Source organism: Bradyrhizobium sp. AZCC 1610, from assembly GCF_036924515.1.
In the GTDB taxonomy this organism is placed as follows: domain Bacteria; phylum Pseudomonadota; class Alphaproteobacteria; order Rhizobiales; family Xanthobacteraceae; genus Bradyrhizobium.
Genome location: NZ_JAZHRR010000001.1, coordinates 5,345,387 through 5,403,057, shown reverse-complemented (window position 1 = coordinate 5,403,057; position 57,671 = coordinate 5,345,387). Strand labels below are relative to the sequence as shown.

Here is a 57,671-nt window from a genome sequence, read left to right as displayed (position 1 = left end):
ATTGTCCTCGCGCAGTTTGCCGTTGCGGGAAAAGAAATCCTCGATCGGCTTTTCGCGCATCTTCGCCGCCACTTTCAGCGGCTCGTCGGTGCCGGCCTCCTTGATCGCGTTGAGATAGCTCATGACCGAGGAATAGACGCCGGCCTGCCACATCGTCGGCATCCGGTTCATCTTGGCGAAATAGCGCTTCGACCATTCCCGGGTCTTGTCGTCCATGTCCCAGTAGAACGACGTCGTCAGCAACAGGCCTTGGGCTGCCGGCAATCCCAGCGAATGGATGTCGGTGATCAGCGCGAGCAGTGCCGCCATCTGCTGGCCGCCCTTGAATACGCCGAACTCGGCGGCGGTCTTGATCTCGTTCATGTTGTTGGGCGGACCCGCCGCGATACCGATGATCTTGGCCTTGGAAGCCTGCGCCTGCAGCACGAAGGACGACAGATCAGGCGTTGCCAGCGGCGGACGCACCGAGCCCAGCACCTTGCCACCATTGGCGGTGACGACGGTAGAAGCGTCGCGTTCCAGCGCGTGGCCGAAGGCATAGTCGTCGGTGATGAAGAACCAGCTGTCGCCGCCGCGCTTGACCACGGCCTGCGCGGTGCCTGCCGCGAGCGAACGGGTGTCGATCACCCACTGCATCGCGTAGGGCGAGCAGAATTTGCCGTGGAAATCCGCGGCCAGCGTAGAATGCGTGATGAACAGCTTCTTCTTGTCATTGGCGATGTTCTGCACCGCAAGACCGACCGCCGACACCGGAACGTCGACGATCAGGTCGACCTGGTCGACGTCGTACCAGCGCCGCGCGATGCCGCCGCCGATGTCAGGCTTGAGCTGGTGGTCGCCGACGATGATGCTGATCGGCTTGCCCAGCACCTTGCCGCCGAAATCATCGATCGCCATTTGCGCCGATGTAACCGAGCCCTGGCCGGTCGGCGTCGCCGCCGGACCGTTCATGTCGGTGAGAACGCCGATCTTGACCAAATCGTCTGAAACTTGCGCGAGCGCGGCGGTCGATGCCAGCATCGCGGCGGCCGCGAGTACTCCCAGCCTGGATAGGTTCCTGGCGAACATCCTGTCTTCTCCTCCCTGGAATCGGCGCGTTGGCCGCCGGTTTTTGCAGACGGTTTCGCCAATTGGTCTCATTTGCAACTATTTTCGGGCGGCGTCAACGTCGTCCCGTGGAGGGCCCCGACGACAGGCAGTCCCCGGCTCTGTTTATTTCCAACCCGATTCAGGGCATAGCCGGGCCATGACCTCGCCCCAGCGCCTGCCGATCTCGCTGACACCGCTCGATGTGGCGCTCGACGCCCTGCTGAACGGTTTGGAACCGGTCGCGCCGGTGGGAGTAACGCTTCAGGAAGCGCTGCGTTGCATCGCCGCCGGGATGCCGCCGCTCCCGGCCTGTCCGCCGCGCGACACTGCGGTGGCTGATGGCTACGCCTTTTGCGCCCGCGATCTCGTCGGGGCATCCTCCTATTCGCCGTTGGCATTGTCGGCGCCGCCGGTCTGGGTCGAGGCCGGCGAGGCCATCCCGGAGGCTTGCGACTGCGTGCTCGATTCCGATTCCGTCGACCTATCCGGCCCGCTGCCGCAGGTGCTGGCGGAGGCGATCCCGGGGCAGGGCGTGCGCCGGGCCGGCGGCGATATCGCAGCCGGTTGTCTCCTCGTGGAGGCCGGGCGGCGCGTGCTGCCGCGCGATCTCCTGATGGCGCGCACTGCGGGAGTAGAGCGGTTGAACGTCCGGCGTCCGCGGTTGGGCATCGTCAATGTACCGGGTGGCAGCGTGACGGCGGATCTGATCGCGGAGAGCGCGCAAGCCACGGGCGCCGAAACCGTCTCCTTCACCGCCGCGGGCCGCGATGCCGGATCGATTGCGGCGGCACTCGATGACGGCGCGTGCGATCTGCTCTTGATTGTCGGCGGCTCCGGCGTCGGGCGCACCGACGCGGCGGTGACGGCATTGGCTGCGCGCGGCAAAGTTCTCGCCCACGGCATTGCCCTGCAACCCGGCCGCACCTCGGCCGTCGGGCGCCTCAGTAACACGCCCGTCGTGGTGTTGCCGGGCGCGCCGGATCACGCGCTTGCGGCATGGTGGACGCTGGCGCTTCCCGCGGTCGATCGCCTCTCCGGCCGCCGCCAGCGCAAGACGGTCAATTTGCCGCTGGCGCGCAAGATTGCATCTCACGTCGGTATCGCCGAAATCGTGCTGCTGGAGCGCAAGCAGGATACGTGGACCACGCTGGCGGTGGGTGAATTGTCGCTCGGCGCGATCGCCCGCGCCGAAGCCTGGCTCGCGGTATCAGGCGGCTCGGAAGGCTTTGCGGCCAGCGCGCCGGTCGATGCCTATATGTTGCGGGACTGATATGAGTTCGGGAATGACCAATACGCCCTCGCCCAGAGATCGCGACAATAACGAGCAGGACCAGTTCCTGACGATCCTGTCGCGCGAGGATGCGCTGACGCGTTTCGAAGCCGCCTTGTTCCCGCGCGCGATCGCGAGCGAAAGGCGTCCGCTCGCCGACGCACTTGGCTGCGCGCTCGCCGAGGACGTGGTGGCGCCGATCGACGTGCCGCCGTTCGATCGTTCCAATGTCGATGGCTTTGCGGTGCGTTCCGCCGATCTCGCTGCTACCGGCGAGGCTTCGCCGGTCCGCGTGATGTTGAACGACGAGGTGATCGCCTGCGGCACCGCGCCGACGCGGCCGGTATTGTCGGGAACAGCCACGCCGATCGCGACCGGCGGTCCGGTGCCGCGCGGGGCAGACGCCGTCGTGATGGTCGAACACACGCAGCCCTCAGGATCTCGTGCGATCGAAATCCGCCGTGCCGCTTCCCCCGGACAATTCGTGTCCTATGCCGGCTCCGATATCGCCCGTGGCGAGGCGCTGCTGCGCGCTGGCACTATCATCGGCTCGCGCGAGATCGGCATGCTGGCGGCCTGCGGCATCGCGCACGTCACCGTCGCGCGCCGGCCGCGCGTTGCGGTGATCTCCACCGGCGACGAACTGGTGCAGCCCGGTCAGCCGCTGCCTCCTGCCGCAATCTATGACGCCAATGGTGCGATCGTCGCAGCGGCGGTGAACGAAAATGGCGGCGAGGCGGTGTTTCTCGGCGCCGTTGCCGATGACGAGGAACAGCTCGAAGCCGTAATGCGCAAGGCGCTGGAGACCAGCGACATGCTGGTGCTGTCAGGCGGCACTTCGAAGGGCGCGGGCGACGTGTCCCACCGCATCATCGGCCGGGTCGGCCAACCCGGCATCATCGCCCATGGCGTGGCGCTGAAGCCCGGCAAGCCGCTGTGCCTCGCGGTGTGCGATGGCAAGCCGGTGATCATCCTGCCGGGATTTCCGACCTCGGCGATGTTTACTTTCCACGACATGATCGTGCCGGTGCTGCGGCGGATGGCGGGGCTGCCGCCGCGTTCGGACGCCAAGGTCAATGCACGCGTACCGGTACGGATCGCCTCCGAACTCGGCCGCACCGAATTCGTCATGGTGTCGCTGGTCGAAGGCGCGGATGGGTTGATCGCGTACCCCACAGGCAAGGGCTCTGGCGCTATCACCTCCTTTGCGCAGGCCGACGGCTTTCTGCGCATCGACGCGCTGGCTGACCAGATGCCGGCCGGCAGTGAGACCGAGGTGATGCTGTTCACCCCGCATGTGCGGGTGCCGGATATCGTCGTCATCGGGAGCCACTGCACCGGGCTCGATCTCGTCACGGCGCCATTAGCGCATGCCGGGCTCGTCGTACGCTCGATCGCCGTCGGCAGCCTCGGCGGCCTTGCGGCCGCCAAGCGCGGCGAGTGCGATTTTGCGCCGATCCATCTGTTCGACGAGAAGACCGAGACCTACAACACGCCCTATCTCAGCGACGGGCTCGAACTGGTGCCGGGCTGGCGTCGCATGCAGGGTATCGTGTTCCGTAAGGGCGACCGGCGTTTCGAGGGCTTGAATGCGGAACACGCGGTGCGCGCGGCTCTAGCCGATCCTGCCTGCATCATGGTCAATCGCAACCAGGGGGCGGGCACGCGCATCCTGATCGACCGGCTGCTCGGCGGCGCGCGTCCGGACGGCTACTGGAATCAGCCGCGCTCGCACAATGCGGTGGCGGCTGCGGTCGCGCAGCACCGCGCCGATTGGGGCATGACCATTGCGCCGGTCGCGCATGCGTCAAACCTGGGTTTCATTCCCTTTGCCGAAGAGCATTATGATTTTGCGCTGGTAAAGGCGCGCAAGCAACGGCCGGCCGTGCAGGCCTTCCTTGACGCGCTGGCGTCGGACGAGGGCCGCGCCGCGCTGGAGCAGGCGGGGTTTCGGCCGGCCTGACTCGGTTCGGGCCTGATAGCCGTCGACAACGCGATCGTGACGGGCATTGCCGGATTACTTCGCGCGCATCCAGCAGACCTCGCGCGCCAATACCTGGCTCAGCGGCACGACCGATACCGACTGGGTCTATGGCTATGACGCCTGGACGGTGCCGTTGGCGGGGTAGAGGCGGTATGCACGCGATGACGAAGTCCGATCTCCCGTGTCCCGGACGCGGTGCAGCGTTCTTCACGCTGCTCCGCAGAGCCGGGACCCATTCTCTTCTGGCGGCGATCTCTGGGGCGACCATGGGCCCCGGATCAGCAGCGCATCACCATAGCGCGTTGAAGACGCGCGTGAACGCGCTTTAGGTGCTGCGCAGCGTCCGGGGCACGAGCCTAGCCGCCATCCAGCGCCGCCAGCCGCTCCGCTTCCGCGATGTCGTCCATGGTGTTGGCGTTGAAGAACGGATCGAGCGGTTCGACCGGCCATGTCACGGTGGCGAGCTTGAAGCGCGCGGTCCAGCGATCGATCTTCCTGATATCCTCGACGACGAGTGCGTGGCGAAGCTGTTCTCGCAAACCGACGCTCCAAAGCCCGATTACTGGATGCGATTGCCCGTCGGAAGCGGCGACGGCAAGCTCGGCATTCTCGGCTTCGAGCGCGCCATACAGCCGCGACACCAGATCGCGTGGGAGGAACGGACAGTCCGCGGCGGCGCTGAGAAAAAATTTTACGTCAGGCCGATTGGCCGCGGCCCAATCGAGTGCGGCCAGAATGCCGGCGAGTGGACCCGGAAAATCGGAGACGCCATCTGCAATGACCGGAAGTCCGAACGCCGCAAAGCGTGCGGGATCGCCATTGGCATTGAGGATGAGGCCGTCGCATTGCGGCTTGAGCCGCGCGATCACGCGGTCGAGGATAGTGCGGCCGGCGATCGTGCGCATCGGCTTGTCGCCGCCGCCCATCCGCCGCGCCAGTCCGCCGGCGAGCAGCACGCCGGGAATTGTGACCGCGGCCGTCGCGTCACTCGTCACGATCTTCGCCCTTGCGCTTGTGTCGCGCCGATTCCTCCGCGACATAGTCGAGGTCCTGGTCGAACACGATGCGTTCCTGGCCGGACAGTGCGATGAAGCGTTTGCCGCGCGTGCGCCCGACCAGCGTCAGCCCGACCTGCCGCGCCAGCTCGACACCCCACGCCGTAAACCCGGAGCGTGAGACGAGAATGGGAATTCCCATTCGCACCGTCTTGATCACCATCTCCGAGGTGAGCCGGCCGGTGGTGTAGAGGATCTTGTCGGCGGGATCGACGCCGTGGCGATAGATCCAGCCGGCGATCTTGTCGACCGCGTTGTGGCGGCCGACGTCCTCAGTGTAGCAGACCGGCGTGCCTTCCTTGCACAGCACGCAGCCATGGATCGCGCCGGCTTCCAGGTAGAGCGAGGGCATGGTGTTGATCGCATGCGTCATCTGGTAGAGCCAGGAGGTGCGCAATTCTGCCTTGGGCAGCGCAACGCTTTCGACGGCCTCCAACAGATCGCCGAACGCCGTGCCCTGCGCGCAGCCCGACGTCTGCGTGCGCTTCTTCAGTTTTGCCTCAAAATTGGTGTGGTGCTCGGTGCGCACCACCACCACCTGAAGGTCGTCGTCATATTCGACCTCGGTGACGACATCGTCGTATTTCAGCATGTTCTGGTTGAGAAGATAGCCGAGCGCCAGATATTCCGGATAGTCGCCGATCGTCATCATGGTGACGATCTCCTGCGCGTTCAGATACAGCGTCAGCGGCCGTTCCACCGGCACCCGGATTTCGACGGCGGAGCCGGTCTGGTCGGTCCCGGTGACGCGCTCGGTCAGCCGCGGATCCTCGGGATTCGGCACGATCAGGGGGGCGGGGGCTTTCTCGATTTTCATCATGTCCGCAGGTTAGCATGACTTTGTCGTGGGGCTGATATAAGCACCAAGGCTGACAAGTCACGGTCTATCCGTCATGGCCGGGCTTGTCCCGGCCATCCACGTCCTTGTTTCGGCGTTAGCGTCAAGGCGTGGATGCCCGGGACAAGCCCGGGCATGACGGCGATACTAACGACGCCGCCGGAGAACGTAATGAAAGTAATTGGCCTCGCGGGATGGAGCGGCGCCGGCAAGACCACCTTGCTGACGCGCGTGATTCCGCATTTCCTGAAAGACGGCCTGCGCGTTTCCGTCATCAAGCACGCCCATCATGCTTTCGATGTCGACGTGCCCGGCAAGGATTCCTGGAAGCATCGCGAGGCCGGTGCGGCCGAAGTCCTGGTGTCCTCCAGCCAGCGCTGGGCCCTGATGCACGAGCTGCGCGGCGCCCGCGAGCCAAGGCTGCCGGAACTGCTGGTAAAGCTGTCGCCGGTCGATCTCGTCGTCGTCGAGGGTTTCAAGCGCGAGCCGCATCGCAAGATCGAGGTCTATCGCGCCGCGAATGAAAAACCGCTGCTGTTTCCCGACGATCCCGGCATCGTCGGAATCGCGACCGACACCCCGGTTGAAACCACGCTGCCGACCGCCCATCTCGATGATATCGAGGCGGTGGCGGCGATGATGCTGAAATCGGCGATATCGCTCGAAGACGTGCTGGCGAAATGCGAAGCTGAGGGCTGATCAGGCACATGGCGCAATTGTCCGACGATTGCTTTGCCTTCGGCGGGCCGATGATGTCGGTCGATGAGGCCGTCGGTCTCATTGCCACGCGCGTGACGCCGGTCGTGGATGTCGAGACGGTGACGCTCGCCCGCGCCGATGGCCGCATTCTCGCGCACGACATTCTGGCGCCGCTGCCGCTGCCGCCCTTCACCAATTCTGCCGTCGACGGCTATGCGGTCTCCAGCCGCGACCTGCCGCAGCAGCAAGAACAGGCATTTCCAGTGATCGGCCGCGTTCAGGCGGGTAGCTCCGTCTCTGCGCCGCTCAAGCCCGGGCAGGCGATGCGCATCTTTACCGGAGCGCCGATGCCCGAAGGCGCTGATACCGTGTTCATGCAGGAAGACGTCCGCGTCGAAGGCGACAAGGTCGTGCTTCCCGCGGGCCTCAAGCCCGGCGCCAATGTGCGTCCCGCGGGCGAAGATATTCCGGCAGGCTTTGCAGCGCTGACGGCCGGCCAGCGGCTGCGGCCACAGGATGTCGCGCTCGCAGCGGCCTTCGGCCTGACGCAACTCGATGTTGTCAGGCGTATTCGTGTCGCGGTGTTCTCCACCGGCAACGAGCTGGCCTCGCCGGGCGAAGCGCGCGCCGCGGCGCAATTGTTCGATTCCAACCGTTACATGCTGATGGCGATGCTGGCGCGGCTCGGCTGCGAGGTCAGCGATCTCGGCATCCTCAGGGACGACCGCGCCGCGCTCGCGCGCGCGCTGCAGGACGTGGCCGGCACCCATGATCTGATCCTCACCACCGGCGGCGTTTCGACCGGCGAGGAGGACCATGTCAAGGCGAGCGTCGAAAGCGTCGGCAGGCTGGTGCTGTGGCGGATGGCGATCAAGCCGGGACGCCCCGTCGCGATGGGCATCATCGGCGGCACCCCATTCATCGGATTGCCCGGCAATCCGGTGGCCAGTTTTGTCACCTTCGTCCACGTGGTGCGGCCGACGATTCTGGCGCTGTCGGGCGCGATGCCGGAGAAGCTGTTGCCCATGCCGGTGCGCGCTGCCTTCACCTACAAGAAGAAGATCGCCCGCCGCGAATATGTCCGCGTCAGCCTGCGCAAGGCCGCGGATGGCGCGCTCGAAGCGGTGAAATTTCCGCGTGAGGGTGCAGGGTTGCTGTCCTCGCTGATCGACACCGACGGCCTGGTCGAACTCGGCGAACAGATGGCACTGGTCGAACCCGGCCAGACGGTCGGGTTTCTGTCCTACGCAAGCCTGATGTGAAACTCTCTGCTGACGCGTTTTCTTCGCGCGAACCGGTCCCACCCCGGATCAAGTCCGAGGGCATGCTTCGCTCGAAAACGCTATGTTGACGCTGCGTCCCGGCTTCGCCATGTTCGCTCGCATGAATACGACAAAGCTCGATCTCACTGGTCTCAAATGCCCGTTGCCGGCGCTGAAAACGCGCAAAGCGTTGAAGTCGATCACGCCGGGCGATTTCCTGGAAGTTCACTGCACCGATCCGCTCTCGGTGATCGACATCCCTAACTTGATCCGTGAAACCGGCGACAAGGTCGAGATAGCTGAGCGCGCGGAAAGCCGTATCGTTTTCCTGATCGAGAAGGCAGCCGCTCCGGGAACTGAGCGGGCCCCGTGATAACGCAGCCTGCCTTTTCGATCATTTTGAATCCGTATTGATCAATCGCAAACCCAAATCGATGCGCGTTCGCAATTGCAGCATGAGACGGCTTTATTGATCTCGGGATCAATTCGCGCTCTCATTCGTCATCGGGCAAGGCAGGACTGGCGCAGATCGCTGCGGGGCGCGGAATACATCTTAACGCGCCGAGGCCTGCGACTTAAATGCTTACCACAGCGCTATAATTCTCTTGGCATCTGGCATGCCACGGATTAAGCTTTCGCGCAACGATAGGCAGGGAACGAGACGTTTCGATGGATCATGACGTACAACTAGTCCGCTCGTTCGAGCATCCGGGCGCGGGACGGAAGCGGGCCAAGGCGACGCCGAAGGGCCGCCAGGTTGACCCGACCGCTGCCCACGAGATCGAGCTCCTGCTCGGCGATCGGCCGCGGCGCCGCGATCTGCTGATCGAGCATCTGCACCTGATCCAGGACACCTATCACCAGATCTCGGCGGCGCATCTTGCGGCGCTTGCCGACGAGATGAAGCTGTCGTTTGCCGAAGTGTTCGAGACCGCGACCTTCTATGCGCATTTCGACGTGGTGAAGGAAGGCGAGCCTGACATCGCGCCGCTGACCATCCGCGTCTGTGACTCGCTGACCTGCGCCATGATGGGCGCAGAAAAGCTGCTGCACGAATTGCAGGACAGTGCCGGTCCCGGCATTCGCGTGGTGCGCGCCCCGTGCGTCGGGCGCTGCGATACCGCGCCTGCCGCCGAGGTCGGCCATCACTTCGTCGATCATGCCACGGTCACGAACGTGCTCGCCGCCGCCAAGGCCGGCGAGACCCACGCGCATCTGCCCAGGTATGTCGACTACGACGCCTATGTCGCCGGTGGCGGTTACAAGCTGCTCAACCGGCTGCGCTCCGGTGAATTGAGCAGGGAAGATCTGCTGAAGTCGCTCGACGATGCGTCGCTGCGCGGGCTCGGCGGCGCAGGCTTCCCGACGGGACGAAAGTGGCGCGCGGTGCTTGGTGAGCCCGGCCCCCGGCTGATGGCGATCAATGGCGACGAGGGCGAGCCCGGCACCTTCAAGGATCGCTTCTATCTCGAAACCGATCCGCATCGCTTCATCGAGGGCATGCTGATCGGCGCGCATGTGGTCGAGGCGACCGACGTCTACATTTACATCCGCGACGAATATCCGGCCTCGCGCGAAATCCTCGAACGCGAAATCGCCAAACTGCCGCCGGGCGGGCCCGTGCTGCACATGCGCCGCGGCGCTGGCGCCTATATCTGCGGCGAGGAATCCTCGCTGCTCGAAAGCATCGAGGGCAAGCGCGGCCTGCCCCGGCACAAGCCGCCTTATCCGTTCCAGGTCGGGCTGTTCGGCCTGCCGACGCTGATCAACAATATCGAGACGCTGTGGTGGGTGCGCGACATCGTCGAGAAGGGCGCCGACTGGTGGAAGAGCCATGGCCGCAACGACCGTCATGGCCTGCGCAGCTACTCGGTCTCGGGCCGCGTGAAAAATCCCGGCATGAAGCTGGCGCCGTCAGGCGTCACCGTGCGCGAACTGATCGACGAGTTCTGCGGCGGCATGGCTGACGGCCACACCTTCCGCGCTTATCTTCCGGGCGGCGCGTCCGGCGGCATTCTGCCGGCGTCGATGGACAACATCCCGCTCGATTTCGGCACGCTGGAAAAATACGGCTGCTTTATCGGCTCGGCCGCCGTCGTCATCCTGTCCGAGCAGGACAGCGTCAAGGGCGCGGCGCTGAACCTGATGAAATTCTTCGAGGATGAGAGCTGCGGCCAGTGCACGCCATGCCGGGTCGGCACCCAGAAGGCGGCGATCCTGATGGAAAAGCCGGTCTGGGACCGCGAGCTGCTCGACCAGTTGAGCCAGGCGATGCGCGATGCCTCGATCTGCGGGCTCGGCCAGGCGGCCTCGAATCCGCTCACGAGCGTCATTAAATATTTCCCCGACGAGTTCAAGGAAGCGGCGGAATGACCAAGATTAAATTCGAACTCGACGGCAAGCAGGTCGAGGCCAATGCGGGCGAGACCATCTGGCAAGTTGCAAGACGCCAGGGCCGGGATATTCCGCATCTGTGCTATTCGCCGGAGCCGGACTACCGGCCCGACGGCAATTGCCGCGCCTGCATGGTCGAGATCGAGGGCGAGCGCGTGCTGGCGGCGTCCTGCAAACGCACGCCGAGCGTCGGCATGAAGGTGAAGTCTGAGAGCGCGCGTGCGGTCGCAGCGCAGAAGATGGTGATGGAGTTGCTGGTCGCCGACCAGCCGGCGCGCGAGACCTCGCACGATCCCGATTCGAAATTCTGGCACTGGGCTGAAAAAGTCGAGGTGACCGAGAGCCGCTTCCCGGCCGCCGAACGCTGGGCAGGGGACACCAGTCACCCCGCCATGAGTGTCAATCTCGACGCCTGCATCCAGTGCGGCCTCTGCGTGCGCGCCTGCCGCGAGGTGCAGGTCAACGACGTCATCGGCATGGCCTATCGCAACCACGACGCCAAGATCGTGTTCGACTTCGACGATCCGATGGGTGAATCGACTTGCGTCGCCTGCGGCGAGTGCGTGCAGGCCTGTCCGACCGGCGCACTTATGCCCTCGGTGATGCTGGACGAGAACCAGACCCGCGTCACCTACGCCGACAAGAAGGTGGATTCGCTCTGCCCGTTCTGCGGCGTCGGCTGTCAGGTCACCTATCAGGTCAAGGACGAGAAGGTCATCTATGCCGAGGGCCGCGATGGCCCGGCCAATCATAACCGGCTCTGCGTCAAGGGTCGTTTTGGGTTCGACTACATCCATCACCCGCATCGCCTCACAAAGCCGCTGGTGCGGCTGCCAAATGCGAAGAAGGATGCCAACGACCAGGTCGACCCGGCCAATCCGTTCACGCATTTCCGCGAAGCCTCGTGGGAAGAGGCGCTGGACATTGCGGCCAAGGGGCTGGTGAAGATCCGCGACGAAAAGGGCGTCAAGGCACTAGCCGGATTCGGCTCCGCCAAGGGCTCGAACGAAGAGGCGTACCTGTTCCAGAAGCTGGTGCGTACCGGCTTCGGCTCCAACAATGTCGATCACTGCACGCGGCTGTGCCACGCTTCATCGGTGGCGGCGCTGATGGAAGGGCTGAACTCGGGCGCGGTGTCGGCGCCGTTTTCGGCTGCGATGGACGCCGAGGTCATCATCGTGATCGGCGCCAATCCGACTGTGAACCATCCGGTGGCGGCGACCTATCTCAAGAACGCGGCCAAACGCGGCGCCAAGCTGATCGTGATGGATCCGCGCACGCAGTCGCTGTCGCGCCACGCCTGGCGGCATCTGGCGTTCAAGCCCGGCAGCGACGTCGCGATGCTCAACGCGATGCTGCACACCATCATCACCGAAGGGTTGACCGACCAGCAATATATCGCGGGCTATACCGAAGGCTTCGACGAGCTCGCTGAGCGCATCAAGGAATTCCCGCCGGAGAAGATGGAAGCGATCTGCGGCATTCCGGCCGAGACGCTGAAGGAAGTCGCTCGGGTCTATGCCCGCTCGCAGGCTTCGATCATCTTCTGGGGCATGGGCATCAGCCAGCACATCCACGGCACCGATAACGCGCGCTGCCTGATCGCGCTGGCGCTGACGACCGGCCAGGTCGGCCGCCCCGGCACCGGCCTGCATCCGCTGCGCGGCCAGAACAACGTGCAGGGCGCTTCCGACGCCGGCCTGATTCCGATGTTCCTGCCGGACTACCAGCCGGTCGGGCGCACCGATCTGCGCGAGCCCTTTGAAAAGCTCTGGCATCAGGACCTCGATCCCGTGCGCGGATTGACCGTGGTCGAGATCATGAACGCGATCCACGCCGGTGAGATCACCGGCATGTATATCGAGGGCGAAAACCCCGCGATGTCGGATCCCGATCTGCAGCACGCGCGCGGGGCACTGGCGATGCTCGACCACCTGGTCGTGCAGGATCTTTTCGTCACCGAAACCGCGTTCCATGCCGACGTGATCCTGCCGGCCTCGGCATTTGCCGAGAAGAGCGGCACCTTCACCAACACCGACCGCCGCGTGCAGCTTGCGCGCGAGGTGATCCGGCCACCCGGCGATGCGCGGCAGGATCTCTGGATCATCCAGGAGATCGGCAAGCGCATGGGCTTGCCGTGGAACTATGACGGCCCGGCCGACGTGTTTACCGAGATGACGCAAGTGATGCCGTCGCTGAACAACATCACCTGGGACCGGCTGGTCCGCGAGGGCGCGGTGACCTACCCGGTCGATGCTCCCGACAAGCCCGGCAACGAGATCATCTTCACCACGGGTTTCCCGACCGCGAGCGGCCGCGGCAAGATCGTTCCGGCGAAGGTGATCGCACCCGACGAGGTGCCCGACACCGAATATCCGATGGTACTGTCGACGGGCCGCGTGCTCGAACACTGGCACACCGGCTCGATGACCCGCCGCGCCAGCGTGCTCGACCAGATCGAGCCGGAGGCGGTGGCCTTCATGTCGCCAAAGGACATGCGGCGCTTAAGCGTCTGGCCCGGCGATTTCATTAAGCTGCAGACCCGCCGCGGCGCCGTCGAGGTCAAGGTGCGCTCCGACCGCGACGTGCCGGAGAACATGGTGTTCATGCCGTTCTGCTACGCGGAGGCGGCAGCGAATCTCTTGACCAACCCGGCGCTCGATCCGTTCGGCAAGATCCCCGAGTTCAAGTTCTGCGCCGTGCGCGCGGAAAAGGTGGCGCTGCAGTCGGCGGCGGAATAGCCGGAGACTATCGTTCAACCGCGACGGCGGCGGTTGAATGCTTTTAGCCGCGCTTCACTGCGCGGGAAGGACAAAGATCTGGCCGGGATAGATCAGGTTGGGATTGCGGATCTGCCCCTTGTTCGCCTTGTAGATGACGGCGTAGCGCGTGCCCGCGCCGTAGGTGAGGCTGCTGAGACGCCAGAGGCTATCGCCACGGGAGACGGTGGTGGTCGCGATCTTCGGCACCACCACGGTGGAGGGCGGCGAGCCTCCGTCCGGCAAAACGGTAGTCCCTGCGGCCGCCAGTTGCGGACCGGCTGTGTCCGGGCGCTTGGCCACGCTGGCCTGCGCCGACACGGACGCGGTCGTGTCGGGAACGTTGAACGGCACCTCGGCGCGTGCGCGCACCGTACCGGAACTTGACGCCTCGTCCAGCCTGACCCGGTAGCTTCCCGGTCCGACCCCTTCGTTGATGGTGACGGCAAAGCGTCCATCCGCGCCGGCCGTTACCGACGTCACAAAGCTGTCGTTGAGATAGAGCCTCAGCGCTACGCCGGGGCGCGCCTGACCGCTCACATGGAACTTGCCGCCCGGCTCGATCTCGACCGCCTCCACGACCACGGCGCCGGCCGCCGGTTTTGGCCCAGCCGGTTGCGACAGCACGACCGTGGGTTTGTCCGGCGTGACCAGCGCCACGACCGGCCGGTCGGTCGATTTCGGCTCCAGCGCCGCCGTCACGTGCTGTTTGGACGTGGCCACCGTGCCGTCCGCCTGTTTTGAGCGGAGCGTCAGGTCGTAAGTGCCTGAAGGAAGCTTGGGCGGAACCATGACGAATTGTCCGGATTTATCCGCGACCGCGCGGTCATGCACTTCGCCATTGCGCAGCAGTTCCACCGTTGCGCCCGGCGCTGCCCGGCCTGCGATGACGGCTTCGCCCGTCGGCTCGATGCTGGCAACGTCGAACGTCGGCACGTTGCCGCTCTCCGGCGATGGCGGCGATCCGGTCAGCGCGTCCACGACGGCGTTTGCTTCCGATGTGGCCTTTGCGAGCGCGGCCACTCGCGTATCAGATGCAGGCTTCGAGGTCGCAGGCGCCGTCGTTGCAGCCATGGTTTCAGCCGGCGGCTCGCGGCGGACGTGTTGAATGGCGAAGACAACGCCACCGGCGGCAACAACCGCCACCAGGGGAAGGACTATTCGGCTAATCGATATGGCAGTCATGATGCTCACCCGCCTGCCGGATCGCTGGCTCGTCCGTACTTTATACCGTCTCAAGCAGGGTGGGTACCGGTTTGCGCCCGGAAAACGCAGCCTTTTCGGCGCCTTACAAGCCTACAGCCAGCCGACGCGCCGGAACCGCCAGAACAAGCCTGCACATACCAGCAGAATCGTGCCGACCACGCTAAAATAGCCATACTGCCACTCCAGCTCCGGCATGTGCTTGAAGTTCATGCCGTAGATGCCGGCGATCGCCGTCGGGACCGCGATGATGGCGAGCCATGACGCCAGTTTCTTGGACACCGCGGTCTCCTGTGCCTGGCCGACCAGGAGGCTCGCCTCAAAGGCAAACGCCAGCACCTCGCGAAGCGAATCGATCTGCTCCTGCACCGTCCGGACGTGGTCGGTGACGTCGCGAAACAACGGCTGCATGGTGGATCGCACCATCGGCAGATTGTCATGCTCGAGCCGGCGGCAAACTTCCACCAGCGGCCCAACCGCATTGCGCAGCCGCAACAGGTCGCGCCGGAGCAAATAGAGGCGCTCGATCTGCGCCTGCGTCATGGCGCTGGCGAGCACTTGCGCTTCCATCGCTTCGACTTCCTCCTGGATGGTTTCGAGCACGGGGGAGTAGTTATCGACGATGAAGTCGAGGATGGCGTAGAGAATGTAATCCTCGCCCCGGGCCAGCGCCCGAGGACAGCTTTCGCATCGTTCGCGCACCGGCTTGTAGGACGTCGAGGCGCCGTGCCGAACCGACACGATATATCCTTCGCCGACGAACAGATGCGTCTCGCCGAATGCGATGCTGTCGCCGTCGAGCTGCGCCGTGCGCGCCACGATGAACAGCGCGTCGCCATACTGCTCGATCTTCGGTCGCTGATGGGCGTGGTCGGCATCCTCGATCGCAAGGTCATGCAGCTCGAACTGCCGCTGCACGCGGCTGAGCACCGACATATCCGGCTCGTGCAGGCCGATCCAGACCACGTGGTGGGCTTTGCTGCGCCAGCTCGACGCTTCATCGATGGCGATGTTGGCGACACGCCGGCCATCGACGTAGACGCCGGCTGCGACCACGCCGCCGGAGGCGGCCGGCTCGTTTTTCATGATGCCTGACGATGCGACGTTCATGGCTTCCACCCTCGATCGATTGCTGCCGAACCTCGCTTCGCGGCGATGTTTTCGAATGAGGCTAGCACCACGAAATCCGCCGTCAATGCGATCTGGACGACGGGGTTCCGTTACCGATGCCGCCTCGGATGTCCGCTTCGCCCATCCAGGCTACGGATATTCAGGAAAAATTGTCGCTGCACGCGGGTTCATAGAGCGAATTGGCGTCCTGCGGCACGGCCGGGACACCGTGACGGCTCGGTGGCGTGCTGATGCGTTGCGCTTCCACGAATGCGCTCAGGATCGCCAGCGCCAGATTGGCGTGGCGGGTCTCGATCGATTGATCCAGCCAGTCCGGCAGTTCGCGCTGCCGCGACAAAGCGCAATGCCATTCACCGTCGTCATAGGCGAGGCGGCGGACCTGCCATTGCGGCAGCTCCAGATCGATCAGCGCCCGCGCAGCATCGGTCCAGGCTTGCGACTGCATTAGTCGCTCAATGCGTGCATTCTTGAAATTCCGATCCATCGATGGAAAACGCCGGCAGGTGGCGTTGATAATATCGGACAGGAATTCGGCCGTGACGCAACAGGCGTCGTGCAGCCGGTGGCCGAGTTCGGGGGGAGCTTGCTGGTCCAGGATGAGTGACATGGCTTTGCCTCGTTGATAGCGCGGCTATCACGGCAACCGCGCTCTCCAAACTGGCGAGATCGCCATTTGAAAACGAGAGGAGACGAGGGGCGGAGATATAGGGATTTCATAGGCGGCCGGTCGTCCCTGCGCACGCAGGGACCCATACCGCGTTGCTCTCTCGGTAAGGCAGAGCGGCTGAGGACCTTCGCAAAATTGGCTTCGGTGGCTATGGGTCCCTGCGTTCGCAGGGACGAGTGCGTCCGTGAGGACGCTTTGACTGAACGGTGTGAGTCCGTTCCGGAGTTGGTCGCAACTCTGTAATCGAAGGAGACTGCGTCGCCGTGAGGCGGGGTGGAGAGCATCCGGAGGTGAACTGGCAGTCCGTAGGATAACGAACCTGATTCGGCGGAAGGCTGTGGCGAGCCAGCTCGTTCGTGGCGAAGCCTGGAACTAACCCTCGGCGCTGAGGCGACGGACAAAGCGACCGGGGGACAGCCAGCGTGGTTGAGGTCGGAATGTCGGGAAGGCAAGGCGGAGTAAGCGGAGAGACCTGACGCTCGGGGTGAGAGCGTCAGGAGTCAGAGCCTTCATAATACTGCAGCCGTTTTGACGGCGAGAGGGGCGGGAAGCAAAACCGCTCTGAGGGAAGGGAGGCAGGAAGCTGGATGTGCGAGGTTCGGCATGGAGCAAGATAACCCCGACAGTGCCGCCAAGGCTACGCAAGGGGGAGACGCCGCCGGCGGACAACCGCGGACTTGGTGGTGGGCGGAAGCTTCGATCTGGACGGAGCGCATGGTGTCGGCGCTGGGTAACGGCGTCAAAGGAGGCAGGTGGTTCAGCTTGGTGGATAAGGCCATCCGGCCGACGACCCTGGAAGCCGCGTGGCGGAAAGTCGAGCGGAACAAGGGGGCGGCAGGCGTGGATGGTCAAGGCATCGAACGGTTCGCGGCGGTCGCGGATCGGTATCTGACGGAGCTTCATGAGCATTTGAAGAACGGCAGCTACCGGCCGGGCCCGGTCAAACGGGTCGATATTCCCAAAGGCGGCGGGCAAACCCGTCCGCTCGGGATACCGACCATCAAGGACCGCATCGTGCAGACGGCTCTGAAGATGACCATCGAGCCCGTCTTTGAAGTCCAGTTTCGGCCGGGCAGCTACGGCTTCCGGCCGGGACGAAGCTGCAAAGACGCGTTGCGGGAGGTTGATCGGCTGCTGAAGGAAGGCTTCACTCATGTCGTGGATGCCGACCTGAAGAGCTACTTCGATACGATCCCGCACGACAGGCTGATGGCACGGGTAGGCGAGACGATCAGCGACGGGCGCGTCCTGAAGCTGATCGACGGCTTTCTCAAGCAAGAGATCATGTCGGACATGGCGCGCTGGCAGCCGACGACGGGAACGCCCCAAGGGGCGGTTCTCTCGCCGCTGCTGGCCAACATCTACCTGCACCCGCTCGACCTGCTGATGGAGCAGAACGGGCGCCGGATGGTGCGCTATGCCGACGACTTCGTGATCCTCTGCCGAACGGAAGACGAGGCGAGGGCCGCGTTGCGCGAAGTCGATGCGTGGACGACGGCCAACGGCCTAACGCTGCATCCGGACAAGACGCGGATCGTTGACAGCCGACAACCGGGACAAGGATTCGACTTCCTCGGCTACCGGTTCGAGGCGGGTTGCCGGTTCGTGCGAAAGAAGAGCCTGAGAGCGCTCAAGGACAAGGTGAGGGCCAAGACGAGCCGCAGCCGAGGCGACAGCCTCGCGCGGATCATCGCGGATCTCAATCCGGCGCTGCGGGGATGGTTCGGCTATTTCAAGCACGCCGCACCATTCCAACTCCGCAACCTTGACGGTTTCGTTCGGCGGCGGCTGCGTGCCGTCTTGCGCAAGCAGGACAAGCGGCCCGGGTTCGGACGATGCAAAGCCGACCATCAGCGATGGCCTAACGCCTTCTTCGCGGATCAAGAACTGTTCACCCTTGCAACAGCGCTTGAACACGCGAGACATTCACGATGAGGAAACCAGCGACTGGAGAGCCGTATGCGGGAAAACCGCCCGTACGGTTCGGAGGGAGGGGAGGCCAAAAGCCTTCCCTACCCCTATCCGCACGACCTTTATGAGATTCCTATAACGTCGCCATCTCTCTCGTCTCGAAAACCTATGCGCCCGGTGGCACCTCAGCCCCAGCAAACGCGATGACCGGCGATCCGGCATCGCGATTCACGTCGCACAGGAACATTCCATGCTGGACATCGTCATGCTGGCGCTTTGCCTCGGCTTCTTCGTCGCAGGTATCGGCTACGCCTATGCCTGCGAGCGGCTTTAGAGGAGTGCGCGCCATGATCTTCGATTATTCGCTCGCCGGTTTCGTCTCGCTCGGCCTGCTGTTTTACCTGACCTATGCGCTGCTGCGTCCAGAGCGGTTCTGAGCTCGCCATGACCACGCTCGCCGCCATCGTGCTGGCGTTCCTTGCGACTGCGGCGCTGCTTGTCGTGCTTCTGCGCCTGCTGCTGCCAGCAAGGTAATACAAGGATATTTCCCATGACACTGATCGGCTGGTTCCAGATTCTGCTCTACTGTGCGATCGTGGTCGCGCTGGTAAAGCCGCTCGGCTGGTACATGACGCGCGTCTTCAACGGCGAGCGCACGTTCCTCTCTCCCGTGCTGCGGCCGGTCGAAACGGCGCTGTACCGGATCGGCGGCGTCGACGAGAAGCGCGAGCAGCACTGGCTGACCTATACGGTTGCCATGCTGCTGTTCCACGTCGGCGGCTTCCTCATCATCTATAGCCTGATGCGCCTGCAGGCGCTGTTGCCGCTCAATCCGGCGGAGCAATCCGCCGTCGCCCCGGATCTGTCGTTCAATACGGCGATCTCGTTCCTGACCAACACCAACTGGCAGAACTACGGCGGCGAAAGCACGCTGTCCTATCTGACGCAGATGGTCGGCCTGACGCACCAGAATTTCCTGTCGGCCGCGACCGGCATTGCGCTCGCGGTGGCGCTGATCCGCGGCTTCTCCCGATCCTCAATGCGCACCATCGGCAATTTCTGGGTCGACGTGACGCGCTGCACCCTCTATGTGCTGCTGCCGATCTGCATCGTCTACGCACTGTTTCTGGTCTGGCAGGGCATGCCGCAGACGCTTGGTCCCTATGTCGAGGCCACGACGCTGGAAGGCGCCAGGCAGACCATCGCGGTCGGGCCCATCGCCTCGCAGGTCGCCATCAAAATGCTCGGCACCAATGGCGGCGGTTTCTTCAACGCCAATGCCGCGCATCCCTTCGAAAATCCCACCGCGCTGTCGAACTTCGTGCAGATGATCTCGATCTTCGCGCTTGGCGCGGCGCTCACCAATGTGTTCGGCCGCATGGTCGGCAACCAGCGCCAGGGCTGGGCGATCCTCGCCGTGATGGGCGTGCTGTTCCTGTCAGGTGTCGCCGTCACCTATTGGGCCGAAGCCAGTGGCACCTCGACACTCTCCTCGCTCGGGCTGACTGGTGGCAACATGGAAGGCAAGGAAGTCCGCTTCGGCATCGTCGCTTCCTCACTCTTTGCGGTCATCACCACGGCGGCCTCCTGCGGCGCGGTCAACGCCATGCATGACAGCTTCACCGCGCTTGGCGGCATGATCCCGTTGCTCAATATCCAGCTCGGCGAAATCATCGTCGGCGGCGTCGGCGCCGGCATGTACGGCATGCTGCTGTTCGTCGTGCTGACCATCTTCGTCGCCGGCCTGATGGTCGGCCGCACCCCGGAATATGTCGGCAAGAAGATCGAGGCGCGCGAGGTGAAGATGGCGATGCTGGCCATCCTCATCCTGCCGCTGATGATCCTTGGCTGGACGGCGGTCGCCGTGGTCTACCCGGCCGCGGTGGCCTCGATGGCCAATGCAGGGCCTCACGGCTTTACCGAAGTGCTTTACGCCTTCACCTCCGCGACCGGCAACAACGGCTCGGCCTTCGGCGGGCTCACCGGCAATACCTTGTTCTACAATCTGACGCTCGCCAGTTCGATGTTCGTCGGCCGCTTCTTCATGATCGTGCCGGCGATGGCGCTGGCGGGTTCGCTCGCCGCCAAGAAGTCGATCCCGCCGTCGGCCGGCACGCTGCCGACCACCGGCGGCCTGTTCGTCGGCCTCGTCGTCGGCGTGATCCTGATCATCGGCGGTCTCACCTTCTTTCCGGCGCTGGCGCTCGGGCCTGTTGTCGAGCACCTCGCTGGCAACGCCAACACCCTGTTCTGATCGACGCCATCAGGAGTTTACGTCCATGGAAGCCATGAAACTGCAGAAAAAGGCGACGGCTTCGGCGATGCTCGATCCCAAAATCGTCATGCCCGCGATCCGTGCGGCATTCGCAAAACTCGATCCGCGGCTGATGATCAAGAATCCCGTGATGTTCGTGGTCGAGATCGTCGCCGCCCTCACCACCGTCATCTTCCTGCGCCATCTGGTGACGGGCGGCGAGGGCCTCGCCTTCACCTTCCAGATCATCCTGTGGCTGTGGTTCACGGTGCTGTTCGCCAACTTCGCCGAAGCGGTCGCCGAAGGCCGCGGCAAGGCGCAGGCCGAGTCGCTGAAGAAGACCCGCACCGAGAGCAAGGCGAAGCTGCTGGAAGGCCCCGGCAGGTCCTATCAGTTGGTGTCCGGCACCAGCCTCAAGGTCGGCGATATCGTCCTTGTCGAGGCGGGCGACAATATCCCCTCCGACGGCGAGGTGATCGAAGGCGTGGCGTCGGTGAACGAGGCGGCCATCACCGGCGAATCCGCTCCCGTGATCCGCGAATCCGGCGGCGACCGCTCGGCGGTGACCGGCGGCACCCAGGTGCTGTCCGACTGGGTCCGCGTCCGCATCACGGCGGCGCAAGGCTCGACCTTCATCGACCGCATGATCAAGCTGGTCGAGGGCGCCGAGCGGCAGAAGACGCCGAACGAGATCGCGCTCAATATCTTGCTCGCGGGCCTGACCATCATCTTCGTGTTCGCCACCGTGACGATTCCAAGCTATGCGGCCTATGCCGGCGGCTCGATTTCGGTCGTCGTACTGGTGGCGCTGTTCGTGACGCTGATCCCGACCACGATCGGCGCGCTGTTGTCGGCGATCGGTATTGCCGGCATGGACCGCCTGGTGCGCTTCAACGTGCTCGCCATGTCCGGCCGCGCGGTGGAAGCCGCCGGCGATGTCGATACGCTGCTGCTGGACAAGACCGGCACGATCACGCTCGGCAACCGCCAGGCGACGGCATTCCGTCCCGTGCGCGGCGTCACCGAGCAGGAACTGGCGGATGCAGCACAGCTCGCGTCACTTGCCGACGAGACGCCGGAAGGCCGTTCGATTGTCGTGCTGGCCAAGGAGAAATACGGCATCCGCGGCCGGGACATGAAGGAGCTTGCCGCGACCTTCATTCCCTTTACGGCGCAGACGCGCATGAGCGGCATCGATGCCGGCTCCTCCTCCATCCGCAAGGGCGCAGTGGACGCCATCCTGAATTACGTCGATGGCGGCGGCGTAGTCCGCACCGTCGCCTCGGCGAATGCGGCCCGCGCCGTGCAGTCGGGCGTCATGTCGGACGCGGCCCGCGAGATCCAGGCCATTTCGGATGAGGTCGCCAAGGCCGGCGGCACGCCGCTCGCCGTCGCGCGCGACGGCAAGTTGCTCGGTGTCGTGCACCTGAAGGATATCGTCAAGGGCGGCATCCGCGAGCGCTTTGCCGAACTGCGCCGCATGGGCATCCGCACCGTGATGATCACGGGCGACAACCCGATGACGGCCGCCGCCATCGCCGCCGAAGCTGGCGTCGACGACTTCCTCGCGCAGGCAACACCGGAAGACAAGCTGAAGCTGATCCGCGACGAGCAGGCCAAGGGCAAATTGGTTGCGATGTGCGGCGACGGCACCAACGACGCCCCGGCGCTGGCGCAGGCCGATGTCGGCGTCGCCATGAACACCGGTACGCAGGCCGCACGTGAGGCCGGCAACATGATCGACCTCGATTCCAACCCGACCAAGCTGATCGAGGTGGTCGAGATCGGAAAGCAGCTTTTGATGACGCGGGGCGCGCTGACGACGTTCTCGATCGCCAACGACGTCGCGAAATATTTCGCCATCATCCCGGCGATGTTCCTGGCGTTCTACCCGCAGCTCGAGGTGCTCAACGTCATGCATCTGGCGAGCCCGCAGAGCGCGATCCTGTCGGCGATTATCTTCAACGCGCTCATCATCATCGCGCTGATCCCGCTGGCGCTGAAAGGCGTCGCCTATCGGGCCGTCGGGGCAGGGGCGCTGCTGCGCCGTAACCTGCTGATTTACGGCCTCGGCGGCATCATCGTTCCCTTCATCGGCATCAAGGCCATCGACCTTGCGGTTGCGGCCTTGGGATTGGCTTGAACCCAACCGTCATTGCGAGCGAAGCGAAGCAATCCATCTCACCACACGAAGAAAAGCTGGATTGCTTCGTCGCTTCGCTCCCTTGCGCAAACGCCTCGCGTTTGTCGCAGGCAATGACGGAGAACCAAGGAGACACACCATGCTCAGAGAAATCCGCCCTGCCATCCTCATCCTGCTCCTGCTCACCGCGATCACCGGCCTTGCCTATCCGCTTGCCATGACCGCGATTGCCGGCGCGATCTTTCCAAAACAGGCGCAGGGCAGTTTGATCGAGAAGGACGGCAAGGTCATCGGCTCCGCGCTGATCGGGCAGGAGTTCAAGGCCGATAAATATTTCCACGGCCGCCCGTCCGCGACCGCGGCGCCGGACCCGGTCGATTCCACCAAGACCGTGTCTTCGCCTTATAACGCCGCCAATTCCGGCGGCTCCAACCTCGGTCCGACCAGTAAGGCGCTGGCTGACCGGATCAAGGAAGACGTCGAGAAACTGAAGGCCGAAAATCCTTCCCTCCCGGTGCCGGTCGACCTCGTCACCACCTCCGGCAGCGGGCTCGATCCCGACATCTCACTGGAGGGGGCGCTGTTCCAGGTCCCCCGGGTGGCAAAGGCCCGTAACCTGCCGGAAGCCCGCGTCCGCGAACTGGTCGTGGAGCATACGCAGGGCCGCATGGCTGGATTGCTCGGCGAGATCAGCGTTAACGTATTGGCGTTGAATCTGGCACTGGACGAGGCCTCGAAATGAGAGCCGCTAGGCCCGCCGGGAGGTGAGGACTATATTGCCTCATGGCCCAAACCCGCCGCGACCCTGAACAGCGTCCCTCGCCGGAAGCCCTGCTGGAGGCGGCCCGGCGCGAGGATAGTCGCGCGGGACGGCTCAAGATTTTCGTCGGCGCCGCTCCCGGCGTCGGCAAGACCTACGAGATGCTGCAGAGCGCCCATGCCAGGAAGAAGGCCGGCGCCGATGTCGTCGTTGGCGTGGTCGAGACCCATGGCCGGGTGGAAACCGAAGCGCTTCTGAACGGCCTCGAAGTGCTGCCGCGCAGGCGGCTCGCCTACAAGGAGCAGACGCTTGAGGAGATGGACCTCGACGCGCTGATTGCGCGACGGCCGCAGATCACGCTCGTCGACGAACTCGCCCATACCAACGCGCCGGGCAGCCGTCATCCCAAGCGCTATCTCGACGTCGAGGAATTGCTGTCGCATGGCATCGACGTCTACACCGCCGTCAATATCCAGCACATCGAAAGCCTCAACGATGTGGTCGCACAGATCACACATGTACGGGTGCGCGAGACCGTGCCGGACAAGGTGTTCGACCTCGCCGACGCCATCGAGTTGATCGACCTAACGCCCGACGATCTGATCCAGCGGCTGAAGGAGGGCAAGGTCTATGTCCCCAAGCAGGCCGAGCGCGCGCTGGAGCATTATTTCTCGCCGGGAAACCTGACCGCGCTGCGCGAACTGGCGCTGCGGCGTACCGCCGAACGGGTCGACGAGCAGTTGCTCACGCACATGCAGGCCAACGCGATCGACGGACCGTGGGCCGCCGGGGAGCGCATCCTGGTCTGCGTCAGCGAGGACCCGCGGGCGGCCGGACTGGTGCGCTATACCAAGCGGCTCGCCGACCGGCTGCACGCGCAATGGACGGCGATCAGCATCGAGACGCGGCGCAGCCTGCAACTGACCGACGAGCAGCGCGACCGGCTCGCCGATACCATGCGGCTGGCGGAGGCGCTCGGCGGCGAGGCGCTCACCATTCCCGGCGTCGGCCGCCGCATCGCCGATGACGTCATCCATTTCGCGCACGCCAACAACGTGACGCAGATCATCATCGGCAAATCGACGCGTTCCTGGTGGTTCGAGCTGACGCGCGGCTCCGTGGTGCGCGATCTGGTTCGGCGCGCCGGCAATATCAGCGTGCACGTGATTCCCGGGGACGAGCAGGGCGTCGCCAAAGTCGCAGTACAGACCGCGGCGCGGCAGGAGCCGTTCAATCCGCGGCCCTATCTGATGGCGCTGCTGTTCGTCGCGGTCGGCCTAGGCGCCGCGGCACTGATCCGACCCATGTTCGGCGGCATCGAGAATGTCGATCTGGTGTTCCTCACCGCCGTGGTCAGTGTGGCGGTTCGTTACGGGCTTTTGCCCTCGCTGCTGGCGAGCGTCGCCGCTTCGCTATGCTACAACTTCTTCTTCATGCCGCCGTACTATACTTTCACCATCGCCGACCCGACCAACATCGCAGCGTTCTTCTTCTTCATGCTGATTGCGCTCCTGGTCTCCAATGTCGCAGCGCGGGTGCGCTTACAGGCCGATACGGCGATCGGCCGGGTTCGCACCACCGAATCGCTCTACGCTTTCAGCCGCAAGCTGGCGGGTACGGCAACGCTCGACGATGTGCTGTGGGCAACCGCATACCAGACCGCGTTGATGCTCAAAGTGCGGGTGGTGCTGCTGTTGCCGGAAGAGGGCGTGTTGACCGTTAAGTCGGGCTATCCGCCGGAAGATCAACTCGACCAGGCCGATCTCGCCGCCGCCAACTGGGCCTGGAGCAACGATCGCCCGGCCGGGCGCGGATCGGATACGCTGCCGGGAGCAAAAAGGTTGTTCCTGCCGATGCGAACGGGGCGCGGCGCAATCGGCGTCATCGGCATCGACGACGACCGGACCGGGCCGCTGCTGACGCCGGACCATCGCCGGCTGCTGGATGCGCTGGTCGACCAGGGCGCGCTGGCGATCGAGCGGGTGCTGCTGGTTGAGGACATGGACCGCGTCAAGCGCACGGTGGAATCCGACCGGCTGCGCGGCGCGCTTTTGACCTCGATCTCGCACGATCTGAAGACGCCGCTGGCTTCGGTGCTCGGCGCCGCCAGCACGCTGCGCGATTTTGGCTCCGGCCTAAACGAGGCGCAGAAGAACGATCTGCTCGCCACCATGATTGACGAATCCGAACGGCTCAACCGCTTCATCGCCAACCTGCTGGACATGACCAAGCTGGAATCCGGCGCCATCGTGCCGAATACCGCGCGGCACGATGTCGGCGAGATCGTCGGCAGCGCGCTGCGACGCGCCGGCAAGATTCTCGTGCATCACAAGGTGTCGCTGGAACTCGTCGCCGATTTGCCGATGCTGGAGCTCGATGCGGTGTTGTTTGAACAGGCGCTATTCAATCTGCTGGACAACGCCGCAAAATACGCGCCTCCCGGCACCACGATTTCGATCAGGGGAGCGCGGGATCGGGCGCAAGTCTCCCTGCAGATACTGGACGAGGGCGGTGGCATTCCGCCGGAGGAACTGGAAAGCGTGTTCGACAAATTCTATCGCGCGCAGAAGGGCGATCACGTCCGCCCCGGCACCGGTCTTGGACTTGCGATTTCCCGCGGTTTCGTCGAGGCCATGCATGGCACGATCTCGGCCGCCAACCGCAGCGACCGCAGCGGTGCGGTGATAACCATTCGGCTGCCGGTACCGGCCACCGACAGCGCGCTGGATACCGCCGCATGAATGCCGCCCCGATCAAGGTTCTGGTGATCGACGACGAACCGCCGATCCGCAAGCTCCTGCGGATGGGGTTGAGCACGCAGGGCTATGACATCCTCGAAGCCTCCAACGGCAAGATCGCGCTGGAGAAGCTCGCCGAGAGCCCAGCGCTGATCATCCTCGATCTCGGCCTGCCCGACATCCAGGGCCATGATCTACTGCGCATGATCCGCGGCCGCAACGAAAGCGTGCCGATCGTGGTGCTGTCGAGCCGCGGCGACGAGGCCGGCAAGGTGCAGGCGCTTGATCTCGGCGCCGACGATTATCTGACCAAGCCGTTCGGCATGGATGAACTGCTGGCGCGGATGCGCGCGGCGCTGCGGCACCAGTTGCAGGTGCAAGGGGAGCGGCCGGTGTTTCGCGCAGGCGATCTCTCGGTCGATCTGGTGCGCCGCATCGTCAAGGTCGGCGAGCGCGAGGTGAAGCTCTCGCCGAAGGAATATGAATTGCTGCGCGTCCTGGTGCAGCACGCCGGCAAGGTGCTGACCCATCGCTTCCTGTTGAAGGAGCTGTGGGACGAACTGACGGATGCGCAATATCTGCGCGTCTATGTCCGCCAGCTCCGCCAGAAGATCGAAGCCGATCCGGAACGTCCGCAATTCGTGCTGACCGAGACGGGCATCGGCTACCGGCTGCGGGCGCCGGATTAGCGAGGCCAAGGAAGCAGCAACAGGGCTGTGGCGCTTGCTAGCTAGTGGCTATTCGATGAAGCCGGCCAGTCTCGGCAGCCACAGGCTGATGCTCGGGAAATAAATGCACAGCATCAAGCCGAGCGCCTGCAGCGCGACGAACGGATACATGGCCGTGAACACGTCGTTCATGGTGACGCCCGGCGGCGCCGTGCCTTTCATGTAGAACAGCGTCGCCCCGAACGGCGGCGTCATGAACGCGGTCTGCAGATTGACCGCAACCAGCGTGCCGAACCAGGTCATCAGGGCAGCGTTGTTGCCGATGTGGTCGGAGAAGTCGTACCTCAACAGGATCGGAGCGAACACCGGCAGGACGATCAGGCAGATCTCGATCCACTCGAACGGGAAGCCGAGCAGGAAGATCAGAATCATGACGAAGCCGAGCATTTCCCACTTGGTGTCGATGCCGAAATAGGTGAGCGTCGAGATCATCAGGTCGTCGCCGCCGAGCACGCGGAACACGTAGGAGAAGCCGGTTGCGCCGAGGAAGATCAGGAACACGAGGCCGTTGGCGCGGCAGGAGGCATAGATCGCCTCGTTCATCATCTTGAACGTCATGCGCCGGTTCAGCGCGGCGATGAACATGGAGCCGAGCACGCCGACAGCGCCGCTCTCCGTGGGCGTGGCCCAGCCGGCGAAGATCGAGCCGAGCACGATCACCAGCAGTGCCGTCATCGGAAACAGGCCCCGCCAGAGCGCGTACCAGAACGCAGTGCGGGTCTGCGGTCCGTAACCGGGCGGCAGCTTCGGCGCGGCGCCCGGCCTGAAGATGGCGACGAGCACGATATAGACGAGGTAGAGCCCGGAGAGCAGGAAGCCCGGCATGATGGCGGCGAGAAACAAATTGCCTGCCGAGGTCGCCAGCATCTCCGCCATCACCACCAGCATGATGGCCGGCGGAATCAGGATGCCGAGCGTTCCGGCCGAGGCGATGGTGCCGATGGCAAGCCGCTTGTCGTAGCCCGCGGCCAGCATCTGCGGTAGCGCGATCACCGACAGCGTGATGACAGCCGCGCCGACCACGCCGATCGGCGCCGCCAGGATCGTACCCATCACCATCACGGAGACCGCCAGCGCGCCCGGGCACCGCTTGAGCAGGACCTCGGTTGCGTCCAGCATGTCCTTGGCGGAGCCCGATCGCTCCAGGATCGCGCCCATGAAGATGAACATCGGGATCGACGCCAGCACCGGATCGTTGGCGACCCCGCCCCACATGCGCAGCACGATATCGGACAGGCCGATCAGGTTGAACGTGCCGAGCCAGGCGCCGAAGACGGCGAAGGCGAGCGCCAGTCCGCCCATGATGAATGCGACCGGGTAGCCGATGAAAATGAAGAAAAACATCGACACGAACATGATCAGAGCGAGATTGTCGGCCAGCCAGTCGAGCACGTTGCGGTCCCCCGGTTGGGTTAGACGTCGGTAATCACATGTCCGATTTGCAGATTGACTTCCCGCTCCGACTTTCGGCCGAACAGGAAGACGATCACGCGGAGCAGTACGCTGAGGATGCCGAGCACCACCATCCATAGGCCGGCAGCGTAGATGCCCTTGATGATCCAGCGGTGGGTCAGCCCGACGGTGCTGTCTGACTGCTCGCCGAGCCGATAGGACTGCGCAACGAAATCCAGGCTGTAATAGGCGACCAGCGCCATGTAGGGCAGCGCCAGCAGGAGGCAGCCGGCGAGTTCGATCCATGCCCTGCGGCGATACGACATCATCTCGGTGAATGTATCGACCCGCGGATGCGCGTTGATCGTGTAGCAGTAGCCCATCCAAAGCGAGAAGATCGCGGCGTGGAAGTGCCATTCCAGCTCTTGCAGCCTGGTGTACGGCAGCTGCAAGCCAAACTTGCGCGCCACCACATCGAACGTGGTCACGCACGCCATGATAACGAGCAGCCAGCCGGACGCCAGGGCAACAACCTCAAGCGCCCGCCGCATATTCTCGGCCAGCTTCAGCAATGCATTCATCGCGACAAAGTCCTGCTGTGGCGCAACCGGCTGATCTCTTCACCGGCCGGCGAGGGCGGAAGCCGGCGCAGCCGCGCGCTGCACCGGTTGCCTCCGCTCAATCCTTCTGGTAGGTGGCCTTCATCGTCTGCGACACGCCCCAGACCGCGAACTTCTTGCGGTAGTCGAGGTAGTGGTCGGCGACTTTTTTGAACAGCGGGTCCTTGGCCGATTCCTCCGCCAGCACTTCCAGCCAGGCCTTCTCCAGCGCGGCCAGGTCCTGGTCGCTCCAGCGCTTGACCTGAACCTTGTGCTTGTCGCGCATCTCGGCCATCGCCGCGAACTGGGCGTGGTCGCTCTCGACATAGGTGTGCATGACGGACTCGCCGAGGGCGATCTCGATGATCGCCTTGTTCTGATCCGACAGCTTGTCCCATGCCGCCTTGTTCATCAGGAGTTCGCTCACCGAGGTCTGCTGATGCCAGCCTGGGAAGTAGTTGTACTTGGCGATCTGATGGAAGCCCAACTTGGTGTCCATCGTCGGCATCGAGAACTCGGTCGCGTCGATCACGCCGCGCTCCAGTGCAGGATAGATGTCAGCCGCTGCCAGCAGCTGGGTGGAGACGCCGAGCTTCTGCATCACCTGTGCGCCAAGGCCGAAGAACCGCATCTTCAGGCCCTTCAGTTCCTCGACCGACTTGATCTCGTTGCGGAACCAGCCGGAAGTCTCGGGTGCGATGGCGAAGGAGTCGATCGCGATCAGGCCGTGCTGGGCGTAGATCTCGTTGCGCAACTGGTTGCCGCCGCCGAACCACTTCCAGCCGAGGAACTCGCCGACGGGCGGGCCGAACGGCACCGTGGTAAAGAAGGCGAGCGCGGGGTACTTGCCGGTGTGGTAGCCGGGCGTCGTCCAGCACGATTCGATCGAACCCTTGGCCACCGCGTCGAAGCACTCCAGCGGCGGGATCAGCGCACCGGGCTCGTAGAACTTGATCTCCAGTTTACCGCCCGACAACCGCTCGACATTCTTCGCGAAGCGCACGGCCGAGGTGCCGAGGTGTGGCAGCTGGCTGCCGAACGCACTCTGCATCTTCCAGCGGACTTTTTCCTGCGCGTTGGCATCTGTGGTCACCGCCGTGAGGGCCAAGGCGGCTAGCCCCGCGAATCCCAATACCAGTTCGGATTTAATCATCGCAGCTCCTCCCTTCGTTTCACGCTATACCGGCGCCCGCAGCTCACACGGCTGCAATGGTCGTTCGGCGGTACGTTCGATGAGGTGGCTACGTTTCTTTTTGGCCTTGGAAGGTGCCGGGACGGACGTTGTCTCACCCCATTGCCAGCAACGTGGCATGAAGGCGCACAGCTGTCAAAAAAAGCGCTTGGCAGACGACGCAATTTGCTGCTGCGTCTTATTCCTTCTACACCCGTATTTTCCCGGGGCCAGTCGCAATGCCGACATGGTGCGCCGCGAAGACGCGACCCATCTGGCGTCTTGTGCGGGTCAGCGCATGCGGCGTAAATATAAAGTGGTATGGTCCGTGCGCGATCCGATGCCGGGCTAAGCTCGCACGCCCGGATAAATCGGAGGAGGAAGCACGGCCATGGCTGAGAGCGTCATGTACCACGAAGGCAATCGTCAACTGCAGGATCAGTTCGACAGCCGCCGGATTTCCGACCGGCTGGAAGAGAAGTTGATGCGCAAGGAATTTTCGGCTGACGACAAGCAGTTCATCGAAAGCCTACCTTACTTTTTCCTGGCGACGGCCGACGCCAAAGGCCGGCCCGATTGCTCGTTCAAGGGCGGAGCACCGGGCTTTGTGCGCATCACCGGGCCTTCCGAGATCGCATTCCCCGACTATGACGGCAACGGCATGTTCAAGAGTCTCGGCAACATTGTCGCCAATGCTGATGTCGGCTTGCTCTTCATCGCGATGCACGACAAGCCGCGGCGTTTGCGCGTCAACGGCAGCGCCAGCGTGAGCGATCGCGACCCACTGCTTGCGGAGACTGTCGGCGCGCAGCTCATCGTTCGCGTGACCGCGCGGGCGATCTTTCCGAACTGTCCGCGCTATATTCCGACGATCGGGTCGATCGAACCGTCGATCTATGTGCCGGTCGCCGGACAGGACGCGCCGGAGCCGGCGTGGAAGGGCTTTGCGGACTTCAAGGACTGCATCCACCCGCGGCAGCCGACATTCAAGGGGTGAACGTGGCGACCGCGGGATCGCTCTAGATCGCCGTCATCTCGCCCTTGGTCCAGGCTTCGCGCAGCTTGAATTTCTGGATCTTGCCCGATCCCGTCAGCGGGAACGCTTCTACGACGAACCAATGTTTGGGTGTCTTGTGCGGGGCGAGCGAGGCGCGCATGTAGTCGATCAGTTCTTCCTTTTCGATTGTTGCGCCGGGCGCCGGGCGGATAAAGGCCGCGACCTCTTCACCCCACTTCTCGTGGGGAACGCCGATCACGGCGACCTCGCCGACCTTAGGATGCTTGAACAGAAGCTCCTCCAGTTCGCGCGGATAGATGTTCTCGCCACCGCGGATGATCATGTCCTTGAGGCGGCCTTCCACCGTACAATAGCCGCGGGCGTCCATCGCGCAGAGATCGCCGCTATGCAGCCAGCCATCGGCATCGATCGCGGCGGCGGTCGCATCAGGCATTTCGAAGTAACCGATCATCACATGATAACCGCGGGTGCAGAATTCGCCGACCGTGCCGACCGGAACGGTCTCGCCGGTATTGGGGTCGATGATCTTGGTTTCCATATTGGGCAGCGGCAGGCCGATCGTATTGGCCTTGTCCTCGACGCTGTCGGTGGTGCGGGTTTGCGCCGCTACCGGGGAGCACTCGGTCTGGCCGAAAACAATCGTGAACGGCGCGCCGAGCTTTTCCTCCAAAAGCCGCACGAGCGCGGCCGGCACTGTGGAGCCGCCGGAGCAGATCGCCTTGACCGATGAGAGGTCGGTTGTCGGGAATGTCGCGTGCTCCAGCATCGCAACCAGCATGGTGGGAACGCCGAGCATCGCGTTGCCGCGATAGGTCCCGAGCATTTCCAGCACCAGCCCAGGTTCGAAAGCCTCGATCAGCACTTGCGTTGCGGCTTTCGATACCGCGCCGATCACGCAGCAGACGCAGCCGCCGGTGTGAAACAGCGGCATCGTGGTGACGAAGACGTCGCCGGGATCGACGCCCATCCGGTCGGCGGTGTCGGCGCCGTTGTTGAGCAACCCACGGTGACGGAGCAGGGCGCCCTTCGGAAAGCCCGTGGTGCCCGAGGTGTACTGGATCATGACGGCATCGTCGGGACTGACAGCCGGCAGCTTGACGCTCTCGTCGTCGCCCGCTGCGATGAACGCCTCCCAGTCGTCGAAGCAGATGATCTCGCGTAACTCGGGGCAGTTCGGCGCCACCGCCTGCACCGTCTCGAGCATCGGGTTGCCGCGAAAGCCGCTGACCACGAAGACGCCGGCCGAGCGCGATTGCTTCAGCACATATTCGACTTCCCGGGCGCGAAACGCCGGGTTCACGGTGACGAGGATCATGCCCGCCATGCCGGCGCCGAATTCGAGCATCACCCATTCCGGGATGTTCTGCGCCCAGACGGCAATGCGCTCGCCCGGCTTGAAGTGCGACAGCAACGCGCGGGCGGTGCGCTGGGCTTCGCGATAAAGCTGCGCGTAGGTCCATTGCCGGCGCAGCTTCGGATCGGGGACGCCTGCAATCAGGGCCAGACGATCGGGCGCCGCCTCGGCCGCCTTGCGCAGGAGATCGCCGAACGTCATCTCCCGCACCGCAGGCGTCGTTGGTCCTGCGACATGCGACTTCGTCAATGCCATTGAATCCTCCCGGTGCGACGTCCTCACGGGGGATGGTGCCGTTTTTCTTGTCGGCGTTTCGGACGTCCCCCCGGATGCCGAAAATGCCTTCCGTCGCCAGTCAATGCAAGCAGACTATGACGTGCCAGGAACTTTGTATGCCACCGGTGATTACTTTTTTGCCAAACGGAGGAGAGCCGGAGAAAAGCGATGGCACGCAGATATTCGAAGAAGGCGTCGACCGACGTCAGGCGCGCGATGAAAAAGCGCAAGGCTGGTACGCTGAAGAGCGGCCGTTCGGGCAGGAAGGTCAAGAGCCGCAAACAGGCGATTGCGATCGGACTGTCGGAGGCGAGGGCCAAGGGCAAGAAAGTGCCGAAGAAGGCTTCGAAGAAACGCAAGACTTCGAAGAAAACAAAGAAACGGAAGGCGAAGAAGTCAAAGCGAAGCCTCAAGCGGTAGGCAGGCTCGCTCAACAAACTCCGTCGTGGCCGGGACAAGCCCGGCCATGACAGTGGAGAAAGCCTCACCCCGCCTTGCGATGCCTGGCCGCGGACCGGTGTGCCTTCTTTGCCGTCCGGCGTGCCGGCGTCCGCCGCGACGCCGCAGCATGTGTCCGCCGTTTCGCCGCCGATTTTCCCTTCAGGCTCGCCTTGAGCGCATCCATCAGGTTGACGACGTTGTCCGGTTTTTCCTCGCGCTCAGTGACCTTGATCGGCTTGCCAGACGCTTTCCGCCGCACCAGCGCCTTCAGCGCGTCCTCATATTCGTCCTTGAACTTCGATGGATCGAAGTGCGCCGCCTTGGTGTGCAGGATGTGGCCGGCGAGTTCGATCATGTCCTTTGTGATCTTCGGGGTCTTGATGCCGTCGAAATAGTCCTCCTCATCGCGCAGCTCGTACGGGTATCGCAGTGTGGTGCCGAGCAGGCCCTTGCCGAGCGGCTCGATCGCCATGACGTGCTCGCGGTTGGTCAGCACGATGCGCGCCAGCGCGACTCGGTCCTCATCCTTCATGGCGTCGCGGATCACGGCGAAGGCGTCGACCGCGGCCTTGCCGTCGGGGGCGACGTAGTAGGGATGGTTGTAATAGCGCTTGTCGATTTCGTCCCTCGGCACAAAACTGTCGATCTCGATGGTGTGATTGCTCTCGATCTGGACAGCCTCGAGTTCTTCCTTTTCGATCTCGACATATTGGCCCTTTTTCAGCTCATAGCCGCGGCCCTTCTGCTCGCTCTCGACGACATCGCCGGTCTCGGCATCGATCATCTGCTGCTTCAGCCGGTTGCCGGTTTCCCTGTTGATCATGTGAAAGCGGGTTTTCTCGACCGATGTCGAGGCCGGATACAGTACCACCGGACACGACACCAGGGAGAGTTTTAGCGAGCCTTTCCAATAGGCGCGGGGGGCCATTGCAGTCTCCGGCATGGTTGGGTTTGGGAACTTCAACGGTTAGTATGGGTTTCCGTTCCGGATGCCGCCGCGCGAGCGGTCGTAATCGTCGAGGTTTGCCGTGGCGTTGAAGAAGCTCAGCACGTACCGGAAGAAGCGCGATTTCGGCAAGACGGCGGAGCCCGCCGGCGACGTCAAGGTCGCACCCGCTAAACAGCGGCGCTTCGTGATCCAGAAGCACGACGCGACCCGGCTGCACTACGACCTGAGGCTGGAGTTCGACGGGGTTTTCAAATCCTGGGCGGTCACCAGGGGGCCGTCGCTGGATCCACATGACAAGCGGCTGGCGGTCGAGGTCGAGGATCACCCGCTCGACTACGGTGACTTTGAAGGCACCATTCCCGAAAGCGAATATGGCGGCGGCACCGTTCAGCTCTGGGATCGCGGCTACTGGGAATCCGATGATCCAGAGCGCGGCTTCAAGAAGGGCGATCTGAAGTTCACCCTGCACGGCGACAAGCTGTACGGCAGCTGGGTGCTGGTACGGATGAAGGGCGACCGCTACGGCGGCAAGCGCACCAACTGGCTCCTGATCAAGCACCGCGACGAATTCGTTAGAGAAGGCGAGGCCAACGATATTCTGGAAGAAGATCGCTCCGTGGCTTCGGGGCGAACGATGGCGCAGATCGCGCAGGGCAAGGGCAAGGCGCCAAAGCCGTTCATGCTGGCCAAGGGCAAGACGAAGGCCGATGCGGTCTGGCATTCGAACCGGGGCGAAGCGGCTGACGCGCGCGCCAGCAGGAAGACAGCGGCACTGCGAGCCACGCCTGAGACCAAGACCCGCGCGCCAGCGCAAGGCGCCAAGCCGAAGAAGGTTTCCGTGATGCCGGATTTCGTCGCGCCGCAGCTTTGCGCCTCCGTCGAGCGGCCGCCGAACGCGGACGGCTGGTGCCATGAAGTCAAGTTCGACGGCTACCGCGTACAGTTGCGGATCGAGGATGGCGATGTGGCGTTGTTGACCCGAAAAGGGTTGGACTGGGTTAACAAGTTCGGTGCCATCGCGAGAGCAGCCAAGGCGTTACCCGATGCGCTGATCGACGGCGAAATCGTCGCGCTGGACCACAACGGCGTGCCCAGCTTCTCGCCGCTGCAGGCGGCGATCGCCGACAACAAGACCGGTAACCTCATCTTCTTTGCGTTCGATCTCCTGTTTGCCAAAGGGGAGGATTTGCGCGCGCTGCCGCTGCGAGAACGCAAGGAACGCTTGAAGCGCCTGCTGGAGCGGCGGAACGGAAAGGAAAAGCTGATCCGCTACGTCGATCATTTCGAGGACCGCGGCGATACCGTGCTGGAATCGGCAAAGAAACTGGAGCTGGAAGGCATCGTCTCCAAGAAGCTGGATGCGCCCTACCGCTCGGGACGCACCGAAAGCTGGACCAAGGCCAAGATCCGCGGCGGGCAAGAGGTGGTGCTGGGTGGCTGGAAGACGACCAACGGCAAATTCCGCTCGCTTATGGCGGGCGTCTATCGCGACGGTCATCTGGTGTTCGTCGGCCTCGTCGGCACCGGCTTCGGGCAGGACGTCGTCCGGCGCATCACGCCGGCGTTGAAGGCGGCGGCCTCGGACAAGAGCCCGTTTGGCGGCAAGGATGCGCCGAAGAAGACCCGCGACGTGCACTGGCTGAGACCTGAATTGGTCGCCGAGGTCGAGTTCGCCGGCTGGACCGATGGCGGCAACATCAGGCAGGCCGCGTTCAAGGGACTGCGTCAGGACAAGCCGGCGAAGGAGATACGCGCGGAGCAGCCTGCCATGACTGGAATTGCAAAGCCCGTAACGCGGTCCGCGAAATCATCGGCCAAATCCGCCGGGGCGATGGGTGTTACGATCTCAAAACCCGACAAGGCGCTGTGGCCCGATGGCGGCGACGGCGAGGGCGTCACCAAGCTCGATCTTGCACAATATTTCGAGGCGGTCGGCGAGTGGATGATCGCCCACCTCGAGGGCCGTCCATGCTCGATTCTCCGCGCGCCCGACGGCATCAACGGTGAAAAATTCTTCCAGCGTCACGCTATGCAGGGCGGCTCCGATCTCCTGAAACTCGCCAAGGTCGCGGGCGACCGTAAACCCTATTTGCAGATCGATCAGGTCGAGGGATTGGCGGCGGTGGCGCAGATCGGCGGACTCGAACTGCATCCCTGGAATTGTGCGCCTGATGACTACGACACGCCGGGGCGGCTGGTGTTCGATCTCGATCCAGCTCCGAACGTTGAATTTTCGGAAGTGATCGAGGCCGCAAAGGACATGCGGCAACGCCTGACCGCCGTCGGTCTCGAGAGCTTCTGCAAGACCACCGGCGGCAAGGGGCTGCACGTGGTGGCGCCGCTGCTCCATGGTGCGCGGGACAAGGTAGGCTGGAAGGAAGCCAAGGCCTTTGCGCAAGGCATCTGCCAGTGGATGGCGAATGACGACCCCGAGCGCTATCTGCTCAACATGTCGAAGAAGCTGCGCAAGGGAAAGATCTTCCTCGACTATCTGCGCAACGACCGGATGTCGACGGCGGTTGCCGTGCTGTCGCCGCGTGCACGCGACGGCGCCACCGTCTCGATGCCGCTGACCTGGACGCAGGTGCGCGGCGATCTCGATCCGAAGAAGTACACGGTGCGCACCGTGCCTTCGCTGCTGGCCAAGACAAAAGCCTGGGACGGCTACGACGACGCCGCAGCGTCGATCAAGCCGGCGATGAAGAAGTTGGCTGGGAAGTAGCTGATGTAGTCCATGTCCGCCGTTTCACCCACAGCGGGTCATACTCCGCGAAAGCGGAGTAACCAGTACGCCGCGGCTTATCGGCTCAATAGCTGGTGTCTCTGGAATACTTGTATGGGGGTGATCAAGAGTGATCGTTGTCAGATCATTGCTGTCGTCTCCTTGTTCGACGAAGACCGACATCTCCTCGTCCCGACCCCGAGACGACTAGCCGCCTGGGCGGAACGACGGTCAAGGGTGGCCGCAGGCCATCGCGGAGCGACGCAGCCCTTGACGGTCGTGAGCCCGGCGGCAGGCTTGAGGGCGGGACGAGGTTTGGCGTTAGCGGCATAGGGACGACTTCCGAGGCGAGCCCACCGTGGACGCGATACCGCGTCGCAGACTTGTATTCGGTTGATCGATCGGGACCAGAACCATGATGCATGCATGCGCATCGGGGGGCGAAGCTCCGGGGCGGCGGGTCCATTCTGGGTCGCGGCGCAAAGGCCATGTATTCCGGCGGATCACCGCCACCTCGGATGTCGTCGGCAGACTGCCGGCTGCTGAACCGTCAATCGTGTTGGGGTTGCGGAAGCTGCATGGTCAGGTTCCGGCCGGGCGCAGCCTGAGCCCCTCCGTCATCTCGCCGGTGGTTGCCAGCCGCCACAGCGCGATGAGCAGCTTGCGCGCCAGCGCCACGATCATGGTTTTGCGCGTGGCGCTGCGGCCATCTGCGGTGCGCTCGCGGAACCAGCGGACGAGCCGGCTATCCTTCTGGAAGATCAGAAAGCGCCAGGCCAGTTGGATCATGCCGCGGCGGACCCGACCATTGCCGGCGCGGGCCAGTCCCTTCTCGCGCCGGCGCTTGCCGCTCTCGTCCGGCGCGCCGGTCAGTCCAGCATAGCGCGCAACAGCTTTGCGATCGCGCAGCTTGCGCGCCAGCGCCTCATTTACCAGCATGTCGGCGGTCTCGATGCCGACGCCAAAAACCCTTGCGATCAGACGAACCATCGCGTGAGGCCTTGTCGTTGCGGCCGGCGCGAGCGCGAGCCGGCGCAACCGTTCACTTTCGATGATGTGGATCTGGTCGTGCACCAGGCGCAGCCGCTCCAGATCGCGGCGCAATTCGGCGTGGGCATTTTCCGGTAACGGTGTTCCTTCCGCGGTGTGCAGTGTCTCCAGCTTCTGCGCCGCCTTGCGCAGCCTCGGATTGAACCCGCCGATGCCGAACAGGGCGAGGACAGCCTTGATCCGGTTGACGATCCGTGTTTGCTCGCCCACGAGGCTCTCCCGCTCACGACTCGGCCGCCGCGCATCTTCTTCCGCCATGGTCGGGATCGCGACCATGCTGCAATGGCGCTTCTCGCCACGCAGCCAGCCGAGAAACGAGCGCATCAGCAGTTCCGTATCGATCCGATCGGTCTTGGCCCGGCGGTGCTCGCGGGACACTGCGATGCTTGCGGCATGGATGACGTAGGCCTCGATGGCGCGCGCCTGCAGCCAGCGCGCCAGCCAGAATCCGTCTCGCCCGGCCTCATAGGCGCAGACGATCCGCCTGACCGTCCGCCCGGCCTTGCGCGCTTCATCCTGCCAGCGCTGCAACAGCTTCAGCAGAGCGTCCGCATTTGCACCAAGCTTCTTCAGGGGCTGGCGCTCGACCCCCGGGATCATAGCCGCAACAAGCCACTTCGACTGGCTCATCTCGATCACTGCGACCAACGTGCTATCCTGTTCGAAGGCGGTGAGGGACCTGCTGGCGTCAAACGATTGCGACATGGGGTGCTCCATTGCGTGATCACGGCGCTCGAGGGTATCCACACCCTCGCCGCCGCTCCCCCCATAGCATCTGGATCACCCGCTTTCGCGGGTGATGACAGTCCTGTTGAACGCAAGATCGGCCGTGCCTATCAAATTTTCCCGAGCAGCAGCAGGATTAGCAGGATCACGATCACCAGGCCCAACCCACCGCCACCGTAATATCCGGTGCCGTAGAACGGCCCGCCGCCGATGCCGCTGAATCCGCCGAGCAGGGCGATGATGAGAATAATCAGAATGATGGTGCCGATAGACATAAACTTCTCCTCAGCCCAAAAGATGGTTCTGTATGCTCTGCCCTTCGCGTGGATCAACCGCGGGGAGTCATCTAAGTTCCGCTTTGCGTTGCGATAATGCGCGCAGCCCTTTCTTTCGAAGCAAGTGCAATTACATCCGGTTGGACACGAGAGGGATCTCTGCGATGACTAAACCGCTGGTGGTTTCGATCCCGCATAGCCTGGGACGCGAAGAGGCGATGCGCCGCCTGAAGACCGGGCTTTCGCGCGCCACTTCAAGCGTACCGGTGCTGAGCGTTGATGAGGAGCGTTGGGAAGACAACCGCATGATTTTTCGCGTTCGCGTGCTCGGCCAGGCGGCTGCCGGCCATGTCGACGTGGCGGAAGATCATGTGCAGGTCGAAGTCATGCTGCCATGGCTGCTGCAACGCTTTGCCGAAGTGGCCCAGGCGGCGATCCGCAGCCGCGGCCAATTGCTGCTGACCAAGAAAAGCTGATGTTGCTCTAAACGCGCCCGCGCTTGGGTGCCGGCTTCGCCGCGCCGTTGAATCTTGCCCGCAGCACGGCGACCGGCAGGTGCGCCAGTAGATCCGACAGCCGCAACTGCGTGGCATCGGCGTCGGCAAAACCTTCCACCGCATAGCCGCCGACATCGAGCGCGGCGTCATAGTTCTCCGGACCAGGCCAATGTCTGCCGCCGTCGGTCAACGGCGCAAACCAGCGCGTGACCACGGTGATCGCGGCCTCGCGGCCGCGCCGCCGGGCGAACGCGATGAAATGGTCGCGATGCGGCCCGTTCACTTCCAAAGGCTCGTAATCGCCTTCCGTAAATATGTCGGCGAGTTCGGTCCGAAACTTGAGCAGATGCCGTGTCCAGGCCAGCTTCAGATGACCGCTCGGCCACTTCTCGACCAGGTGATCCCAATCCGGCTTCTCCAGCGCACCGAGCCGGCCTGCGCGTTCGGCAAAGTCGACTGGCCGCCGGTTGTCGGGATCGACCAGCGAAAAATCCCAAAGCTCCGTGCCCTGATAGAAATCCGGCACGCCCGGCAGCATAGCCTTCAGCGTGATCTGGCTGAGTGAATTCAAGGCGCCCAGCAACGACAGCCGCTGCGCGAGCGTTTGCAGCGAGTTCAGGAATTCGCCTGAGAGCGAAGGATCGATAATTTTTTCGATGAAGCCCTTTACGCCCGCCTCGTAGGCTGCGTGGGGATTGAGCCAGCTCGTTTCCTGCTTGCCCTCGCGCGCGGCCTTTAGCGCATATTCCTGTACTCGCTCCGGAAACAAAGCGTCGTTTGGCTGCCATGCCCCGAGCAGCGCCTGATACAGCATATATTCGAACGTTGCCGACGGCGCGCGAAAATCGCCATTGACCGAAAGATGCGGCGCGTTAAGCAGCTTCCATCGGGCTACCGCACTGGTCCATTCGCCCGGAATTTCCGCCAGCGCCATGATGCGCGTCCGCGCATCCTCGCCGCGCTTGGTGTCATGTGTTGCGGTCGCCGTCATGCCAAGCGGCCATTCGTTGGCGCGGGCCTGCATCATTCCGTGAAAATCGCCGGCCGAAAGCGCTTTTGCCGCCGGATCGCCGCCGACCTCATTGAGCGCGAGCAGGCGGTGGTAGCGGTAGAACGTGGTGTCCTCCAGCGACTTCGCCATCATGGGGCCGGTGAACTGCTGCACCTTCAACGCGAAACGTCTGACGCGTGGCGCGCTGTGGTGTGCCCGCCCGGGCTTGATCAGATCCATCGTCAGGGTATCGCGCAGAAAGTCAAAAATGCCGTCGTCTGCAGCGAACCAGTCAGCGCGCGACCGTTCGATCGTCCCTGATATCAACTGGCGATCATGCGCGGATGGACCTGAGGAGGTCAGGTAGGTGCGGTAGACCGGGAAATGCAGCACGTAGAGTTCGAGCGCCTGCCGCAGGCTGTCGGCGGAATAGTCGCGGGTGGAGTAATGTCCGCTGGCTATCCGCGCCAGCAGGCGCGTCAGCACCGTGAACTCGCTGGTCAGCAACGTTTCCAGCACGCGGCGTTTTGCCTCCCGCAGGATCGGTTCGAGTTTTGGCGAATGGTTGCTGACCTGCCGCCAGACCTCGTCGAGCGGCTTCAGGCCGCGGCCGTCGGTCAGCACATGGGTGATCGCGTTCATCCACTCATAGCCGGTGGTGCCGTGAACGCCGGCGAATGACGGCAGCTTTTCGTGCTCGCCGAGAATTTTCTCGATCACCACGTAGAAGGGTTGGTTTCGGCCGCCATGCGCTTCGCGGACCAGCCGGCGCAGGCGCTGGAAATACTGGACGGGATCGCGCAGGCCATCGATGTGGTCGAGCCGCAACCCGCCAAGCTTTCCCTCCGCTATCAGCCGTTTGACCAGGCGATGGATCGCCTCGAAGGTGCCGGCGTCCTCGACGCGCAAGCCTGCCAGCGTATTGATGTCGAAAAAGCGCCGGTAGTTGATGTCGCTGGAAGCGAGCCGCCAGTGGCCGAGCTTGTAGTGCTGGCGTTCGAGCAGATGGTGCAGCGATAGCGTCGGCGCTGTGCGATCCGCTCCGGCGCGATAGGCGTCCAGTCCACGCGCGATGATGTCCGCGGCTCCCATGATGGCCTTCAGTTCGGCTTTGAAGGCAGGCGCTTCCTTGCGGTTGGGGCGTCGCGGCCCCTGATAACGGATGGCCAGCGCAAGCATCGCCTTGCCGGGCGCGCTTTCCTCGGCACCCGCCTCCATGACGATCATGCGCAGGATTTCGCCGTAGCGTTCCGGCGCGATCGGCAGCCGATGCTCGAAATACCAGGCTGAGAAGCTGCCCTCGGAGGGATCGTAGCGAAGCTCGATCTCGCCATTTTCCAATGCGTGGCCGTAGGACGAGCCGATGATCGGCAGCAGCACGCCGCCGCGGGCGCGATATGGCAACTGCTCCCAGTCGATGTCGAAGGAAGCCGCGTGCGGCGAGGCGGGACCCCACTCCAGCACGTCGAGCCACCATGGATTATCGTCGTAGTGCACGCCGACATGATTGGGCACGAAGTCGAGGATCAGCCCGAGATCGTGTTGCCGCAGCACGGCGCTCAGCCGCTCGAAGCCGGCTTCGCCGCCGAGCTCCGGATTGAACCGGGCATGGTCGGTGACGTCGTAGCCATGCGTGCTACCCTTGCGGGCGCGCATGAAGGGCGAGGCATAGAGATGGGTGATGCCGAACGCCTTCAGGTAGGGCACCACGGAAGCGGCGGCGTCGAAATCGAAATCCGCCGACAATTGCAGGCGGTAGGTCGCGATCGGGATCGCCGGGGGCATTTTCCTATCCGATGCGCCAGAGCACCGTCCATGGCGGGACGCTGTCGCCCAACTCGTTGCCCCAGATCAGGGTTCCCGCGGGGCCATCGGGCGCATGGCTGACGGCCTGGTCCGACAGGTTGGCGAGCAGGCGAAGCGTGGCGCTATCGCCCATCCGCCAATGGGCCGTCAGCAGGCGATTGGACGCTGCGTGCGCCTCGCCGAAGGCGGCACCCGCGAGCCGCGGGACAATCTCCTGCCGGCGGATTTTCAGCAGGTCCCGCACCAGCGCCAGCCGCTTTCGTGCCGCCGGCGCGTCGCGCTCGTTCCAGTCGAGCACGGCGGAATCGCGCGTCGATGGATCGAGTGCGTCCGGCACCTCGTCGCCGAATTCCGCATAGGCCCAGGCATATTCGGCGCGGCGACCCTTGCGGACGGCATCGGCGAGTTCGCCGCCGAAATCGCAGAAGAACGGGAAGGGCGCCTTCGAGCCCCATTCCTCGCCCATGAATAGCATGGGAATGGACGGCGCCAGCAGCAGCACTGCCAGCGCCGCTTCGATCGCCCGCGCATCCGTATAGCTTTCGAGCCGGTCGCCCAACGCGCGATTGCCGATCTGGTCGTGGTTCTGCAGGAAGTTGATGAAGGCGACAGGCGCCAGATGGCCGCTCGGCTCGCCCCGCTTGCCGCCGCGAAATGCCGACAGCTCCCCTTGATAGACGAAGCCTGATGACAGCGAGCGTGCGATATCCGAGATCGGCGCGCGCTGGTAGTCGCCATAATAGCCCTGCGTCTCGCCGGTCATCAGCACGCGCCAGGCGTGATGATAGTCGTCGTTCCACTGCGCGCGATATTTTCCGCGCGGCGGATCCCGAACGGCGTCCAGAATGCTGGCACGGTTGTCGCCGTTCTCCAAGACCAGATGTATGTGCCGGCCGGTTTCCGCGGCGAGCTTGCCGGCGGCGGCGCTGAGATCGTGCAGCAGCGACAGCCCGCCGGGCTCGACGATCGAGTTGACGGCATCGAGCCGCAGCCCGTCGAAGCGATAGTCGCGCAACCAGAAGAGCGCGTTCTCGATCGCAAAAGCGCGGACTTCTTTCACGCGATAATCGATCGCGCTGCCCCAGGGCGTGTGTGCTTCGGTGAAGAAGGAAGGCGCATAGCGGCCGAGATAATTTCCTTCAGGGCCGAAATGGTTATAGACCACGTCGAGCATCACCATCAGCCCGCGCAGGTGCGCCTCGTCGATCAGCGCCTTGAGATCTTCGGGCCGCCCATAGGCGCTGTCGGGCGCGTACCACAGGACGCCGTCATAGCCCCAGTTGCGCGCACCCGCGAAGTCAGCCAGCGGCATCAATTCCAGCGCGGTGATTCCGGTATCTGCGAGATGATCGAGTCTGTCGATCATCGCGCGATAGGTGCCTTGTTCGGTGAAAGTCCCGACATGGGCCTCGACGACGACCGCTTCCTGCCACGGCCGCCCGCGCCAGTTCGCGGCGCGCCATGGAAAGGCTTCATGATCGATCACTTCGCTGGGGCCGAAGACGTCATCGGGCTGAAACGCCGACGCCGGATCCGGCACATCGATCTCGTCATCGATGCGGAATTTGTAGCGCGCGCCGGCCTTCACGCCGGCGATGTCGGCCGTGAACCAGCCGTCCTCGCCGCGCTTCATCGCGTGCGGTTGCTCCAGAATGACGTCGACGCGTTTCGTCGCCGGCGCCCACAGCCGAAACCGCGTGCCATAGTTTGCCAGACACGGGCCGAATTGCCGGCCGTTCATGCCGTGCCCGCAAAGGCAAGCACCGACCGCGGCGGCGCGCTGGTCGCGGTGCCCGAAGCGAATCTGGTGAGGCTCTGCACGGCCTCGGTCGTGTTCAGCACCTGCTGCCAGTTTTTGTATTCGGGCATCTGCGGCAATTTGAAAGCGATCTCTTCAGGGGCGGCGTTCAACACGATAAAGATCGGCGGCTGCCCTTGTTCCAATGGCCCCAGCACATAGGCGAGGAATCGTCCTTCCGGAAAATTCCAGTCGGCCTCCTGCATTTCCTCGGCCGCCGGCGTCAGCCACAGCACGCCGTAGGAGCCATCCTTGCGGCGCCCGGAGAGCCAGCGCTGGCAGCGCAGTTGGGCGAAGCGCCGGCGCAGCGCGGTCATGTGGCTGACGAAATCGGTGAGGTCGTCGCCTGGCTTGCCGAGATTGTCCCAGCTCACCCAGCCGGTCTCGTTGTCCTGGCAATAGGCGTTGTTGTTGCCGTTCTGCGAATTGCCGACCTCGTCGCCGGCCAGCAGCAAAGGCGTTCCTTGCGCGAGGAACAGGCAGGCGAGCTGGTTCTTGCGGAGCTGGCGGCGCAGCGCAACGATCGCGGCGTCGTTGGTCGGGCCCTCATGGCCGCAATTGTTGCTGTGGTTGTCGTTGGAGCCGTCGCGATTGCCTTCGCCGTTGGCCTCGTTGTGCTTCTCGTTGTAGCTGAACAGGTCGGCCAGCGTAAAACCGTCATGGACGGTGATGTGATTGACGCTGGCGCGGGTTGCGCGGTTGTCGTGATGAAACAGGTCGGATGAGGCGGTCATGCGGCGCGATACTTCGCCGATCAGGCTGCCTTCGCCGCTCCAGTAGCGCCGCATCGCGCTGCGATAACGGTCGTTCCATTCCGACCATTGCGAGGGAAATGCGCCGACCTGATAGCCGCCCATGCCGAGGTCCCACGGTTCGGCGACGAGCTTGACGGTCGCCAGCACCGGGTCCTGCCGCACCGCGGTCAGAAACGAGGAATTGCGATCGAAGCCGTGCGGCTCCCGCGCCAGCGTGGTGGCGAGGTCGAAGCGGAAGCCGTCGACATGGCAGACCTCGACCCAGTAGCGCAGCGAATCCATCACCATCTGCAGCACCCGCGGATGGGTGAGGTTGACCGAGCTGCCGCAGCCGGTGAAGTCGTCATAGTAGCGCGGATTGTCCTTGCTGAGCCAGTAATAGGACGCGTTGTCGATGCCGCGGAAACACAGCGTCGGGCCGAGATGGTTGCCCTCGGCGGTGTGGTTATAGACCACGTCGAGCATCACCTCGATGCCGGCGTCGTGCAGCCGCGCCACCGTGGTGCGGAACGCGTCGAGCGCGTTGTCCTGCGCATAGCGCGGCTCCGGCGCGAAGAACGCCAGCGTGTTGTAACCCCAGTAGTTGGCAAGCTTCCGTTCGACCAGCACGCGGTCGTCGATCAGCCCGTGGATCGGCAGCAATTCGATGGTGGTAACGCCGAGCCGCTTGAGATGATCGATCATCGCCGGCGAGCAGAGCCCGCCATAGGTGCCGCGCCAGCCTGGCGCGACGTCGCTGCGCTTTTGCGTCAGGCCCTTGACGTGGGCCTCGTAGATGATGGTGTCTTCCCAGGCGATGTTCGGCCGTATCTCGCGGCGGCCCCAGTTGAAGGTCTCGTCGACCACGACCGCCTTCGGCATGCCGCGCGCATTGTCGCGTCGGTCGAAGGAAAGATCCTCGCGCGCGCTGCCGGTGCGATAGCCGAAATGCGCGTCGCTCCACACCAGCCGGCCGGCGATCCGCTTGGCATAGGGGTCGAGCAGCAGCTTGTTGGCGTTGAAGCGGTGGCCGCGCTCGGGCGCATAGGGGCCGTGGACGCGATAGCCATAGAGCTGCCCGGGCGAGACGTCGTTGAGATAGCCGTGCCAGACGTCCTCGTTGCGCTCGGGCAGTTCTATCCGCTCGAGTTCGCGCCGGCCCTGACCGTCGAACAGGCAAAGCTCTACCTTCTCCGCATTGGCCGAGAACAACGCAAAGTTGGTGCCCCGTCCGTCCCAGCTTGCTCCGAGGCGGGCGGGGCTTCCCGCGGACAATCGCATGCGTCAGCTTTCCGGTACGAGAAAGATCGCAGCCAGCGGCGGGATGGTCAGGCTGAGCTCGGGGATGCTGCCTTCGAGGGTGTGGACTTCGCCGACATTGCCGACATTGCTGCCGCCATAATGCGCGGAGTCGGAATTGAGCGCTTCCTTCCACTTGCCGGCGAACGGCACCCGGACGCGATAATTGCGATAGACGTTCGGCGAGAAGTTCACGACCACGAGACAGCGCGCGTGCGCGTCGAAACCCTTGCGCAGCCAGGCAAAGATGTTGTTGCCGGAATCATGGGTGATGACCCATTCAAATCCCGCCTGGTTGCAGTCCATCTCGTGCAGCGCCGGCACGGCGCGATAGAGCCGGTTGAGATCGCGGATCAGATTCTGGACGCCGGTATGGCGGTGCTGCGCCAAGAGGTGCCAGTCCAGCGAATGATCGTGATTCCACTCGCGCTCCTGGCCGAACTCGCAGCCCATGAACAAAAGCTTCTTGCCGGGATGACCAAACATGAAACTGTAATAGGCACGCAGGTTTGCAAATCGCTGCCACTCGTCGCCCGGCATGCGGCCGAGGATCGACCGCTTGCCGTGCACGACTTCGTCATGCGACAGCGGCAGGATGAAATTCTCCGAAAATGCGTAATGCAGGCCGAACAGGACGTCGCCGTGATGGTGCTTCCGGTACACGGGATCCTTGCCGATATATTTCAGCGTGTCGTGCATCCAGCCCATGTTCCATTTGAAGCCGAAGCCGAGCCCGCCATATTCGACCGGCTGCGAGACCTGCGGCCATGAGGTGGATTCCTCCGCAGCCGTGGTGGCTTCCGGAAAATGCCCGAACAGTTCGATGTTGAAGCGGCGCAGGAATTCGATGGCTTCGAGGTTTTCCCGGCCGCCATGCCGGTTCGGAATCCACTCGCCGGCGGGCCGGCTGTAGTCGAGATAGAGCATCGAGGCGACGGCATCGACACGCAGGCCGTCGACGCCGTAGCGATCGAACCAGAACAGCGCGTTGGAAACCAGGAAATTGACCACTTCGGTGCGGCCGTAATTGTAGATCAGCGTGCCCCAGTCGAGGTGGCGGCCCTGCATCGGATTGGCATGCTCGTAGAGCGCGGTGCCGTCGAAATAGCCGAGCCCATGCGGATCGTCGGGAAAATGTCCGGGCACCCAGTCGAGCCATACGCCGATCCCCTCGCGATGGCAGGCATCGACCAGCGCAGAAAAGTCTTCCGGCGTGCCGAACCGGCTGGTCGGCGCATACAGGCCGGTCGGCTGGTAGCCCCAGGAGCCGTCGAACGGATGCTCGCTGACGGGCAGAAACTCGAGATGGGTAAAGCCCATGTCCTTCGCGTAAGCCGGGAGCTGTTCGGCGAGGTCGCGGTAGCTCAGCCATTCATTGCCGTTCTTGCGCCGCCAGGAACCGAGATGCACCTCGTAGATCGAGATCGGCGCGCCCACCGCGTTGATGCCCGATGGTGCGGCGCGGGGATGCGGGATTCTGCTTTCGTCGACGACGATCGAGGCCGTTGAGGGCCGGACCTCCGCCGCAAACGCTACCGGATCGGATTTCAGCGGCAGATGTCGTCCGTCGGAGCCGGTGATGTCGAACTTGTAGCGGTCGCCGGCGTGGGCATGGGGCACGAACAATTCCCAATAGCCGACGCCGCGCACCCGCATCGGATGCCGCCGCGCATTCCAGAAATTGAAATCGCCGACCACGCTGACGGCCTTGGCGTTCGGCGCCAGCACCACGAACGCCACACCATCGACGCCATCGAGCGTCATCGGATGCGCGCCGAGCTTGTCGTAGATCCGCCGGTGAGTGCCTTCACCCAGCAGATAGAGATCGAAGTCGCTGAGCACCGGCGGAAAGCGGTAGGGATCGTCGAGATCGACGACGTTTTCGCCGAAGCGGGCGCGGAGCTGGTAGCGTTTGGAGCCGTTCGGCAGCGCGCCCGCAAACAGCCCGGCATCGTGAATCCGTTGAAGCGGCGCCGTCTCGCCATGCTCGCCGATCGCCTCCACGTTGGAAGCTTCGGGGATGAAAGCACGCACCACGCTGTGGCCGCCTTCGCTGTGCAAGCCGAGATAGCGAAACGGATCGGAATGCTTGCCTTCGATGATGGCATAGGCCTCGGCGGGTAGCTTGGTCATGAGGCCTCGAAGGTCGGTTGTGACAACATTCTGATGATCCCGGTCAGCGGCACGCGCAGCCATTCCGGCCGGAATGACAGCTCGTGTTCGATCTCGTTCAAGGCCTTCTCGAGCATGAAAAAGGTCAGCAAGCCGTCTGCCGCCTTCGGATCGGCCGGCCACAGCCGCTGATCGGTCATGGCCTCGTGGTAGGCGGCGAGAAATGCGGTTGTCGCCCGGTCGCGCCACTCGCCAAGCGCCGCGCCGAGCTTGCCTGGCTCATCGTGAGCCACTTTGAGCGCGCGCTCAAGGGCTGCGGTTGCCGAATAATCGATCGATCGAACCAGGCTGGCGATATCGCGCGCCGCGGGCGTCTTGCGCCGGCGTTCGGCGATAGTGCGCCGCGGCGCGCCTTCGAAGTCGACGATGAAGATGTCGTCCTTGACGATCAGCAACTGACTGAGATCGAGATCGCCATGGCCGCGGATGTTGGCGGCATCGGCCTCGCGCAGCAGCAGCGTTTCCAGCCAATCCGACAGGACCGGCTGCAACGCCAACACCTGGTCGGCCAGCAGGCGGTCGGCTTCCCTCAGCGTATCCCGCCGCTGCCGGAGCGCATCGAAAACGCGGCCGGCGCAGAGCATCAGATCGTCGATCCAGCGCTGCACATCCTCGCGGCCGGTCGGCTCCGGCGCGAATTCGGCCAACTCGTTGTTGCCGGCGAGCGCAACATGCAGCTCGGCCACGCGCCGCCCCGCCTGCGACATGTGACGCAGATAGGGGATCTCTTCCTCGCGTTCGCCGGGGTGGATGCTCTCCGCCAGCAGACGCTGCTCCTCGACGAAGCGGTCGAGATAGGCGGCGCTCACGGTCCAGAGGTCGCCCTGATTGGCGACGAAGGCGTGAACGACACCGACCGCGCTCTTCTCGTTGCCCTCGACCAACTCGACGCTGCCGAGCAGCGCCGGGGTGTTGGCAAAGTTGGCGATGTCGGTGAGGAAGCGTCCGATCTCGATTTCGGGATTGGGTCCGACCTGAAGCGTCCGGTAGATCTTGACGACGCAGTCGTCATCCACGAGCGCGGTGCTGCGGGGCAGCTCGGAATCGACGGTGCGGATGTGCTCTGGCTGCCGGATCGGCTTGTCGCTGAAGCGGTTGGTTGGCCGGAATTCGAGCCGCAAGCCCTGTTCGCTCTCGTCGACCGTCAGCGACTGCTGCAGATTGCGCAACAATAGCGCGATGAAGATCTGGTCGGTGGCGACATCGAGTAGAGTGCCTTCGCGGGCTCCTTGCCGAACGGCGGCCAGCGCGTGCGGGTTGTAGCGCTCGCGGTCGAAGCGCACCCATTCGATCTGCATCGGCAGCAGGTAGCGCGTCGTGATGCCGCGCTGCGTCGTTTCGAAAAAGGCGAGCCATGGCCGGTTGTCGCCGATGTCGCAGAACGGAATCGCCGAAGTCAGGGTCGGACGGATCGCCTTGGGCGATCGTTCCGGATACCAGCGGCTGCGCGCCAGATGTCCCGGCAGCACGTCGCGCTCGAACACGCCGCGCTCGCGCGCCAGCGACACCCAGGTCGCGTTCAGCGGCACCACCAGCGTTTCGAACTCGGGCACGGCCCGCTGCACCACCGGCGCCGACTTGTCGCGCTCCTGCAGTTCGAACCAGTAGAAGCCGTAAGGCGACAGCGTGATCATGTAGGGCAGCTCGCCGATCGCCGGGAAGCGTGTGCGGCCGAGCATTTCCAGCGGAATGCGGTCCTTGAAGGCGGAGAGATCCAGTTCGGTCGCCTGAGCCGATCGCGACAGGTTGGCAACGCACAGGATGACTTCGCCCTGATATTGACGCACGTAGCACAGCACCGAGCGGTTTTCCGGGCGAATGAACGTCATGGTGCCGCGGCCGAAGGCGAGCGTCGATTTGCGGACCGCGATCAGCCGCTTGGTGGCCGATAGCAGCGAGGACAGGCTGCGCGACTGTGCCTCGACATTGACCGATTCATAGCCGTAGACGGGGTCCATGATGGTCGGCGCGTATAGTCTTGCCGGGTCGGCGCGGGAGAAGCCGCCATTGCGGTCCGGCGTCCATTGCATCGGGGTGCGGACGCCGTTGCGGTCGCCGAGATAGATGTTATCGCCCATGCCGATCTCATCGCCGTAATAGATGATCGGCGTGCCCGGGAACGACAGCAAGAGCGAGTTCATCAGCTCGATCTTGCGCCGGTCATTGTCCATCAGCGGCGCCAGCCGCCGGCGGATGCCGACATTGATGCGCGCCCGGGGATCGTTGGCGTAGGTCGACCACAGGTAATCGCGCTCGACGTCGGTCACCATTTCCAGCGTCAGCTCGTCGTGGTTGCGCAGGAACAGCGCCCATTGGCAGTTGCCCGGGATATCCGGCGTCTGGCGCAGGATGTCGGTGATCGGGAAACGGTCTTCCTGCGCGATCGCCATGTAGATGCGCGGCATCAGCGGGAAATGATAGGCCATGTGGCATTCGTCGCCGCGGCCGAAATATTCCTGCACGTCCTCCGGCCATTGATTGGCCTCGGCCAGCAGCACCTTGCCTTTCGCATAGGCGTCCAGCTCGCGGCGCAGCCCTTTGATGATCGCATGCGTCTCGGGCAGGTTCTCGTTGTTGGTGCCGTCGCGCTCGCAGAGATAGGGAATAGCGTCAAGGCGGAAACCGTCGACGCCGGTGTCGAGCCAGCGCTTCATCACCTGCACCAGCGCGCTCACCACGCGCGGATTGTCGAAATTCAGGTCGGGCTGGTGCGAGAAGAAGCGATGCCAGTAGAACTGGCCGGCTTCCGGATCCCAGGTCCAGTTCGATTTCTCGGTATCGGTGAAGATGATCCGCGTGCCCAGATATTTCTGGTCGGTGTCGCTCCAGACGTACCAGTTGCGGGCAGAGGAATTCGGGTCCGAGCGGCGGGCGCGCTTGAACCAGTCGTGCTGATCGGAAGTGTGGTTGACGACGAGCTCGGTAATGACCCGCAAGCCGCGCTTCTTGGCTTCCTGGATGAAGCGGCGGAAATCCTTCATGGTCCCGAAATCGGGGTTGATGTCGCCGTAATCGGCGATGTCGTAGCCGTCGTCGCGGCCGGGGGAAGGGTAGAACGGCAACAGCCACAGCGTGGTGACGCCGAGGTCCTGCAGGTACCCCAGTTTCTCGGTCAGCCCGGCAAAGTCGCCGATGCCGTCATTGTTGCTGTCGGCGAAGGCCTTGACGTGCAACTGATAGATGATCGCATCCTTGTACCAGAGTTCGTCGGTGACGGCGTCGACGGCTGGCCCTCGCTTTGCTTCGATTACAAGGCTGCCATCCGGATTCAGTGGATAGGCACCGTCGATAGTGAGGGAGACGCCGGCGTTGGAGCTCTCGGCGGTTTGCGCTTTTTTGTTCACGGTGATGCCATTGCCATGGAAATGACGTCCCCGTTTCGTTTGCAGAAGGGAGACGTTCCGAACTGAGATAGAAAGCCGCTCGACTCGCTTTGGTTCCCTTGGAACCGTTGATGGGCCCGAGCGTTAGACACCGTCTATCTCCTTCCCGCAATTAGACAATTTCGCGACATCCGTTTGATGTTTGCGTGCAAAGTATGTGCCGAATGGACCTTTTTGCTCAAGCCAAAGCCCAGGGAATCCAGACCGAGTTCCTGGACGGCCAAGGTCACCGCCGTGTGACGGACGCCGCCGCGCTCAAAATCATTCTGGATGCCCTGCCGCCGCAGGCCCCGGGACCGCTGGTCGGCCACCCGGTGGTGGTCCGGTCCGGGCGGCCGTCGCGAACCGAGCTCCCGGCTACAGCCAGGCTTCCAGTGGAGTGGAAAATCGTTACGGGCTCGGGGCTTATCGCCAAGGGCGAGAGCTCGGATCACGCCATCGACTGGCCCAGGGACCTGCCGCTCGGCGTCTACCGGCTTCAGGTGAGCGACGCCACGACCGCCGAGGACGTGCCGCTGATCTCGGCGCCGGAACGGGCGTTTGGCGGCGAGTTCGACCGTTGCTGGCTGCTCGCGGCCCAGCTTTACGGCGTCCGCTCCGCGCGCAACTGGGGCATGGGCGACTTCACCGATCTCGCCGGCCTGATCGAACTCGCCGATCATCTCGGCGCCGACGGCGTCGGCCTCAATCCGCTGCATGTCCTGTTCGACGATCGCCCGGGCGATTGCAGCCCCTATTCGCCGAACAGCCGGCTGTTTCTCAACGCGCTCTATATCGATGTCGAAAAGCTGCCCGAATTTCAGCCCGACTCCGAAACCCGTGAGGCGCTGGCGCCGTTGCGGGCAGGCGATGTCGTCGATTACGTCGGCGTCGCCGGTCTGAAGTGGCGGGCGCTCCGCAGGGCCTTTGCTGCTTTCAAGGCCAATGCCAAGCCGGGCCGCCAACAGGATTTTGACAAATTCCGCGCCGAGCGCGGCACCTTGCTGTCGCACTTTGCCTGCTTCGAGGTGCTGCGGCACAAATTCGGCAAGCCGTGGTGGGAATGGCCGGTAGAGTGGCGGCAGCCGGACGATGCCACATGCGCCGCGTTGCGCCAGGGCGAAGACGCCGGCGAAATCGAGTTCGTCGAATTCGTGCAATGGACCGCCGACCGGCAGTTGGGGGCCGCCGCCGATCTGGCGAAGCAGCTCGGCATGAAGGTCGGGCTCTATCTCGACGTCGCGGTCGGCGTACAGGCCGATGGGTTCGACGCCTGGAATGAGCAGGTCGCCATCTCCCGCCATCTCGGCGTCGGAGCGCCGCCCGATCCGCTCAACACCGCCGGCCAGACCTGGGGCCTTGCCGGGTTCAATGCCGTCGGGCTCGAGTTTGAGTCCTTTGCGCCGTACCGCGACATGCTGCGCGCCTCGATGCGCCATGCCGGCGCCATCCGTCTCGACCATGTGCTCGGGCTGAAGCGGCTCTATCTGGTGCCGCAAGGCTTCAGCGCACGCGACGGCGTCTACGTCCAGATGCCGTTCGAGGCGCTGCTGGCGGTGACGGCGCAGGAAAGCGTTGCTAACCGCTGCGTCGTGATCGGCGAAGACCTCGGCACCGTGCCGGAAGGATTTCGCGACCAGATCGCCGATTGGGGCATCTGGTCGTATCTCGTGATGATGTTCGAGCGCGACGACGGCGGCTCGTTCCGCAGCATCGATCATTACCTGACCAATGCGCTCGTCACCTTCAACACCCACGATCTCTCGACCTATGCCGGCTGGCGCTCGTTCGGCGACCTCACGCTGAAGCGTTCGCTCGGGATCGATCCGGGCGAGAGCGACGATGCGCGCTGGCGCGCACTTGCGATGCTGGACGACGTGCTGCGCCATCACGCCATCGACCGCAACGATCTCTATGCGGTGGCGAACTTTCTGGCGCGAACCAAGTCGCGACTGCTCGCGATCTCGCTGGAGGACCTGCTCGGGGTGGTGGACCAGCCCAACATTCCCGGCACCGTCAACGAGCATCCGAACTGGCGGCAGCGGCTCCCGGTGCCGATCGAGGAAATGACATCCACGGTCGACGTCGCCGCGCTCAAGGCGGCAACCCATGAGCGGTCGCGCGCCGCGATATGATCAGGCGGTGAAGCATCTTGCCGTGCCGTATCGAAGATTATGGGCTGATCGGCGACTGCGAAACCGCGGCACTGGTCGGCCGGGACGGATCGATCGACTGGCTGTGCTGGCCGGCTTTCGATTCGGATGCCTGCTTTGCAGCACTTCTCGGCACCGAGAAGCACGGCCGCTGGCTGATCGCGCCGGCCGACGAGATTACCGGCACCTCGCGCCGCTATTGGGATGACACCCTGATCCTTCAGACCCGGTTCGAGACGGCTGACGGCGCGGTTGATCTGATCGATTTCATGCCGCCGCGCGGCAACGCCTCCGATGTGGTGCGGCTGGTGCGCGGCGTTCGTGGCCGGGTCAGGATGCACATGCAACTGGTGATCCGCTTCGGCTTCGGCACCGATATTCCCTGGGTCAAGAGAAACGACGACGGTTCGGCGCTGCTCGCGATCTGCGGGCAGGACATGACGGTGTTGCGGACGCCGGTGGAAACCCACGGCGAGGACCTGACGACGGTCGCCGATTTCGAGGTGGGCGAGGGCGACACCGTTCCCTTTGTGCTGACCTACGGGCCATCCCATCTGCCCGTGCCCAAGCCGATCGACCCTTCGTATGCGTTGAAGGATACCGAGGCGTTCTGGACCGAATGGTGCAGCCGTTGCACCTACCAGGGCGAGCACCGCGACCTCGTGATGCGCTCACTGATCACGCTGAAGGCGCAGACCTACGCCCCGACCGGCGGCATCGTCGCCGCGCCAACGACCTCGCTGCCGGAAAAGCTCGGTGGGCAACGCAACTGGGATTATCGTTTCTGCTGGCTGCGCGACGCCACCTTCACGCTGCTGGCGCTGATGAATTCCGGCTATACCGAGGAAGCTTCCGCTTGGCACCATTGGCTGTTGCGGGCAGCGGCGGGTTCTCCCGCCAACATGCAGATCATGTACGGCATCATGGGCCAGCGCCGCCTCCTGGAATGGGAAGCCACATGGCTGCCCGGCTATGAGGGCGCAAAGCCGGTGCGGATCGGCAACGCCGCGCATGCGCAGCTGCAGCTCGACGTCTACGGCGAACTGATCGACGCCTTTCACCAGTGGCGCGTGGCAAAACTCGAGCTGGATGAAACCAGCTGGGCGATGGAATGCGCCGTCCTGCAGCACCTCGCCGGGCAATGGGACAAGCCCGATCACGGCATCTGGGAGCGCCGCGGCGCGGGCAGGCATTATGTCTCGTCGAAGGTGATGACCTGGGTCGCGTTCGACCGCGGCATCAAGAGCGCCGAGACGTTCGGGTTCAAGGCGCCGCTCGAGAAGTGGCGTGTGCTGCGCGACGCCATTCATCGCGACGTCTGCGCAAGAGGCTTCGATCCCGAACTGAATTCCTTTGTCGAGTCCTACGGCTCGAAGATGCTCGATGCCAGCATCCTGTTGCTGCCGTCGGTCGGGTTCCTGCCGCCGGAAGACCCGCGCGTGCGCGGCACGCTTGTCGCGGTCGAACGGCATCTGATGCGCGGCGGTTTTGTGCTGCGGCATGATCCCCGCGAAGTGGAGAAGCAACCGGCGGAAGGCGCGTTCCTCGCCTGCACGCTATGGCTGGCGGACGCTTATGTGCTGGCGGGCGAGTTGGGCAAGGCCCAAGAGCTGCTTGGCCGCGTGGTCGCGGTCGCCAACGATCTCGGCCTCCTGGCCGAGGAATACGATACGGCGGCCGGCCGCCAGACCGGCAATTTCCCGCAGGCGCTGACGCACATCGCGCTGATCAACACCGCGCATAATTTGAGTGCAACGAAGCAATCGACCGAGAAGCCGGCGAAGCAGCGCTCGAAATAGCGGCCGTCGTCTCTCTCTTCGTAGCCCGGATGCCATCACTAGGAAGTCGCGCGAGCCGGCATCCGTCTTCGCCGCAGCAGGCCCGGGCTGGGATGAACCTGCCTTCATGGGAGGAGACGGCGGTCGGACACCGGCTCGCGCTTGCCGATCGTGCCGGCCAACAGGAGCGGATTCGCCACACGAAGACTTTGAGGATTCCTCGATTTATCCTTCACGCAGGCTTGATACGGCGGAGCATAGCGTTTTCGAGCGAAAGCCTGCCCCGGACTTGATCCGGGGTGGATGCCGGTTCGCATAGCAATCAAGTTTACGCAGATTGCGTAGACTTATCTGCGCAGAAAACGCGTCAGAAAAGAATCCCTATCCGAGCTGCAGCACCGTCTCGATCGCAGCGGCAAATCCGTCGCGCTCGTTGCTGTCGGTCACATGCGTTGCGTGCTGCTTGATGCCATCGGCCGCATTGCCCATCGCAAACGAAACGCCGCTCCTGGCAAACATCGGAAGATCGTTCTCCATGTCGCCGACGGTCGCTACCGCCGCGGCCGGAATGCCGAGCCGCCTGGTCATCGCATCCACGAAGGTGCCCTTGTCGTGACCGGGCGGCGTGACGTCGAGATAATACGTCTGCGAGCGGACCGCGGTCGCCTCCGCCCCGACGGCTTCTCGCATCGCCACCTCGCAACGCTTAAGCAGCGCCGCGTCCGAACTGGCGCCGACGATCTTGCAGGCTTCTCCGAGATACGGCGTGAAATCCGGGATAATGGTCGGATCGGCCTTGATCGCGCGCTTCTCGTGCGGGACGTATTCGCCGTCGGGATTGCGCGTGTACCAGCGATCGTTGGTGAACAGCCAGATATCGACGCCGAACGCATTGAGCACGTCGAGGCTGCGTTGCGCCACGGCGGGGGCGATCAGATACTGCTCGATCGGCTTGAGGCTTGCGTCGACGATCGAGCTGCCGTTGAAGGCGCCAACGGGAAGCGTGATCGAAAGCGGATCGATCAGAAAACCCATGCCGATGGTTGGCCGGCTGGAGACGATGGTGAAGCCGATGCCGGCCGCATGCAGCCTGCGTACGGCGGCCTTTGCGCCGTCGGTCAGAACTTTGTCCTTCGTCAACAGGGTGCCGTCGACGTCGGAGACGACAAGCGCAATGCGGGTCATTGGGGAACCAGGTTCAATTGAGTGACGATGTCATCCACGATTCGCTCGACCGGCGCATCGATCGATACCGTGATCGGCCGTTCGTTCGCTCCCGGCCGCTCCAAGGTCTTGAACTGGCTGGCGAGCAGGCCCGGCGGCATGAAGTGGCCCTTGCGGGCGGCGAGGCGGGCGGCGATCAGATCCTGCGTTCCGTCGAGAAAGACGATGCGGACATCGTCGCGGCCGTGCACGAGAACGTCGCGATAGGCGCGCTTCAGCGCCGAGCAGGCGATGACAGCGCGCTCACCGGCGGTCGAGAGGCGGTCGATCTCGTCGGCAATCGCCTGCAGCCACGGCCAGCGGTCCGCGTCGGTGAGCGGATGGCCGGCGCTCATCTTCGCGACGTTGCCCGGCGGGTGAAACCTGTCGCCGTCCTCGTAGCGCCAGCCGAGTCGTCCAGCGAGATGATCCGCGATGGTGCTCTTGCCCGAGCCGGAAACGCCCATCACCACCAGCGCACAGGGAGTCCTATTGCCCACCAAAATTCTCCGGAAGTGCTTCCCGGTCCACCAGCCAGACCGCCTCGCCGGAGGGCTGCGCGCAGTTGGCGGGCAGGTTCTCGCCTGCGAAGAGGCGCGTCAAGATCGCACGTTTATCGCGGCCTGAAACCTCGAACAGCATTTCGTGGCACGAGGCGAGGGTGGGCAGCGTGAGGGTCACGCGTGGCACGAATGGCTCGACATTGGCGCGAGGGACGCCGACGACCCAGCGCGCCGTCTCGTCGAGCGCGGGATCGTCTGGAAACAGCGAGGCCGTATGGCCGTCGGGGCCGACGCCCATCAGCACGAGATCGAACAGCGGCCTGGCCAGGTCGAGCGTGTCTGCCCCGTAAAACGATTGCAATTCCTGCTCGTAAAGCGCGGCGCCCCGGTCGGGATCGGCTGGGTCGGCGGTTGCGGTCGGAATCGGATGGATGTTCGCCGTTGGCGCGTATTGATTCAGGAAAATCGTTCGCGCCATGCCCATGTTGTTGAGCGGATCGTCCGCCGGCACGAACCG

41 protein-coding genes (2 of these 41 running past the window's edge) are annotated in these 57,671 nt (G+C 63.8%); 20 read left to right on the top strand and 21 right to left on the bottom strand.

Annotated elements, in window-relative coordinates; all coding sequences use genetic code 11:
- A protein-coding gene (locus V1279_RS26645) for an ABC transporter substrate-binding protein (protein WP_442894822.1) crosses the window boundary here: on the bottom strand, positions 1–1,068 show its 5' portion. It extends 147 nt beyond the left edge of the window; the window shows 1,068 of its 1,215 coding nt (coding positions 1–1,068); it begins with the start codon at positions 1,066–1,068; its stop codon lies off the left edge, out of view.
- Positions 1,069–1,246: 178 nt separating this feature from the next.
- Here V1279_RS26645 and V1279_RS26640 point away from each other — a divergent pair, with 178 nt between their 5' ends.
- Both V1279_RS26640 and V1279_RS26635 read left to right on the top strand, forming a co-directional pair.
- Positions 1,247–2,359: a molybdopterin-binding protein gene (locus tag V1279_RS26640; protein WP_334442002.1), complete on the top strand. Its 1,113-nt coding sequence runs from the start codon at positions 1,247–1,249 to the stop codon at positions 2,357–2,359.
- Between the two features lies 1 nt (position 2,360).
- A complete protein-coding gene (locus tag V1279_RS26635; protein WP_442894821.1) occupies positions 2,361–4,322 on the top strand; it encodes a molybdopterin biosynthesis protein in 1,962 nt (653 codons plus the stop codon).
- A 377-nt stretch (positions 4,323–4,699) separates the two neighbouring features.
- Here V1279_RS26635 and mobA read toward each other — a convergent pair whose 3' ends face one another.
- Positions 4,700–5,383: a molybdenum cofactor guanylyltransferase MobA gene (mobA, locus tag V1279_RS26630; protein WP_334441997.1), complete on the bottom strand. Its 684-nt coding sequence runs from the start codon at positions 5,381–5,383 to the stop codon at positions 4,700–4,702.
- Positions 5,328–6,218, bottom strand: coding sequence for a formate dehydrogenase accessory sulfurtransferase FdhD (locus V1279_RS26625; protein WP_334441995.1), 891 nt, complete (start codon positions 6,216–6,218; stop codon positions 5,328–5,330). Before V1279_RS26625 ends, mobA begins: the two co-directional genes overlap by 56 nt.
- A 189-nt stretch (positions 6,219–6,407) precedes the next feature.
- Here V1279_RS26625 and mobB point away from each other — a divergent pair, with 189 nt between their 5' ends.
- From mobB to fdhF, 5 genes are all read left to right on the top strand, one after another.
- Positions 6,408–6,935 (top strand): molybdopterin-guanine dinucleotide biosynthesis protein B, encoded by a 528-nt coding sequence (mobB, locus tag V1279_RS26620; protein WP_334441993.1) that lies wholly within the window; start codon positions 6,408–6,410, stop codon positions 6,933–6,935.
- 8 nt (positions 6,936–6,943) lie between these two features.
- Positions 6,944–8,197 (top strand): molybdopterin molybdotransferase MoeA, encoded by a 1,254-nt coding sequence (locus tag V1279_RS26615; protein WP_334441990.1) that lies wholly within the window; start codon positions 6,944–6,946, stop codon positions 8,195–8,197.
- A 121-nt stretch (positions 8,198–8,318) separates the two neighbouring features.
- Positions 8,319–8,570, top strand: coding sequence for a sulfurtransferase TusA family protein (locus V1279_RS26610; RefSeq protein WP_334446583.1), 252 nt, complete (start codon positions 8,319–8,321; stop codon positions 8,568–8,570).
- 296 nt (positions 8,571–8,866) lie between these two features.
- Positions 8,867–10,570 carry an NADH-ubiquinone oxidoreductase-F iron-sulfur binding region domain-containing protein gene (locus V1279_RS26605; protein WP_334441987.1) on the top strand — a complete coding sequence of 568 codons (1,704 nt, stop codon included), beginning with the start codon at positions 8,867–8,869 and terminating at the stop codon, positions 10,568–10,570.
- On the top strand, positions 10,567–13,332 hold the full coding sequence (gene fdhF / locus V1279_RS26600) for a formate dehydrogenase subunit alpha (RefSeq protein ID WP_334441985.1): 2,766 nt from the start codon (positions 10,567–10,569) through the stop codon (positions 13,330–13,332). The genes V1279_RS26605 and fdhF overlap by 4 nt, the downstream gene beginning before the upstream one ends.
- Positions 13,333–13,386: 54 nt before the next feature.
- Here the strand turns inward: fdhF and V1279_RS26595 are convergent, their stop codons facing one another.
- The 3 genes from V1279_RS26595 to V1279_RS26585 all read right to left on the bottom strand — a co-directional run bounded on the left by V1279_RS26595 (position 13,387) and on the right by V1279_RS26585 (position 16,291).
- The gene (locus V1279_RS26595) at positions 13,387–14,535 is read right to left on the bottom strand and encodes a LysM peptidoglycan-binding domain-containing protein (protein ID WP_334441982.1); all 1,149 of its coding nucleotides are present in this window, start codon (positions 14,533–14,535) and stop codon (positions 13,387–13,389) included.
- Between the two features lie 111 nt (positions 14,536–14,646).
- On the bottom strand, positions 14,647–15,663 hold the full coding sequence (locus tag V1279_RS26590; protein ID WP_334441979.1) for a magnesium and cobalt transport protein CorA: 1,017 nt from the start codon (positions 15,661–15,663) through the stop codon (positions 14,647–14,649).
- Positions 15,664–15,823: 160 nt separating this feature from the next.
- Complete coding sequence (locus tag V1279_RS26585) at positions 15,824–16,291, bottom strand: hypothetical protein (protein ID WP_334441976.1); 468 nt, start codon at positions 16,289–16,291, stop codon at positions 15,824–15,826.
- Positions 16,292–16,954: 663 nt separating this feature from the next.
- Between V1279_RS26585 and ltrA the strand changes: the two genes are divergently transcribed.
- The 7 genes from ltrA (at position 16,955) to V1279_RS26550 (ending at position 26,846) form a co-directional block, all read left to right on the top strand.
- Positions 16,955–18,286, top strand: a complete 1,332-nt coding sequence (ltrA, locus tag V1279_RS26580) for a group II intron reverse transcriptase/maturase (protein WP_334434342.1) — start codon at positions 16,955–16,957, stop codon at positions 18,284–18,286.
- 323 nt (positions 18,287–18,609) lie between these two features.
- Positions 18,610–18,699 carry a K(+)-transporting ATPase subunit F gene (locus V1279_RS26575; protein WP_334441974.1) on the top strand — a complete coding sequence of 30 codons (90 nt, stop codon included), beginning with the start codon at positions 18,610–18,612 and terminating at the stop codon, positions 18,697–18,699.
- Between the two features lie 113 nt (positions 18,700–18,812).
- On the top strand, positions 18,813–20,516 hold the full coding sequence (gene kdpA, locus V1279_RS26570) for a potassium-transporting ATPase subunit KdpA (RefSeq protein WP_334441972.1): 1,704 nt from the start codon (positions 18,813–18,815) through the stop codon (positions 20,514–20,516).
- Positions 20,517–20,541: 25 nt separating this feature from the next.
- Positions 20,542–22,659 (top strand): potassium-transporting ATPase subunit KdpB, encoded by a 2,118-nt coding sequence (kdpB, locus tag V1279_RS26565; protein ID WP_334441969.1) that lies wholly within the window; start codon positions 20,542–20,544, stop codon positions 22,657–22,659.
- A gap of 139 nt (positions 22,660–22,798) precedes the next feature.
- Positions 22,799–23,401, top strand: coding sequence for a K(+)-transporting ATPase subunit C (locus V1279_RS26560; protein WP_334441966.1), 603 nt, complete (start codon positions 22,799–22,801; stop codon positions 23,399–23,401).
- A 41-nt stretch (positions 23,402–23,442) separates the two neighbouring features.
- Entirely contained in the window at positions 23,443–26,160 is a 2,718-nt protein-coding gene (locus V1279_RS26555; RefSeq protein ID WP_334441964.1) for a sensor histidine kinase KdpD, read from the top strand.
- Positions 26,157–26,846, top strand: coding sequence for a response regulator transcription factor (locus V1279_RS26550; protein ID WP_334441962.1), 690 nt, complete (start codon positions 26,157–26,159; stop codon positions 26,844–26,846). The genes V1279_RS26555 and V1279_RS26550 overlap by 4 nt, the downstream gene beginning before the upstream one ends.
- Positions 26,847–26,894: 48 nt before the next feature.
- Here V1279_RS26550 and V1279_RS26545 read toward each other — a convergent pair whose 3' ends face one another.
- The 3 genes from V1279_RS26545 to V1279_RS26535 all read right to left on the bottom strand — a co-directional run bounded on the left by V1279_RS26545 (position 26,895) and on the right by V1279_RS26535 (position 30,029).
- A complete protein-coding gene (locus V1279_RS26545; protein WP_334441960.1) occupies positions 26,895–28,277 on the bottom strand; it encodes a TRAP transporter large permease in 1,383 nt (460 codons plus the stop codon).
- Between the two features lie 20 nt (positions 28,278–28,297).
- Positions 28,298–28,858: a TRAP transporter small permease subunit gene (locus tag V1279_RS26540; protein WP_334441958.1), complete on the bottom strand. Its 561-nt coding sequence runs from the start codon at positions 28,856–28,858 to the stop codon at positions 28,298–28,300.
- 97 nt (positions 28,859–28,955) lie between these two features.
- Complete coding sequence (locus V1279_RS26535) at positions 28,956–30,029, bottom strand: TRAP transporter substrate-binding protein (RefSeq protein WP_334441956.1); 1,074 nt, start codon at positions 30,027–30,029, stop codon at positions 28,956–28,958.
- Between the two features lie 409 nt (positions 30,030–30,438).
- Between V1279_RS26535 and V1279_RS26530 the strand changes: the two genes are divergently transcribed.
- Positions 30,439–31,044, top strand: coding sequence for a pyridoxamine 5'-phosphate oxidase family protein (locus V1279_RS26530; RefSeq protein WP_334441954.1), 606 nt, complete (start codon positions 30,439–30,441; stop codon positions 31,042–31,044).
- Positions 31,045–31,066: 22 nt separating this feature from the next.
- Here V1279_RS26530 and V1279_RS26525 read toward each other — a convergent pair whose 3' ends face one another.
- Positions 31,067–32,674: an AMP-binding protein gene (locus tag V1279_RS26525; RefSeq protein WP_334441952.1), complete on the bottom strand. Its 1,608-nt coding sequence runs from the start codon at positions 32,672–32,674 to the stop codon at positions 31,067–31,069.
- A 137-nt stretch (positions 32,675–32,811) separates the two neighbouring features.
- Between V1279_RS26525 and V1279_RS26520 the strand changes: the two genes are divergently transcribed.
- On the top strand, positions 32,812–33,165 hold the full coding sequence (locus V1279_RS26520; protein ID WP_442894820.1) for a hypothetical protein: 354 nt from the start codon (positions 32,812–32,814) through the stop codon (positions 33,163–33,165).
- Positions 33,166–33,179: 14 nt separating this feature from the next.
- On the opposite strand, the gene ku is transcribed toward V1279_RS26520, so the two are convergent.
- Positions 33,180–34,064: a non-homologous end joining protein Ku gene (ku, locus tag V1279_RS26515; RefSeq protein ID WP_334441947.1), complete on the bottom strand. Its 885-nt coding sequence runs from the start codon at positions 34,062–34,064 to the stop codon at positions 33,180–33,182.
- Positions 34,065–34,164: 100 nt separating this feature from the next.
- Between ku and ligD the strand changes: the two genes are divergently transcribed.
- On the top strand, positions 34,165–36,807 hold the full coding sequence (ligD, locus tag V1279_RS26510) for a DNA ligase D (protein WP_334441943.1): 2,643 nt from the start codon (positions 34,165–34,167) through the stop codon (positions 36,805–36,807).
- 582 nt (positions 36,808–37,389) lie between these two features.
- On the opposite strand, the gene V1279_RS26505 is transcribed toward ligD, so the two are convergent.
- Entirely contained in the window at positions 37,390–38,562 is a 1,173-nt protein-coding gene (locus V1279_RS26505) for an IS110 family transposase (RefSeq protein ID WP_334441942.1), read from the bottom strand.
- 131 nt (positions 38,563–38,693) lie between these two features.
- Positions 38,694–38,858 (bottom strand): DUF3309 family protein, encoded by a 165-nt coding sequence (locus V1279_RS26500; RefSeq protein ID WP_065727178.1) that lies wholly within the window; start codon positions 38,856–38,858, stop codon positions 38,694–38,696.
- A gap of 164 nt (positions 38,859–39,022) precedes the next feature.
- Between V1279_RS26500 and V1279_RS26495 the strand changes: the two genes are divergently transcribed.
- Positions 39,023–39,334, top strand: coding sequence for a polyhydroxyalkanoic acid system family protein (locus V1279_RS26495; RefSeq protein WP_334441940.1), 312 nt, complete (start codon positions 39,023–39,025; stop codon positions 39,332–39,334).
- 7 nt (positions 39,335–39,341) lie between these two features.
- Here the strand turns inward: V1279_RS26495 and treY are convergent, their stop codons facing one another.
- From treY to treS, 5 genes are read right to left on the bottom strand one after another with little or no spacing between them, the layout of a single operon-like run.
- Positions 39,342–42,131: a malto-oligosyltrehalose synthase gene (treY, locus tag V1279_RS26490; protein ID WP_334441938.1), complete on the bottom strand. Its 2,790-nt coding sequence runs from the start codon at positions 42,129–42,131 to the stop codon at positions 39,342–39,344.
- 4 nt (positions 42,132–42,135) lie between these two features.
- Complete coding sequence (treZ, locus tag V1279_RS26485) at positions 42,136–43,893, bottom strand: malto-oligosyltrehalose trehalohydrolase (RefSeq protein WP_334441936.1); 1,758 nt, start codon at positions 43,891–43,893, stop codon at positions 42,136–42,138.
- The gene (glgX, locus tag V1279_RS26480; protein WP_334441934.1) at positions 43,890–45,965 is read right to left on the bottom strand and encodes a glycogen debranching protein GlgX; all 2,076 of its coding nucleotides are present in this window, start codon (positions 45,963–45,965) and stop codon (positions 43,890–43,892) included. Before glgX ends, treZ begins: the two co-directional genes overlap by 4 nt.
- Before the next feature lie 3 nt (positions 45,966–45,968).
- On the bottom strand, positions 45,969–48,116 hold the full coding sequence (gene glgB / locus V1279_RS26475) for a 1,4-alpha-glucan branching protein GlgB (protein ID WP_334441932.1): 2,148 nt from the start codon (positions 48,114–48,116) through the stop codon (positions 45,969–45,971).
- Positions 48,113–51,403 (bottom strand): maltose alpha-D-glucosyltransferase, encoded by a 3,291-nt coding sequence (treS, locus tag V1279_RS26470; protein ID WP_334446582.1) that lies wholly within the window; start codon positions 51,401–51,403, stop codon positions 48,113–48,115. Before treS ends, glgB begins: the two co-directional genes overlap by 4 nt.
- A 299-nt stretch (positions 51,404–51,702) precedes the next feature.
- Here treS and malQ point away from each other — a divergent pair, with 299 nt between their 5' ends.
- Positions 51,703–53,652: a 4-alpha-glucanotransferase gene (gene malQ / locus V1279_RS26465; protein ID WP_334441929.1), complete on the top strand. Its 1,950-nt coding sequence runs from the start codon at positions 51,703–51,705 to the stop codon at positions 53,650–53,652.
- 17 nt (positions 53,653–53,669) lie between these two features.
- Positions 53,670–55,469, top strand: coding sequence for a glycoside hydrolase family 15 protein (locus V1279_RS26460; protein ID WP_334441926.1), 1,800 nt, complete (start codon positions 53,670–53,672; stop codon positions 55,467–55,469).
- A gap of 360 nt (positions 55,470–55,829) precedes the next feature.
- Here the strand turns inward: V1279_RS26460 and V1279_RS26455 are convergent, their stop codons facing one another.
- The 3 genes in view from V1279_RS26455 to pgl are tightly spaced (at most 22 nt apart) and all read right to left on the bottom strand, a layout consistent with a single transcriptional unit that may run on beyond the window.
- Positions 55,830–56,633, bottom strand: coding sequence for an HAD family hydrolase (locus V1279_RS26455; RefSeq protein WP_334441924.1), 804 nt, complete (start codon positions 56,631–56,633; stop codon positions 55,830–55,832).
- Positions 56,630–57,118, bottom strand: coding sequence for a gluconokinase (locus V1279_RS26450; protein WP_334446581.1), 489 nt, complete (start codon positions 57,116–57,118; stop codon positions 56,630–56,632). The genes V1279_RS26455 and V1279_RS26450 overlap by 4 nt, the downstream gene beginning before the upstream one ends.
- 22 nt (positions 57,119–57,140) lie before the next feature.
- Positions 57,141–57,671 carry the 3' portion of a 6-phosphogluconolactonase gene (pgl, locus tag V1279_RS26445; RefSeq protein ID WP_334441921.1) on the bottom strand. Its footprint extends 225 nt past the window's final position, so the window shows 531 of its 756 coding nt (coding positions 226–756); its start codon lies off the right edge, out of view — the gene reads right to left on this strand; the stop codon is at positions 57,141–57,143.

Coding starts and splice junctions, on each gene's coding strand:
- kdpA (WP_334441972.1), top strand. CDS start 18,813: ATGACACTGATCGGCTGGTTCCAGATTCTGCTCTACTGTGCGATCGTG.
- glgB (WP_334441932.1), bottom strand. CDS start 48,116: ATGACCAAGCTACCCGCCGAGGCCTATGCCATCATCGAAGGCAAGCAT.
- V1279_RS26500 (WP_065727178.1), bottom strand. CDS start 38,858: ATGTCTATCGGCACCATCATTCTGATTATTCTCATCATCGCCCTGCTC.
- ltrA (WP_334434342.1), top strand. CDS start 16,955: ATGGAGCAAGATAACCCCGACAGTGCCGCCAAGGCTACGCAAGGGGGA.
- V1279_RS26585 (WP_334441976.1), bottom strand. CDS start 16,291: ATGTCACTCATCCTGGACCAGCAAGCTCCCCCCGAACTCGGCCACCGG.
- V1279_RS26595 (WP_334441982.1), bottom strand. CDS start 14,535: ATGACTGCCATATCGATTAGCCGAATAGTCCTTCCCCTGGTGGCGGTT.
- mobA (WP_334441997.1), bottom strand. CDS start 5,383: ATGTCGCGGAGGAATCGGCGCGACACAAGCGCAAGGGCGAAGATCGTG.
- V1279_RS26610 (WP_334446583.1), top strand. CDS start 8,319: ATGAATACGACAAAGCTCGATCTCACTGGTCTCAAATGCCCGTTGCCG.
- V1279_RS26575 (WP_334441974.1), top strand. CDS start 18,610: ATGATCTTCGATTATTCGCTCGCCGGTTTCGTCTCGCTCGGCCTGCTG.
- V1279_RS26615 (WP_334441990.1), top strand. CDS start 6,944: ATGGCGCAATTGTCCGACGATTGCTTTGCCTTCGGCGGGCCGATGATG.
- V1279_RS26640 (WP_334442002.1), top strand. CDS start 1,247: ATGACCTCGCCCCAGCGCCTGCCGATCTCGCTGACACCGCTCGATGTG.
- V1279_RS26625 (WP_334441995.1), bottom strand. CDS start 6,218: ATGATGAAAATCGAGAAAGCCCCCGCCCCCCTGATCGTGCCGAATCCC.
- V1279_RS26540 (WP_334441958.1), bottom strand. CDS start 28,858: ATGAATGCATTGCTGAAGCTGGCCGAGAATATGCGGCGGGCGCTTGAG.
- V1279_RS26455 (WP_334441924.1), bottom strand. CDS start 56,633: ATGACCCGCATTGCGCTTGTCGTCTCCGACGTCGACGGCACCCTGTTG.
- fdhF (WP_334441985.1), top strand. CDS start 10,567: ATGACCAAGATTAAATTCGAACTCGACGGCAAGCAGGTCGAGGCCAAT.
- V1279_RS26605 (WP_334441987.1), top strand. CDS start 8,867: ATGGATCATGACGTACAACTAGTCCGCTCGTTCGAGCATCCGGGCGCG.
- V1279_RS26590 (WP_334441979.1), bottom strand. CDS start 15,663: ATGAACGTCGCATCGTCAGGCATCATGAAAAACGAGCCGGCCGCCTCC.
- V1279_RS26550 (WP_334441962.1), top strand. CDS start 26,157: ATGAATGCCGCCCCGATCAAGGTTCTGGTGATCGACGACGAACCGCCG.
- V1279_RS26535 (WP_334441956.1), bottom strand. CDS start 30,029: ATGATTAAATCCGAACTGGTATTGGGATTCGCGGGGCTAGCCGCCTTG.
- glgX (WP_334441934.1), bottom strand. CDS start 45,965: ATGCGATTGTCCGCGGGAAGCCCCGCCCGCCTCGGAGCAAGCTGGGAC.
- mobB (WP_334441993.1), top strand. CDS start 6,408: ATGAAAGTAATTGGCCTCGCGGGATGGAGCGGCGCCGGCAAGACCACC.
- V1279_RS26495 (WP_334441940.1), top strand. CDS start 39,023: ATGACTAAACCGCTGGTGGTTTCGATCCCGCATAGCCTGGGACGCGAA.
- malQ (WP_334441929.1), top strand. CDS start 51,703: ATGGACCTTTTTGCTCAAGCCAAAGCCCAGGGAATCCAGACCGAGTTC.
- V1279_RS26525 (WP_334441952.1), bottom strand. CDS start 32,674: ATGGCATTGACGAAGTCGCATGTCGCAGGACCAACGACGCCTGCGGTG.
- ku (WP_334441947.1), bottom strand. CDS start 34,064: ATGGCCCCCCGCGCCTATTGGAAAGGCTCGCTAAAACTCTCCCTGGTG.
- kdpB (WP_334441969.1), top strand. CDS start 20,542: ATGGAAGCCATGAAACTGCAGAAAAAGGCGACGGCTTCGGCGATGCTC.
- V1279_RS26530 (WP_334441954.1), top strand. CDS start 30,439: ATGGCTGAGAGCGTCATGTACCACGAAGGCAATCGTCAACTGCAGGAT.
- treZ (WP_334441936.1), bottom strand. CDS start 43,893: ATGAACGGCCGGCAATTCGGCCCGTGTCTGGCAAACTATGGCACGCGG.
- V1279_RS26555 (WP_334441964.1), top strand. CDS start 23,443: ATGGCCCAAACCCGCCGCGACCCTGAACAGCGTCCCTCGCCGGAAGCC.
- V1279_RS26560 (WP_334441966.1), top strand. CDS start 22,799: ATGCTCAGAGAAATCCGCCCTGCCATCCTCATCCTGCTCCTGCTCACC.
- treY (WP_334441938.1), bottom strand. CDS start 42,131: ATGCCCCCGGCGATCCCGATCGCGACCTACCGCCTGCAATTGTCGGCG.
- V1279_RS26450 (WP_334446581.1), bottom strand. CDS start 57,118: ATGGGCGTTTCCGGCTCGGGCAAGAGCACCATCGCGGATCATCTCGCT.
- V1279_RS26635 (WP_442894821.1), top strand. CDS start 2,361: ATGAGTTCGGGAATGACCAATACGCCCTCGCCCAGAGATCGCGACAAT.
- V1279_RS26520 (WP_442894820.1), top strand. CDS start 32,812: ATGCCACCGGTGATTACTTTTTTGCCAAACGGAGGAGAGCCGGAGAAA.
- V1279_RS26505 (WP_334441942.1), bottom strand. CDS start 38,562: ATGTCGCAATCGTTTGACGCCAGCAGGTCCCTCACCGCCTTCGAACAG.